A 57,671-nucleotide genomic window follows, 5' to 3' on the forward strand; every position below is an offset into this window, starting at 1 on the left:
TCTTCATTATAACGTTTCCGTTGTTCACCCATGGGAACACCTCCTGATATATTCATTATCGAATTCTCTTATTGAGGTGTCCACTCTTTATTCTAGCTGCATTTCTCCTGTTAATGGGGACGATTGAGCTTGGAGGCAGGGTTGAAGGAGCGGGTTAACGGGAATTTTTCCAGTTATTTGGTTTTCTAGGCCAGGATTGCTTGAAATAACGGGAGTTTTTCCCGCTAATCGTAAAAAATCAGCTCCATAAAAAAAAGGCTGTCCCAAGTCATTCAATGACCGAGGAGAGCCTCTTCTTTGATTTTTGGAACAGCCTCGTTTGTCGATTAAGCGCCGACACTTCTTCCGGCTGCGGCAGGCTGCGAAATCGTTTTTTGCAGCAGCTCGTGCACATCGGACATTTGAATGACGATCCTATTGATTTCATTCGTCGTATAAGAGAGCTGGCTCATACGCTGCTGAAGCTGGGGCAAGGAGATACCGATCCAGTTTTTCTTGCTGCGATGCAGGGACAAGTCATATTTTAGCACCGTCATCGTGGCTGCGAAAGGATCCGGTTTGATATAGACATCTTTCATAATATCATCCAAATTAAAATAAAGCTGCCGGCGGTCCCATTTAACAAAACCTTGCTCGAACAGGATCACTAGAAAATCGGAACCTGACTTGTCTTTGTTCTCCATCGTAATGAGTCGGACAGCGCCTTTGGCTTGATTCGGCTTGATGTACTGGCCTGAACGAATATCAGGGATGAATGGAACAATGAGAAGCGGGCCCACACTGGCGATATACAAATAAGTTGTTGACTGGAACACAAGAGAGAGTACAATAAAGGTCAAAAAGAGTATTGAGCTTGCGATAAGACCAAAATGGTTTGGTTTCATAGGTTGTTGATGATCCCGCCTGACATGATAGATTAGGTAGTCTGTCCTATTTTACCATAAGCGCCCTATATCTTGTAAACTATTAGATCAGTCACTAGGCTTTACCCTTACAAAATGGAGGCGAGCACGCTTATGAAAATGCTGGACAGCTTGTGGAATCCTAGAAAAAAATGTCCTACTACCGAAAAAGTCTCCTCATCGCTACGCTGGAGGGATTCCCGGCTGTTGTTATTTTCCAGCTATTGGGCTGTCCTTTTTTAACCGGTTATTTATTGTACCTTGGTGCGACATCGACTGAGATTGGGTTTATCCTAGCGATCACAACCGTGGTTAATATCATTCAAATTGGTATGGCCGTGGCGATGCAGAAATTCAGGAACCGCAAGCGGATGCTCCTCATTTTCGGCTCCTCTCACAGGCTGCTATGGGCTTCGGTAGGTTTGATTCCGTTTCTGTTTCCGCAAGATTTGTGGGTCGTGATGTATATCATTCTGTATACGGTGGCTCATTTAGGCAATGCTGCAGGGGGTGTCGTGTGGACCTCGCTAATTAGCGATGCTGTTCCGGGGCCAGTTCGCGGACGGTATTTTGGGCTTCGTAATACGATTCTAGGCGGAGTAAGCTCTCTTGCTCTTTTTATAGGCGGTCAAATTCTGGATCGATATCCTGGAGGACAGGGTTTTACCTATTTATTTATGATTGTTGGCGTATGCGCACTCCTCAATGTACTGGCTTATTGCTTATACCCGAATCCACCTTTCGAGCCGTCCAAGGAGTCGAATCCTATTGGAATGATTAGGAAGCCATTGAAGGACAGCGCTTTTATAAAAGCGATTATTTTCTTAGCCGTATTTTTATTTGTGCAAAGCTTGGCCGTGCCGCTATTTTCCTATGTCATGCTAAAGCTCATGAAAATTAATTATGAAACTGTCTCCTACATAACCGTCGTTCATACGTTGGTCATGATGGCAAGTTACTATGTTTGGGGTAACCTAAACGCACGATATACAGCGCAAACCTTACTCTTATGGTCTTTACCGAGCATTGCCCTTGCTTGTCTTTTGTGGGGGGCGATTGCTTTTATACCGGCGATTGTCGTGCTTTATGCGGTTCATATCGTGCTTGGCATTGGACTCGGCGGGTTTAATCAGATGGTATTTACCTTTACAATTGGCGACACACCGAAAAGTGAACGACCTATGTACATTGCAACGTACTCCGCGATTACGGGATTTGCCGCCTTTTTAGGACCAATTGTTGGCGGAAAAGTGTATGAGCTCATTGCAGAGGCCCCGATGTGGGTGCAGGTTTATGGGGTTTCGACGCTTGTGGGTGCTGTGCTGCTGATACTTGGATTAGTTGTAGGACGCATGGTGCTTGGGAAACAAATAAGGAGCTGACTTTTTAAAATGACAAGAAAAAGAATCGGAATCATCGGGCTTGGGGATATCGCGCAAAAAGTGTATCTTCCCCTTCTCTCCGTCAATGAACAAGTAGACATTGCTGGCATTATGAGCTCCACACCGGCAACGGTTGAACGAATGAAAATGAAGTATCGCATCCCGTTCGGGACGACGAAGCTGGAAGAGCTTCTCTCGCTTGATTTGGATGCTGTTTTCGTGCACAGCCCGACACCGACCCATTATGAAATTGCTTTGAAAAGTATGGAGCAGGGCGTGGCGATTTATGTAGATAAGCCATTGTCCTACGATTGGGCACAGTCGGTAGAGATGGCTTCTTACGCGGAACGGAAAGGCGTGCTTCTTGCAGCGGGTTTTAATCGCAGATTTGCTCCGCTCTATCTCGAAGCACGAGACTGGTTGCGCGAAGCCGGCGGATTCGATTGGTGTTCAGCCGTTAAACATCGGATTAAGCAGCAGTGTCACGGCGCGAAAGAGACGTTGTACGATGATTTGATCCATATGTTGGATCTTTTGCTTTGGCTGGGGGAGAGTCCCTATGAAGTGGCTTCGCATCATCAACAAGTGGATGAAGTTGGAAGATTGCTTCACGCGTCAGGAACGCTATCTTTCGGCTCATCGCAGGGCACCTATAGCATGGTGAGGCTTGCTGGCGTGGATTTGGAAAAAGTCGAGCTGCACGGCAGCGGACGTTCGGTCGAGGTGACGAATTTGGAGTCGGCGGTCTTCTATGAAAAAGGCGCCGCGCCGCGCGTACGTTCCTTCGGAAGCTGGGACACGGTGCTGGAAAGAAGGGGCTTTGCCAGCGTCGTTCAGCATTTCCTGGACAGCTTGGCTGATCCGAATGCTTGCACGATCCGTAGCGACCTTGTGCTGGCGTCTCATCAGTTGGTTGAGCGGTTGTCTGTTTAAAAGTGTTGCTAGGGCTGCCTTCAAGTGGAGTTTTCTACTTGGGGGTGGTCTTTTTTTGTTATGCTGAGCTGGCTAGTTTCGCATCAAGGATGTGCTTGCTGTGCGGGAAGGGGAAATACAGGGCGCTATTTGAGCTGAATGAGTTGATTTAGGGGGATTGGGGGAACTACAGGGTCTAATTTGATTGCAAAGGCCATTATTCGGGCTGGAAATGGCGGAATAGAGGACCACAGTTCCCTCAGCTGGCTGAAGTAGCGATTTACTCCAAGATAGAGGACTGTAGTTCCCACTAGTTGAGGATTTTTGTGGGAAAGCGGCTAATTTTACTTAACAGGCTCTCTTAGAGACAATTTCGTCAGATGAGAGGTTGATATGTGGTTTGCAGCTAGTTTAGTTGGAGTAAATCCAATGAGGAAGCCGTTTGAGTGGATTATTAGTATAGTTCATTGGATCATTTCCAATTAGATGGTTGGAATTGACGTTATTATGACTGATTTCAACGGACTTCATTGGAAATCGTCCAATGAAAAGCTGGATTTACGAGGTTAATTGGTCTTTTCATTGGAAATCATCCAATGAGAATTGAACAATGCGGCAGTGTCGTGGCTAGCAACTTAGTCAAACTGAGTATGCGTTGGAAAGCCCGATACTCTGGGAAGCTTGTCAGGAAAGCGGGAAAGTAATGCCAGCTCCAAGCAGATTAAAGGACCAGAAAATGCTATGATAATACCACATGGAAACCATTCCCTAGGAGGACTAGCCCCGAATGTCAAAAGCGGATCAAATGCTAGCCATTCTATGGCTCATCAAATCACATCAACGAATAACGGCAAAGCAATTAGCCGAAAAGCTTGAGATCCATATCCGCACGGTGTACCGGTACATCGACGCGTTATGCGCGAGCGGTGTTCCGATCATTTCGGATTCCGGGCACCATGGCGGCTACCGCTTACTCGGGCAGTTTAATGAGGCGCCGCTCGTGTTTGATCTAGACGAGCAGAAGGCGCTCATTCACGCTGCCTCATTTGCCTTGGAGGCAGGGTATCCGTTCGGAGAGAAGCTGAATCAGGCGGTAGCCAAGCTGAAACTATATACCAATCAAGAGCAGCGGGAGCAAATCCATCTTCATGAGCAAGGGCTTGATGTCATTTCGCCGCAGGCGGATGCCGCCGAAGCTTCCTTGCTGCAAGAAGTGGAGGTGGCCGTTACCAAACGAGTCACGCTGCGCATGCACTATCAAAAAGGCTACGGTTCTGTAACAGAAACCCGCCATCTTGACCCGTATGGACTAGTTTGCTGGAAAAGCAAATGGTATGTCGTGGGGCACTGTCATCTGCGGAAAGAAATTCGCAGCTTTCGAGTGGATCGAATCCGTGAGCTGTCGAGGACGGATATGACGTTTGAGAGGCCGGCCGATTTCTCAGCACGCCAATTCATTCTTGCAGGTGTCCTACCTGAGACCGATAAGCCGGAAGAGCTGATATCCGTTAAAATCACAGGGAGAGAGCAAGCGCTGGACGACCTATGCGGGCATTGGTTCCTAGCCCATGCGCTAGTGGAGCGCTCACAGCATGAAGCCCATTTTCAACTGCAGGAGAAAGCCATCCGCTCTCATCTTCCTTATCAACTCCTCAGCTATGGAGGCACGATTCAAATTAAGGAACCCCAAATGCTCATCAAAATGCTCCGGGAGATTACGCAGAATTTGCATCAATATTATGCTTCGATGCCAATTGACTGACCGCTTTTGTCAGTGAAGACGAGGTACAATGAGCTCATGTTTAATACAGAGTTACATTCTGAGGAGGATGAAGCATGAGAGAACAAACGATCAAAACCTATGATTATCACGTCTGGGCTAATAAAAGAGTATTCGAACGACTGGCGGAATTACCGGAGGAAGTCCTGCACCAGGAGCTTGGCAATGTGTTTCCGACGATTTACCAAGGGCTCGTACACATTTACCAGGTAGATACGATTTGGTTGTCAGGCATGATGGGCAACAGCTATGAGCAGATTAAAGATCTGATCGGCACGATTGAAGAAAAGACAGCGGGCAAAAGCTTGAAACAAGTTCAATCCGCTTATTGGGAAAAAGCCGAGGAGTATCGCGTTTTTCTGAACGGCGCCAGTGATCTGCAGGCGAAAATGCAATTTCCGCATCCAACCTTTGGCGTGCTGAAAGGAAGCATTAACGAATTGATTCAGCATATCGTGAACCATGGCACGTACCACCGAGGCAATATTTCTTCGATGCTCCGCCAGCTGGGATATGCGGGGGCTTCAAGTGACTTCGTCTTCTATTTATACGAAGTCAATAAGTAAGTAAAAAGGGGCTGTCGTAGAAGTCTAAGAAACATAAGACTTCTACGGCAGCCCCATCTTTTTATCCGCAGCTGCAATTCAGGACAGGCTTGCGGGCGGCAAGCGCTTCGTCCATACGGCTGACCACGGTGGTGTATGGCGCATTTTTGACGATATCGGGATTCTCTTCGGCCTCTTTGGCGATGGCGATCATGGTGTCGATGAATTCGTCTAGTGTTTGCTTGCTTTCCGTCTCAGTCGGCTCGATCATGATGCATTCTTCAACGCTAATCGGGAAGTAGATTGTCGGCGGATGATAGCCGAAATCAAGCAATCGTTTGGCGATATCGAGGGTGCGTACGCCTAGCTTCTTCTGACGGTTGCCCGACAGCACGAACTCGTGCTTGCAGAAGCGGGGATGCGGCACATCATAGTAAGGTGTCAGCCTTGCCAGCATATAGTTGGCGTTCAGCACGGCAAACTCGGATACTTTGCGCAGACCTTCTGGACCGAGCGTCCGGATATAGGTGTAGGCGCGGACTAGGATGCCGAAATTGCCGTAGTAGCCTTTGACGCGGCCGATTGACTGCGGGTAGTTATAGTCGAAATAAAAGCGGCCGTTCTCCTTCTGCGCCACGAGCGGCGTAGGCAGGAACGGGATGAGCTTTTCTTTGACGCCGACAGGGCCGGCACCGGGGCCGCCGCCGCCGTGCGGGGTGCTCATTGTTTTGTGCAGGTTGAGATGGACTACATCGAAGCCCATGTCGCCGGGGCGGGTAATGCCCATTATGGCATTCGCATTAGCGCCGTCGTAGTAGAGTAATCCGCCTGCGGCATGGACAATCTCGGCGATCTCTATGATCTGCTCCTCGAACAAGCCTAGCGTGTTTGGGTTGGTGAGCATCAGGGCGGCCGTATCCGGTCCGACGGCTTTGCGAAGCTCATCGAGATTCACGAGACCGCGTTCGTTGGATTTGATCGTAATCGTCTCGAAGCCTGCGACCGTAGCGCTGGCTGGATTCGTGCCATGAGCGGAGTCTGGGCAAATGACTTTGGTCCGCTTTTCTCCGCGGCTTTCATGGTAGGAGCGAATCATCATGAGTCCGGTCCACTCGCCATGTGCGCCAGCAGCAGGTTGAAGAGTGACGCGATCCATGCCGGTGATGGCTTCAAGATCCTTTTGGAGGTTGTAAAGCAGCTCCAAAGCGCCTTGCAGCGATTCTTCCGGCTGGTACGGATGTATTTTGGCGAAGCCTGGGAAGCGGGCTACGTCTTCATTGATTTTTGGATTGTATTTCATGGTACACGAGCCAAGCGGGTAAAAGCCGTTGTCCACGCCGAAATTGCGGCGAGAGAGTGCCGTATAGTGGCGGATGACATCCACCTCGTACACTTCCGGCAATTCTGGCGCATTCTTGCGCTGGAATTTGGAAGGCAGGACGTCGTTCAGGTTCAATTCCGGCACATCGGATTCCGGCAGGGAATAGGCGACACGGCCCGAATGGCTCATTTCGAAAATGAGCGCTTTGCCGTCATCTTTCACGTTTATGTTGTTTTCGCTGGTGCTCATCGTCATACGAGTTCCTCCAGTGCATCTGCGAAGGCATCGATATCTTCGCGCGTTCTCTGCTCAGTGACGGCAATTAGCATATGGCCGGCGAGCTCGGGGTAGTCGCGGCCAAGGTCGTAGCCGCCGATGATGTTATGCTGCAGGAGCTTGCTGCTCAGCTCCTGCACATTCGTGCCGTCCGGAAGCTTGACGGCAAATTCATTGAAGAAGCTGCCCGCAAACGGCAGCGAGAGCTTGCCGGACGCGGTGAGGCGATTCGCCGCGTAGTGAGCTTTGTGGACGTTGAGCTTGCCAACGTCCTGAATGCCCTGCTTGCCCATCGTGGACAAGTACACGGATGCGCAGAGCGCGAGAAGCGCTTGGTTGGAGCAGATGTTCGACGTGGCTTTCTCACGGCGAATGTGCTGCTCCCGCGCTTGGAGCGTCAAGACGAAGCCGCGCTTGCCGGCGCGGTCGACGGTTTGGCCCACGATGCGCCCAGGCATGCGGCGCATCCAGCTCTCGGCGACGGCGAAGTAGCCGCACGTCGGCCCGCCCAGCGCAGCTGGGATGCCGAGCGGCTGGCAGTCGCCGACAACGATGTCAGCGCCGAGCTTGCCCGGCGCTTCGAGCAGACCGAGCGTGAGCGGATTCGCGCTCACGACGAGCAGGGCGCCCGCGCCGTGCGCGATCGGCTCCGCCGCGCCGATATCCTCCAAGCAGCCGAAGAAATTCGGCGATTGGAGGATGACGGCGGCCGCGTCGGCCGCCTTGGAAGCGAGGTCATCGAAGTCAGTCACGCCCTCTGGCGTGAGGCCGATCTCGACAACTTCCAAGTTCAGCCCGCGGGCGGTCGTGCGCAAGATGGCGCGCGCCTCCGGGTGCACCGCGCGGGAGACGAGCAGACGGCTGCGCTTCGTCGCTCCGCTGGCAAGGGCGCCGGCTTCGGCCAGCGCCGTGGCACCGTCGTACATCGAAGCGTTCGCTACGGCCATGCCGGTGAGCTCGCAGATGTACGACTGAAATTCAAAGATCGCCTGCAGCTCCCCTTGAGAGATCTCCGGTTGATAGGGCGTGTACGCGGTGTAGAACTCCGAACGCGAGATGACATGATTGATCACCACGGGAAGGTGATGATCGTAAATGCCAGCGCCGAGGAAGCTGGCGTAGCTATCGAAGTCGGCGTTGCGGCTGGACAAGCCGCGCATATAGCGCAGCAGTCCTTGCTCATCCAGCGCCTTCGAGACATTCAGTTCGCCTTGGAAGCGAACCTTTTGCGGAATATCTTGAAACATCTCTTCCATGGAGGAGATGCCGATTGTTTCCAGCATGTCTTTCTGATCTTGCTCGGTAATAGGCAAATAGCGATGCTTCATGATGGGGGCTTGCTCCTCTCCGGATTACGGCTTTCTTTTATAAAAAGGGGTGGCCACGACTTTCGCTTTGACCTGTGCCCCGCGAATTTCCACATTCACTTCTGTGCCCAGCGCGCTGTAGGCGGAATCAATTAAAGCGAGGCCAACATTTGTTTTGAAAGTAGGTGACTGTGTGCCCGTTGTTACTTCCCCGATAGGCGTACCCTCGAGCGTGAAAACCTTATAATGCGGGCGCGGAATGCCACGGTCGATCATTTCGATGCCGACGAGCTTGCGCGGTGCACCGTTCGCTTTATGCTCAGCGATCACATCACGCCCGATGAAGTCTCCTTTATCCAATTTCACAAAGTAGTTCAGCCCAGCCTCCAGAGGTGAGATCTCATTGGAGAGCTCTTGCCCGTAAAGGGGAAGGCGAGCTTCAAAACGCAGTGTATCACGAGCGCCCAAGCCAGCCGGTACGAGACCGTGTTCTTGACCTGCTTCTAGCAGGAACTTCCACAACTGAACGGCATCATGTTGATCGATGTACAGCTCAAAGCCGTCTTCTCCGGTGTAGCCAGTGCGGGACAGCAGGGCGTTGATACCGGATACCTTCACATCGGATAGGAAACGAAACGTTTTCAAATTCTGAATAGGTGCGTCTGTCAATTTGGCAATAATCTGTTCAGCGTGAGGACCTTGCACGGCGAGCATAGCGGTTTCATCGGAAATGTTGGTGATCTCGGTGTGTCCAGTTAGATTCTGCTGCATCCATGCCACATCTTTGTCGATGTTGGATGCGTTAATAACCAGCATGTAGTTGTTATCTCCTAGCTTATAAACGAGCAGATCGTCTACGACGCCACCGTCCGGGTAACACATGAGGCTGTATTGGCATTGTCCGTTTTCGAGCTTTGCCACATCGTTCGTGGTGATCTTTTGCAGGAAAGGGAGGGCGTCTTCTCCGGTAACCCGGACTTCTCCCATGTGCGACACATCAAAAAGCCCAGCCTGCTGCCTGACGGCATCGTGCTCTTTTTGAATACCCGTGAACTGCACCGGCAGCTCCCAGCCTCCAAAATCAATAACTCGCGCTCCATGCTCCGCATAAACAGGGAAGAGCGGTGTTCGTTTCAGCATGTGTTTACCTCACCTTCGATTTTGTACATCCCATATCTTGCCCAAAATGCAAAAAAGAGCAAAAGATATGCAACACAAACATACCTTTTGCCCTGTCCTTTTTACCTGAGAGTTACCCCGATTAGACTTATGTAAGGTCCATCAAGTTTCCCCGTTGGTGTCCGAATTCCCGCTTGCGCGTTAATCCAAAGCTCTCCAGAGTTGCGTCCGGTACAAGTCCTTTTGCCTGAGAGATTCACCACTATTGGGCTTACTCCTTCGGCGCCGCGCTACTTCACTGCGGTCTCTCCCTGCACCATCATTCGCCAATATTCAGTTTTTAGTATTGTATTAATTTTTGCCCACAGAGGTGTGAATTGTCAATTGTTACTTTTCATAAAATTTACCTTCGTCCGCCTTGACTTTAATGTTCCCATTAGATTAAGCTAAAATCAAAATTTGCTGGTAAGCGAGGGCGTAAACCGATGAGTAACGTACAAGCCAATTTGTTATACACCAAAGAGCATGAGTGGGTAGAGAAGCTGTCAGACACGGTAGTCCGTGTGGGTATTACTGATTTTGCCCAAGATCAATTGGGAGATATTGTGTTTGTTGAGCTGCCTAAGGCTGGGACAAGCATTACCGCAAATGAAAGCATCGGCAGTGTGGAATCCGTTAAGACGGTTTCCGATATTTTCTCGCCCGTATCCGGCAAAGTAACGGCTGTGAACGGTTCATTGGAAGGGTCGCCAGAACTCGTAAACAGTGCGCCATTTGGCGAAGGCTGGATGGTTGAGGTCGAGGTCTCCGGCGCGGATGCGCTTGAAGGTTTGCTGACGGCTGATGAGTATAATTCTTATATTGGCAATGAGTAGGGAGTAGGTCTTCTTTACTTAGTATTATTAGTATATAAAGATTAACAAGAGTGCAGGGCCATCGATTTCGATGCCTTGGACTCTTGTTTTATTTGCAGAAGTACCTCTGCCTCACATGTGAATTCAGCATTAATAGGGTGGCTCTGTGCTCAGGTCAACTGAGTGGAGGAGAGCTTGCACCAGCTCCACTTGTGACTAGATGAAATCCAATTCACTCCAACGGAATGTGTGCAGAAGCAACTCAAATCATCCTTTCATTGGATTCCATCTCATTCCATCCAATGAGGATTGACTCACTTATGACGCGCGGTCTTCCACTCATCTCCCACCAACGCCAAATGCAACAACAATAACCAAAAACCAGAGTAGAATCGCCACCTATGTTGTACTTTATACAACAAAAATGCTGGTTAAGCGCACTTAGACCCCCTATGTTGTACTTTGTACAACAAAAAAGCTGATTGCGCGCACCTAGACCACGCTATGTTGCACTTTGTGCAACGATTTAAGCTAATAATGACTACTTTAGAGGCGATTTAGGTGGAATGATTGTACTTTGTGCAATGAAAGTAAGGCTTGTGCGGTGTATGTCCTTTTTTTGTTGTAGAAAGTGCAATGTAGATTAGTGGTAGAGGCGCGGCACACTATCATTTATCGTCTAATGTAGGCAGTGAACACAAAGGTGTTTGCGTTTCAAATCTACAGTTTTATCCATAAGCTCCTTTTCCGCACCATTTCCCACCGCTTCAAGTTTCATTGGATTCCATCTCATTCCATCCAATGAGGATTGACTCACTTATGACGCGCGGTCCTCCACTCACCTCCCACCAACGCCAAATGCAACAACAATAGCCAACAGCTAAAGTAGAATCGCCACCTATGTTGTACTTTGATAACAAAAATGCTGGTTAAGCGCACCTAGACCCCCTATGTTGTACTTTGTACAACAAAAAAGCTAATTGCGCGCACCTAGACCACGCTATGTTGCACTTTGTGCAACGATTTCGCTAATAATGACTACTTTAGAGGCGATTTAGGTGGAATGATTGTACTTTGTGCAATGAGCGTAAGGCTTGTGTGGTGTATGCGCTTTTTATGTTGTAGAAAGTGCAATGTAGATTAGTGGTAGAGGCGCGGCACACTATCGTCTAATGTAGGCTGAAGGCGTAGCGCACCTTTTCCCTCCTTTTCAATTTTCATTGGATGATTTCGGATGATATTCAATGAAGCAACCGATTGGCAGCATCATTTCCTCTAGCCTACAGTCCCCTGACGCAGTCCCAAGTCAGGGGGCTTTTTGATGGTTCAAGGGAGCATTTGGACTTGACATTGTCGAAAGATGAGGAATATAATAAGAAACATGAAATAGGTAAACGGTTACACATCGTTTATCAAGGTAACATAAATAATTAATATGTAATGCGTAAATAATAGTATTTATCGAGATAAAGGAAAATTTCGGGAGCATGTAACCGGTACCCTATGCAAGGATTTCTTGCTGTGAGTACGGGTTTGCTTTTTAGTAGGAGTGAGTCGTAACCAGTGGCAACAATCAGAGATGTAGCAAAGTTGGCAGGCGTTTCCGTAGCGACTATTTCCCGATTCCTGAACAAAAACGGATATGTCAATGAAGATACAAAATTGCGAGTAGAACAAGCAATTAAAACGCTTCAGTACGAGCCGAACGCGATGGCTAGAGGGCTTGCAGGAAGAAAGACAGGTACGATTGCTTTAATATTCCCGGATATCACGAACCCATTCTTTGCTGAGCTGGCCAGAGCTGTTGAGGATGTTGCCCGCATGTATGGATATACAGTAATTCTATGCAATTCGGATAATCAAGCGGATAAAGAGCAAACATATATCAGGGTATTGAAGCAACGGTATGTGGACGGTATTTTGTTCGCTTCCTACAGCCTTCGCTCTGATGATGTGGATGCTTTGAATAACGAGAAAATTCCATTCATTATGCTGGATAGAGCGCCGCGCGAGACCTCTTGCACGGTCGTAAGCTCCAAGCATTTGGAAGGGGCACAGCAAGCTGTACAGCATCTGCTCGATGAGGGCTGCACGAAGATCGCTCATATATACGGTCCGCAAGATACGGTAACCGGAAGAGAGCGGTTCATGGGATATGAGCAATCGGTGAAACATTTTCCTTGGTACACGCCAAGCCTCGTCGAACCTGGTTATTTCCGCGTCGACGGCGGAATGGACGCGGTTGAAAACCTAATGAAGCGCCATCCTGATATTGACGGAATTTTTGCAGGCAATGATACCATGGCAGTTGGAGCACTTAAGAAATTGCAGCGAATGGGCGTGCGCGTCCCTGATCAAGTTGCGTTGTGCGGTTTCGACGGTATTGACCTAACGGTCATCGTAGAGCCGGAAATTACGACGGTCGCACAATCGATTTATGATATGGGGATGCTGTCAACACGGCTTCTTATTAAGAAAATCGAGGGCGACATCAGTGAAGATCAAACGCATCTATTCGATGTCAAACTCATTCCTCGCGAATCAACGAGAAGAAAAAGAAAAGAATGAACCATCGAATCGGATGATGGACAGTGGAGGTTGTAAAGCAATGGAACAATTCAAAATTTTGGCGCCCTGCGGGATGTTAGGTTACGGATTTCCGAAATCATCGTTTATGAGAGGGATGGAACATCATCCTGATGCAATTGTTGTGGATGCGGGATCAACGGATGCCGGTCCTCATAAATTAGGGGCAGGTACGGCGATTGTGAGCAAGCAAGCTTGCAAGAAAGATTTGGAACTGATGATTGTAGCTGGTGCTAAGGCTAAGATTCCGGTCATTATCGGATCTGCTGGAGGAAGCGGCGCGAAGGTTCATGTCGAATGGACGCGATCCATTATTATGGAAATTATTAGCGAGAACAAGATTACGGGGCTCAAAGTCGCGACAATCTGGGCGGATATTCCCAAGGAAGTCGTAGAAGCTAAATTAGAAACAGGCGAGTGTGAACCACTTGGCATCGCTGTTAAGAAGCTTACGAAAGAAAGACTGGAAGCGACAAACGGTATTGTGGCCCAAATGGGACATGAACCAATAATCGCGGCGCTTCAAGAAGGCGCTGACATTATCATCTGTGGTCGCGCTTACGACCCATCACCTTTTGCAGCCGTAGCGATGCATCATGGTTTTGATACAGCGCTTGCCTATCATTTGGGTAAAATTCTCGAATGCGCGGCGCTTTGTGCAGAACCTGGGACAACGAAAGATTGCATGCTGGGTATACTGACTAAAGATTCATTTATCGTCAAACCGCTGAACGACAAACGTAAATGTACGGCAGTTTCCGTAGCTGCACACACGTTTTATGAGAAGGATCATCCTTACTTGCTCCATGGTCCGGGACTTGTTCTGGATCTCGAACATTGTGAGTTTAAGGAATTGGGAGACGATAGCGTGGAAGTGCGCGGCAGCCGAATCTCGCCATCCCCTGAGTATAAAATCAAGCTAGAAGGCGCAATGAAAGTCGCGTACCGCACACTTGTCGTCGCAGGAATTCGAGACCCGCTTTTGATTGAACGGATTGAAGAAGTCGAGGGCTTGGTCAAGCAGCAGGTTTGGGAGTATTACAGCGAAATCCCGCAAGAGGATTATGAAATCAGTTTCATCAATTACGGCCTTAATGGCGTGTTGGGTGAATTAGAACCGCAAAAAACAGCCGGTCACGAATTAGGAGTCGTATTCGAAGTGATTGCGAAAACACAAGAGCTGGCGAACACGATTTGCAGCTCCGTCAGATCTACATTCTTGCATTACGGCTATGAGGGCAGGAAATCGACGGCAGGCAATCTGGCATTCCCTTTTGCCCCAAGTGATATCCCTTTCGGCGCTGTGTATGAATTCTCTGTTTATCATTTGATGCAAGTTGCGGATGGCGTAGAGATGTTCCGCAACGAATATATCGAGGTGTAATTATGAAGCTAGTAGATGCAGCGAAAGTATTGAGAAGCAAAAACAGCGGACCGTTTGAAATTACGGTGGATGCCCTTTTTACAGATCCGGTGATTTATTACAAAATAAAGAATTCCGGCATCATTAACAAAGATTTGGTATCGAAGCTCTACAACATTGAGCAAGATAAGATCATGCATATCGTCTTTTTCGATCAAGCGCTCGGCTTCAAAATTACGTTCGCGCGGAAAGTTTCTTCAGGTACGTTCTTGGATCGTGACGTATACGGCGCTCAACAGCATGCCCCACTGATGGAATTGGAAGTCGACGTATGATGGGAAAGGAGTCGATTCAAATCAGAACGCATTCGAAAGTTAAACAAATGTGGAGTGACAAAGTACTCTACTTGATGCTTTTGCCGGGAATCGCTTATTTTATTATTTTTCACATCTGGCCGATTATTGGCATGAAGTTAGCTTTCTACGATTATCAAATCCTCGGAGACAACGTCTTTGTTGGAATGAAATATTTTAAAGAGCTCTTCAGCACGCCAATCTTTGAGCAGGTATTAAAAAATACACTCATTATCAGTGCGATGAAAATGTTCCTTATTTTTCCAATTCCGATCATCTTCGCGCTCATCCTTAACGAATTCATTAACGGAAAGTTCCGGAAATCAGTTCAAGTCATTTCGTATTTGCCGCACTTTCTGTCCTGGGTCGTTATTGCCGGTGTATGGTTCGACTTTTTATCGAAGTCAAACGGAGTAGTGAATGAGATCATTCAAGCATTCGGGTTTCAACCGCACGATTTTCTAACAGATAAATCAGCGATCAGATGGGTGCTTGTCGCCAGTGAGGCATGGCGGAATATCGGATGGGATTCGATCATTTTCCTTGCAGCTATCATGGGTGTGAATCAAAGTTTGTACGAAGCGGCGCATGTTGATGGAGCCAACCGCTGGCACATTGTAACGCGAATTGTACTGCCTCATCTGTATATTCCGATGGTGACCATCTTCATTCTAAATGTCGGATTTATTATGAATGCAGGGCTGGATCAAGTGTTGAACTTCACGAATGATTCCGTCAATAGCCGTATCGATATCATTGATACTTATGTTTACCGCGTTGGTTTGATCAACGGTCAATATTCGTTCGCTACAGCGGCTAATTTGTTCAAAAGTATGATTGGGGTCGTGCTGGTGCTTTCCACGCATTTCATATCCAAGAAACTGACCTCGAAAGGCGCATGGTAAGGAGGAGCTAGCATGAGTGTTAAACAATTTTCGTTCACCAAATTAGTGCTCGGTGCCGTACTCGTCCTCATATCGCTGACGATGTTTGTACCGATCATGAACTTGATCGCCAAAGCCTTCTCGAACCCTAACAAAGTCCATATGCTGCATGGCTATGACATTTTGCCAAAAGGTTTCTCGTTCATCAATTTCCAGGTGGTGCTGAGCAATCCGATTGTCGGGAAAGCGTTAATGAACTCTTTATTTATTACGATTGTCGGTACGGCGTTCAGCCTTTTCTTCACAACTATTACAGCTTACGTATTGACGCGTAAAAATCTGGTCGGCAAAACGCCCATCATGATTTTCCTCATTATTATCATGATTTTTGAACCGGGTATCGTGCAAGAGTATATGGTCATCAAAGACCTGCACTTGCTGGATAATCTTTGGGCGATGGTCCTCTACCGCACGATTAACGTATTTTATTTGATCATTATGATGCGGTTTATTGAAGAAATACCTGATTCTCTAGTTGAGGCTGCCAAAATCGACGGCGCTGGGCACATGACCGTGTTCATGCGGATTATCTTACCGCTGTCACGCATTCCGCTTCTGACGATCGGTATGTTCTATGCGGTGGCTAGATGGAATGAGTTCTTCAAATCGAGCATTTTCTTATCGAGTCGAAGCAATACCGTGCTGCAAGTATTACTCAGGCAGTTCGTTGTTGAAGGAGATACGACGACCTTAGTCGGTGCGGCTGATCTGATGAAAAACAACAATATCGCGCAATTGGACTTCTCGTCCTTGAAAGCGGCTACGATTGTCATTGCTATGGTTCCGATTCTAATGCTATATCCCATTATTCTGAAGCATTATACCAAAGGAGTAATGGAAGGCGGCGTAAAAGAATAGTATTCAAACATTATTTTGGGAGGCAATCCAAATGAAAAAAGCGCTTTTTGCAATGGCTGCAGTCGTCCTGGTCACTACAACAGCATGCAGTTCCGGAGGGAACAATTCAACGAACACGTCTGCACCATCTGCAACCCAAAATGGCCAAGCTGTTACGACGGTTTCCATTTTAGCCAAAGATTTTGCACCAGACGATCCTAACGTTCAGAAATTGGTTAAAGGCATCGAAGATGGCATGAAAGCAGAAGGCAAAAATGTAAAGCTGCAAATTACGCCTGTTCAAAGCGGAACGTATTCCGAGAAAATGGGCTTGCTCTTACAAAGTGGCAACATCCCTGATCTTATCTACTTCCAAGGCGGAGATTATCAATTCGCAACGACTCAGAAAATTTTGGAGGATCTGACTCCATATATCGATAAATCCAAATACGTTAAGGCTTCTATGAATCCTTATAACATTGAAAGAATGAAGAACTACCCTTACTTGCTATGGTTATCGCCGGTTAGCAGTGCAATTCCTGTTGTGCGTCAAGACTTGATGGACAAAACAGCATCCGGTAAAGCCGCTTTGGAAAACCCGACAATCGACAACTACTACACGTTCTTCAAAGAGTTAAAAGAAAAAAGCGGTGCGAAATATGCTTACACCACAGCTGGCAATCTTGATGAGTTGGACGCTATGTTCGGGCAAGCCTTCGGACAAACGACTACTTGGCTCAAGGGTGCAGACGGTAAATTCGCATTCGGCAAAACAACGCAGTCTGAAAAGGACAAACTGGAATTCTACGCTAAGATGTACAAAGAGGGCTTGCTTGATCCTGAGTTCCTGACGAAGAAATGGGATACGAAAGAAAAAGCGTTCTATGACGGTCAAGCAGCTATCATGGCGGGTACGCAAGGTAAAGTAATCGACCTGTACAACTCCAAATCAGTGGCACAAAATGGCGCAGGTGCAAAAGTCGTTCCTCTGCCGCCGGCAAAAGGTAAGGCACAAGGCTACACACCGGTTGATACAAGTAAAGAGAGCCGCGGTTTCGCGATTTCCAAAACGTCCAAAAACAAAGATATGGCCTTTGCTGTATTAGAATATATGGCCAGCCCAAAAGGACAAATGATGGATAAGCTTGGTTTTGAAGGCTCCGAGTACCAAATCGTTGATAATAAAATCAAATTGACTGATAAGTTTGCCGCTTGGTATCCGCACTTTGTCGAGTCCGTTATCAGCTTCACACCGGACAAAGAGTTTGATCCTACTACGCCTTACTTCTCGGAACCGGCAGCGAAATCGCTCAAAATGTTCGAGACCAGCTCCACCAAAGATAATACTTTCATTATGCCTGCCGATTTGACGGCAAAATGGGATGCAGCTACGGCTGTTTACAAAGAATTCGCGGCTGATATCGTAACGGGTAAGAAAACAGGTGCTGATTTCGATAAATTCGTTCAAGCCTGGAACGCTGCGGGCGGTAAAGATGTAACGGATTATGCGAATAAAACAATTAAGTAAATTGGGCTTTGAAGCCAATAAATGAACTGCAAAGTGTGGGGCGTAACAACCCCGCACTCCCTGTAGAAGGGAGTAAGTCAAATGGTTACTTTCGCTGATAGAGTGAAAGGCGTTGTTTTTGGCACGGCTTATGGCGATGCGATGGGCGCTGTCGTTGAGAAAATGACGTTTAATGAAATTCATGAAAAGTATGGTCGGGTTGAAACAACAATGACCAAATGGTGGAAAGCAGATTGGCCGGAAGACAAGAGACTCGGAAGGATGAGGGGCGGAGGAATCGTTACCGATGATACGCTCATGACGCTTGCGCTTATGAATGTATACGGCATTGAACGCCGTCATTTGGACGCTTACGATTTGGCAAATGAGTTTGTCAAAGAGATCTCGTTCCGTCCGAAATATATTCCCGAGTTGGGTAAAGTCGCTATGGTCATGGATCGCTTGTTTTATCCAGAGAAGCATATCTTCAACCGTCATGTGCTTGCCAATTGCGAGCCTCGCGAAGGCGGTTATGGCAATATGGTTAACTGCGGTGCAGCCATGTATATCTCGCCGATTGGCATTGTGAATGCTTGCAATCCGAAGGCAGCTTATGATGAAGCGATTCTGTTTGCATCCGGTCATCAAGTCAGCTACGGCTTGGAAGCGGCTGGTGTTCTGGCTGCTTGTGTTGCGAAGGCTTTTGAACCCGGTGTAACGGTAGAAGACATCATAGAAACAGCATTGATGTATGCAAAAGATGGTACGAAGCAGGCGATCCAAGACCTGTGTGAAACGGCTCGATCCCTTAAGCCAATCAAGAATAACCGGGCTGAAGTTGTGCAGCAGCTGCACGCTGTAATGGGCAAATATTCGCCAATGGGCGATGATGTCAATCGAAACATCCATAAAGTAGGCATTCCATCTAACCACTATACCCCTAGTCGATTGTTCTCGATTGAGGAACTTCCTTTAGCGTTGGCTTACATTATTTTGCATGATGGCGATATATTGGAAGCTGTTAAAGACGGTGTGAGTTCGGGGCGTGACACAGATTCTATCGGTGTTATGGCTGGTGCGATTCTTGGGGCTATGCATGGCGTTGCGGCTATTCCGCAAGCTGAAATTGACATTATTGAACAAATCAATAAGCAAGAAATTGAGAAGCACTGCAATGAATTTATTGAAGCTGCCTCATTTATTATCGAGCAAGACCTTGCACTCAGCAACCGTAGACAACAACAAATTCGTTCTATTATTTAAAAGGTGGTGTAATCGTTGATTCCTTCTAATTATTTGGAAAAAATTTATTCAGGTTACTTAGGTATGAACATTGGCATAAGACTGGGCGCTCCGGTAGAACCGACGATTTGGACTTATGAAAGAATACAAAGCACATATGGTGACATTACTGATTATGTCAAAGAATTCAAAAACTTCGCGGCGGATGACGATGCGAACGGTCCATTCTACTTCTTGCGCGCACTGTATGACGATGCGAAGGACCGCGATATTACGCCTAACGATGTGGCTCGCGCTTGGTTGAACTACGCCCGTGAGGGAATCGGGATGTTCTGGTGGGGCGGTTATGGCATCAGTACGGAGCATACGGCTTACATCAATTTGAAAAAAGGGATTGAAGCTCCACAGTCTGGTTCCATTGAGCAAAATGGACTTATTATCGCCGAACAAATCGGCGGTCAAATTTTCATCGACACATGGGGTCTCGTTAATCCTTGCAACCCGAAAAAAGCAGCTGACTTCGGTGAAGCGGCAGCTCGCGTATCTCATGATGGCGAAGGCGTGTTAGGCGCAAGATTTTTCTGCGCAGCTATTTCCAAAGCGTTCGAAACAAGCGACATCAATGAAATTATTGAAGCTGGTCTAGCTCAAATTCCAGCTGACTCGATCTATGCGAAAGTGTCCAGAGCGGTGCTTGAGTTTCACGCGCAACATCCGGACGACTTCAGAGCATGCCGAGAGATGCTTGAAAGAGATTGGGGCTACGACAAATATACGGGCGTATGCCACATCATCCCTAATGCAGGCGTCTGCGTGCTGTCCATGATTTACGGCCAAGGTGATTTCAACAAAACGGTTGAAATTGCAACGATGTGCGGTTGGGATACGGATTGCAATGCTGGTAACGTTGGTACTGTTCTGGGTGTAGCTTGCGGCTTGGAAGGCATTGCGGATAAATATCGTAAGCCGATCAACGATTCCATCGTGATGTCAGGGATTTCAGGCTTTATGAATATTCTCGACATTCCGACCTACGCGAAAGAATTGGCGATTCTAGGACATCGCTTGGCGAATGTTCCTTGCCCAGAAGGTCTTGCCCAGAGCTTCACGGAGCACGATATTTATTTCGACTTCGAACTGCCGGGCTCAACACACAACATCCGCGTCTCGGATCCGTTCTTCTGCCAAGCGAAGCACTCAACCGAGAAATCCTTCAAAGGAACGGGCTCGCTAGAAGTTGTGTTTGACCGCATGACTCGTGGGGAAAAATCAAAAGTATTCTACAAACCTTTCTATACACGCGACGACTTCAGTGACGAAAGATACTCACCGACATTTGCGCCTAAAGCATCTTCCGGCCAAAAAGTATCCATGCAAATCTACTTGGATCAATGGGGCGGCAATGAAACAATGGGTATCGCACCCTATGTGCGCCTGTCCAAAAGCAAAAAAGAGCTTGTACAAGGTTATGTGAAGCTCGTTGATCAAGAATGGGTTCATGTTGAATTTGTAATCCCGGATTCTGAGGGCGAGCTGATTGATGAGGTTGGCATCGTGTTAGAAGCTTATTCGACTCGCAAGCCGAAAAGCTTGGGACGCATTTTCATCGATGAATTCCGAATCTATGGCCATGCTGATTACACGATTGACTTCAACAAGCAATTGAACAACTTTGGCTGCATTACGCCATTCGCGCATAACAACGGGGCTTGGAGCCTAGAGAATGGCGCGATGTACCTCATGACGGCGGAGCCAAGCGAAGCTTATACAGGCAACTATTTTGCCAAAGATTACTCTGTATCTGTAGAGCTCAACCCGCAAAGCGGACATTCACATTTAGTGGCTGTTCGTGCGCAAGGCGCAATGAGAGGTTATCACGTAGGCTTTGATGGAGCGAATCAAGTGTCTCTGTACATCAACAACTTCGGATTCACGAAGTTGACGGGTGCTGAGTTCCCATGGCAGCTAGGCAAAGATTACGATTTTAAAGTGACGGTACAGGGCAACACCCTTACATTCGCTATTGACGGACAAGAAATTTTGAAGCACACTGACGATACGTTCGACTATGGTATGTTTGGCGTAAGCACAAGAACTGCAGCTAGAACTTATTTCAGACATGTTAGATTTACGGAAATTTAGAAATTGTAGGTGGATCGGGGAACGATATGAAAATAATCGTAATTGGCAGTGCAAATATGGATATGGTCATGCGGACTAGCCGTATTCCAGAAATGGGCGAAACAATGCGGGGCGATGGATTTATGCTATCCGCCGGAGGCAAAGGAGCCAATCAGGCAGTTGCTTGCGCAAAAATGGGCGCTGATACCTGGTTTATGGCGAAAGTTGGCGACGATATTTTTGGGCAATCGTTGATCGGCAGCCTCAAAGGGTTCGGTGTGAAAACTGATTATGTAGGAATTGAACCTGAAGTTACAACAGGTGTAGCCGCGATTACGGTTTGCGATGGGAATAATGCGATCATTCTTGACGGCGGCGCCAATAACCTAGTTAAACCTGACTATATTGAAAGTTACCAAGATGAAGTGCTCTCGGCCGCAGCTATTATGCTGCAGCTGGAAATTCCGGTGGAAACCGTCTACGCTACCATTCAACTTGCGAAAGGCAAGGTGCCGATTTTCCTAAATCCGGCGCCTGCCATTCCACTAGATGACGAGATGTTGGATGGTGTGGATTATTTCACACCGAATGAAATCGAGTGCCGGTTGTACACGAATGTGGAAGTCAAAACCACGGAGGATGCTTTCGCGGCGCTAGATATTTTACGCGGCAAAGGTATTCGCTTCCCGTTAATCACACTTGGTGAAAAGGGCATTGTGTACTATAACGGAACTGAAAATGTGTATATGCAAGGCCGTAAAGTGAAGGCCATAGATACAACGGCTGCTGGAGACACGTTCTCTGGGACGCTTGCAGCTATGATTACTTCAGGCAAATCGCTCGATGAAGCGGTGAACATTGCGCAGTATGCGTCTTCGATTTCGGTTACCCGAATGGGCGCACAGCATTCGATCCCGTATTTATCGGAGCTTTCGGATCTATCATGAAAAAGTTCGAAATCCGTTTTCATGAGTTGTTGAAAACTGCTGAGCAGTTAGGTGAACACCGTATCCGTACGGTGGAGCGGAGATCAGATCCATACGGCGACTACGCCTCTATGTATTTGGAGACAGAGCTCATCCCGGGCGAGTGGGTGAAAACGTATTTCTGGATAGGCGTTCCTTATGGGGAAACGCCTTTTCCTGCTATGCTGCACATCCACGGGGGAGGTTCGCAGACGGCTAACTTGGAGCATGTCCGGCATTGGATGAGCAAAGGGTATGTCGCGCTTAGTTACGACTGGAAGGAGGAACTCTCCGGGCAGGAGCATTACTCCGATTTGGCGGATATGCCCATGCTGGACATGGAAGAAGAGTTTGATCCGCTGCAATCGGTCATGTTTACGCGTCTTATCCATGCGAAGAAAATGGTAACGTGGTTGGCTCAGCTGCCAGAGGTAGACGCGGGAAGAATGGGAGCTTTCGGAATTTCCCGTGGAGGCACGATAACGAGATTGCTTAACGCCTGGGATAACCGTTTGCAGGCGGTGGCCCCTATTTATGGCTGCGGCAAGCACATGTCGCCAGGACGGTTGAATCGTAACGTTCGCAGGCCGCATACGTTGGAAGACACCTACGAATGGGAGCAGCTGCTTAGCGGTTTGAAGCTTGCCGAGCGGCAGCAGTCGCCGATGCTGATCATGTCGGCCACGAATGATTATTGGGGCTGGATGGATGCGATTTGCGAAGGAGCTGTACACCTTCCGAAGGAGAAGCGCGGGTTGTTTTTCTCGGCTAATCAAAATCACCATCTGGATGGCTCAGCAGGTGCTACGCTGGATTGCTGGATGGATGCCATTGTCAAGGGAAACGGGCTTTGGCCGCAAGCCCCGGCTGCCTCCGTCTCTGTTAGCGAGGGAGTACTGCGGGTGACTGCTGAATTTGCTTCTGGGGGGCTGCCCGCGCTTCCGCAAAAGCTTCGCTTTTGCTGGTCTTGGTATGACTGGAGCGAAGTGCTTCCGCCGGGCAGATACTGGCATGTGAAGGAACTCGACTGTTCACAAGACTGCGGCTTCAGTGTGGAAATACCGATTATTGATCCTGCAATAAGCGGTTTCGTATATGTGGACGCCATCTATGCGGATGGCGTAAAAACGAGCAGCTTCCCACTGCGATTCTCTCCCATCTATCTGGGAGCTGTCGCTACCGGTATGCCTTTAACGCTAGAGTTGGCTGATTTCACTCGCGGGCTGGACGGATGGCATTGTCCGGAACAGCGGACGGAGCCATTTGATCCTGACTTCCGCTATGTATTTGTGGATGATCCGGGAGGCGGCAAAGCGCTCTCTTTGGACGAGCCGGGCTCGAAGTTTGCCTTAGTGACTCATAAGCCGGTCGACCCGTTCATGCAAGGGGACAAAGACCATTTGCAGCTGCAGCTCAGGCTGTTTACGGATGTTCCAGGTGTGTGGGAGGTATCGGTTCTATACCGGCCGGATCAGGCAGGTCAGATCGTTTGGGTGAGCGAGCTAGATGCAGCGCTCGGGTGGACGGAAGTGCGACTGGCAAGGCAGTCGTTTGGCCATGCAGCCGGCAAGGCGTTATCATCTTGGGAGAAAATGCACAAGATTTGCGTGTCTTTTCTTCCTGAGCAGATGGACTCTAGCGGCGGTGGTAAGCCGGCTCTTGGTTCGGTTCGTTTTGTTTAAGCTTTCTAAAGCTATTTCATCCTGCGACAGTGTAGAATGACGATTCTCTGCTATAGTTCAGTGTACCATCTACTTCAGCTGAGGCTAATGGAGCGTCCCCTTGGAATCGGGAGCCGAGCGGAGAGATTACTTGTAATTAACGCTGATTACTCCTGTTATATTCCACAAATAATATAATTTAACATTATTAACTGTAATTTCTACCGCTAATCTCACCTAACTTAGCAGATTTCGGCAAGCTACCGACGATATAGATGGAGTTTCTACCGCTATTCCATTCTCTGCCACAGTTCAGCGCAGAATAACGGTAGTTTTTCCATCTACTTCAGGTGAGGCTGGTTAATGGATCATCGCTGAGGCAATAGAAGTATTAAAGAGGACTACGGTGTCAAATTCGTAGTCTCTTTTTATATTCCAAAGCAGTACGCCAAGGCGTATGATTGCGCTCTCATTGGTAAAAATAACAGTTGACACAATCTGAGCTACTTACTACTATAAAGGTGTGGGTAATTGGATGATCCAATTCTCAGCATATTGCCAGACGGAAGGTACTCATAATGACAATAAAGAAAATCAAGTACCACAGAGTGTATGAGGATGTCATTGAGCAGATTGAGAAACTGATTCTAGAAGGCAACCTTACGCCTGGAGACGTTTTGCCAACGGAAAGAGAGCTTGCCCAAGCTTTCGGGATTAGCCGCGGGACTTTGCGTGAAGCGTTCCGAATTTTGGAACGAGAAGGGCTAATAGAAACTCGTCCGGGTGGCGGTCGATTCCTCAACAAGAACCTCAACAAGGCGGAAGACAAGACTAGAATTCTCGATAATATTGAGAGAGCTACGATTATTGAGCTGCTTGAGGCTAGGGAAATTTTCGAAACCGGTATTGTGGAGTTGGCAGCGTTGAGAGCATCCGAACAGGATATTATAGAAATTGAAAGCGCTCTCGAAAAATGGGGCACCATTGACATTGAATCGGATGATCCCGTTTCTCCGGATCAGGCTTTCCATCTATCCATTGCTAGAGCAACGCATAACGTGGTGTTGGTGAATCTCATCGATCTTAACATGGATCTGTTGAAAAGAACGGCTACGAAGACAGTTGAAATACCTGGTCGTAGAAGTGAAGTGTATAAGGAGCATTTTAACATTTTCCAGGCTATTAAAGAGAGAGATCCACTTAAAGCCAAGGAAACGTTGCTGTACCACTTGAAGCAGGTCAAACAAAATATTCAATTGAAATAGCGGAAAACGGATGAAAGTTATCCGTCCCAAGTAATTGGGTCATCCAATTACCCAAATCATCTATGTAATCGCTTTAGCAAAATTGTAAGCGGCTACAAGAAGTGCGATTTCCGATTCTCGTGCCGGATCCCATTCTTCTAAAGGCACTACTACGATACGAATGAAGTAGTGGAAGACGGCTTCAAAGAATATAGAAAGACAAAAAAAGGGAGGAAATAGAATGAAAAAAGCACTTCTCATGGTGGTCTCGGCTTTAATGGTTGTAACAACCGCATGCTCCAGCGGCGGCAGCAAATCTTCCAGCGATACACCAGCTCCAACGTCTGCACCAGCCGCAACAACAGCAGGGGATGCGAATAAAGAACCGGTTACTCTCTCCATAGTAGCTAAAGATTTAATGGGAGATGATCCTGGTGTTCAGAAGTTGATGAAAGGCATCGAAGAAGGAATGAAAGCGGAAGGCAAAAATATTAAGCTGAAAGTAGTCCCTGTACAAAGCGGAACCTACTCCGAGAAGCTCGGCTTGCTGCTGCAAAGCGGTAATATCCCTGATCTTATTTACTTCCAAGGCGGCGACTACCAATTTGCCGTTACGCAAAAAATCCTGGAAGATTTGACGCCTTTTATCGATAAGTCAACGAATGTGAAGGCTTCGATGAACGTTTTTAACCAAGAAAGAATGAAGAACTATCCATACCTGCTATGGCTGTCACCTCCGAATAGCGCTGTGCCTGTCGTTCGTCAAGATTGGTTTGATAAGACCGCATCGGGCAAAGACCTGCTTTCCAGTCCAACAAGTGACAATTACTATACCTTCTTCAAAGACTTGAAGGAGAAAAGCGGCGCGAAATACGCCTACACGGTGGCTGGGACACTCGATGAGCTCGACGTCATGTTCGGTCAGTCTTTCGGTCTGACATCCACATGGATCAAAGGTGATGACGGTAAATACGTCTACGGCAAAACAACACAGTTTGAAAAAGATAAGCTCCTATTTTACGCAAAATTGTACAAAGACGGCTTGCTGGATCCCGAGTTCCTGACCAAGAAGTGGGACACGAAAGAGAAGGCTTTCTATGATGGTCAAGCGGCTATCATGGCAGGTACACAGGGCAAGGTAATCGACATTTACAATAACAAATCGGTTAGTCAGAATGGAGCAGCTGCTAAGGTCATGACACTGCCGCCTGCAAAAGGTAAAGCACAAGGGTATACTCCGGTTGATATTAGTAAAGAGAGCCGCGGATTTGCCATCGCTAAGACGTCCAAGAACAAAGAAATGGCCTTCGCTGTACTGGAATATATGGCCGGTCAAAAAGGTCAGATGCTAGATAAGCTAGGCGTTGAAGGCGATGAATACCAAATCGTAAATAACAAAATTAAATTAACGGACAAATTTGCAGCTTGGTTCCCACACTTTGTTGAGTCCACAGTGAACTTCAAACCGGACAAAGAGTTTGACCCAGCAACACCTTATTTCTCTGAGCCGGCAAGCAAATCTCTGCAAATGTTCGCTTCCATGTCGACGAAAGACAACACCTTTGTGATTCCTGCTGAGCTAGCTTCCAAGTGGGATGCATCCGCTGCCAAGTACAAGGAGTTTGCAGCAGATCTCGTAACTGGCAAGAAAAGTGCGGCAGATTTCGATAAGTTTGTTCAAGAGTGGAATGCAGCGGGCGGTAAAGAAGTAACGGAATACGCGAACAAAACGATCAAATAAATAAATGACTATGAGTGGGGCGAAAGCCCCACTTTTTACCAATGAATAGAGAGGTGAAGGCAATGGAAACACAGGCAGTTCATATGGAAGATGACAATCGGGTGTTCATTCCAGAAACATCATACATCTATCGTGTTCAACATCGCATAATGGAAGGGGATTGCCAGTGTGATCACGGCCCATTTCTGGTAACGGTGCAGGCTTTTTATATAGACAAGTACCCTGTTACGAATGAGCAATACAAACAGTTTCTTGATGAGAGCGGCTATTATCCAGAGGACAGTCACAATTTCATCAAACATTGGCAAGAAAGCGGTATTCCTCAGGGTAAAGAGAATCATCCGGTCATTTGGGTTAGTCAAGAAGATGCAAGGGCTTATGCAAAGTGGAAAGGCGGAAGACTTCCGAAGGAGACCGAATGGCAGCTCGCGGCGGGAGGCAGCCAGAAATTGAAGTGGCCGTGGGGCAATCAATATCATGCCGATAATTGCCATTCCACTGGTTTCGATACGATGCCGGTCGATGCTTTTTCCTCCAACATTAGTCCTTTTGGTTGTGTAGATCTGTCTGGCAATGCCTGGGAATGGATGGATGACACCGTAAACGATGAACAGCACAAATTCACCTTTTTACGGGGAGGCTCTTACTATAAAGCGCCACATACATGGCATGCAGAAGGCGGCCCACATCCGACAGATTATCATTTGAAATTCCAACTGCTGAATGAAGGGCTGAACCGCTGCGAAACCGTTGGTTTCCGCTGCGTATATGAGGTGAAACAATGATTCTGAACGATAAAGTGACGAACATAACGACGATAAAAAATCAGAAGATGGGGTTTGCCATTAAGCACGACGGCCATCTGATTTTGCATCAGGTGTTTCATGGCTCCATTCCGCAGCGCGCTGAATTGACGCCGGAAGAAGCTGAGCTGTTCACGATGGAGCTTGAAGGAGGACACATGCTTCCTTGCAGCCAGTGGCTCATTACGGGGATTGAGTCGGGTGGTGATCAAACGGAAGAACTCGTATCCGTTTCATTATCGATTTGGTGCGGGCAAGATGAATTGATGGCAAAAGTCATTTTCCTTCATCATCTTGAGGATCAATCGATTCGATACCTGATCCAGCTTGGCGCTAACTGGGATGAGTGGGGGCCGAAGGAAGTTTACTTACACATGCCGTTCCTAGCGAACCTTAGATTGGACGAAGAGCAGCCGAACCATTACTATTTTCCGTCCAACCCTCAATCGAAACGGGATGGCAGCAGCATGATGCAAATGCACGTTGAGTTTACGATGCCGCTCGGAATTTTCCATCCCAATCAGCAGCATGGTTTTAGCTTAGAATTCCCCAATTTAAATGAATATTGGTTCATTTGGGTGCAAAACCGCAACATGGAATTAAAACAAATGACGTCTCTTACGGAGCTTAAGCAGCACCGCTTATTGCTTCGTCCTGATCCTGTGCCGGCGGATGTGATGGAAATCAAGTTTTCGGCGATTGAGCGCGGTTGGGTAGAGTTCTTTAACAACTGGAGGCAGAATGCCCGCAAGCCAATTTCTTTGAAAGAATACGAGCGGCCGGAGTTGAAATGGTATAAAGATACGTTCCTGCAGCATTTTACGTATATCTTCAGCAAGGAAGTTTATGATTTTGAAAAGAATCAGATTGATGTGGAACGTTTACTTCAGCAAGGCGAAGCATTCGGAGGCTACGATTCCGTGCTGTTATGGCATCAGTATCCGCGCCTTGGCGTAGACAGCAGGAATCAGTGGGAGTTCTTCGGGGAATTTCCTGGAGGTATGCCAGGATTGAAAAACACAGTTGAGCAATTTCACCAGCGCGGCGTAAAGGTATTCTTACCTTTTAAACCTTGGGATATTGGCTTTGACGAGTCTGTGAAGCAATCCACCCTGAGTATCGTGGAGATCGTGAGAGAAACGAATATCGACGGTGTTTTCCTAGATACGATGGACAGTGTTCCCGACAGTTTCCGCGATGCGGTTCATGAACTCAAACCTGACTTCGTTTTCTGCTCCGAGGGGCGCCCGAAAAAGAAGCATCAAATTGAAATCATTACGGGTTCGTGGAACCAGTTCAAGAATAAAGAATCGATGCCAGAGACCGACATCTTCCGATATGTGATGACCGAGCATTTTTCGCCGATTATTTCGCGTTGGCATGTTGGCATCCGTAAGGATTTGCTCATTAAGCGGGCTATCTTTAATGGCACTGGCATACTGATCTGGCAGGATGTTTTTGGCAGTTGGCTGCCCTACAATAAACTTCAGCAGGCAGCAATTAAGAAGTGGAAGCACATCTGGCGGGAGCACAAGGCCAACTATCAGAGCTCAAGTCCTGTCCCGTTATATCCAACTCTACAGAGTGGATTAACCTGCAATGCTTTCCCATCTGATGATGGTCAAAGCATTATTTATACGGTCTATAATGACACGGATGAGGAGATTCGTGGGAATTTGTTGAAATGTACGAGCTCGGAAATCACGAGTGTAGCAGAGCTGTGGGATGATCTTCCGGTACATGTGGAACAGTTGGAGGGGTTTGACCTTATTAGCGGGACTGTGAAGTCAAAAGAGTTGTCGATTATTAAAGTTTGTTTGTGATAGATATTGAGATTTTGTAGCATTCAATCCATCGGGTTGAATGCTTTTTATTTTGGTGAGGGAACAGATTGCTGGGTCAAATGACTTAAGCTGAATGGTGTATATCGATCAAAAATCTGCACGATATGGGAATTTTAGTTAGAAAAGTTAGTCGAAACTTAATTGTTTTTCATAATTCGACATCAAAATTCGACAGTATTCTACAAACTCCTTAAAATACAATGTAAACAATAATAATAAAAGTAAACAAGGCATAAATTATCCTTTTTTTATTTAATTTATTGTTATTTTATCTCCAGTGCTAATCTTTAACTGATTCACTGTACCGCTTTTTATTTCGATCACTCTTACACATAAGGAAACAAATGCACTCATCTTATTTGGTTTCATATCTTCTTGGATATAAATAACAAAATTGTCTCTGTCAAGAAATAAGACATCAATATTTGCTTTCATAAAAAAAGTGTGTACCGCATTGCAGGGATCAATAATAAGTGCCTCTCCTTCTTGAATCTCCTTTTTTCCCATCCAACCTAGAAGTCTGCGATAAAAAGTCCCAGCGACATTTACATGATCAGAAAGCAGTAATTTCTTATTTTCAACAATAAGCTTCATAAAAATACCTCGCATATAAGTTTTTGTGGGAAAGGAAGTTAGCGTGTGTATCAGCAATTAAAGAAAAAAATATACGATGAGCGTGGACAATCAGTTGTGGAATTTGCCATCATTTTACCACTTATCCTGCTTATTATTATGGCTATGATTTATTTTGGTCTATTTATATTTTCGCAGAGCATCGTCTTATTTTCTGCACATCAAGGAGGGAGGGAAGCACTTAATTTTAGAACGAATATCCAATACTCGGAACAACAGAAGATACAACTTATTAAAAATGCATCATTGCAAGTTTTGCAAATGCTGCCAAATGGAGCGAGCCCGCCGGAAGTTGAATCCGAAAAGAACGAAACTACTGGCCTCATGAAAATTACAGTTATTTATTATTTTAAATTAAGTGTGCCATTTATGAAAGAAATTACAGGGAGTAATAGTAAGCCTATTAAGTCAGAAGTTTACTATCGGTTTGCCCCTCCAAGAGAGTAAGAAATATTAGGAGATCGTTATGTATGAATATGAGAAAAAAAATTCAGAATGAGGATGGTTTTTCTGCAACATTCTTCGCTATTCTTATGCCGGTGATTATTACAATAATGGGGCTTGCAATTGACGGATCTTATGTAATATATAACCGAATCAAATTGGATATGGCTGCTGATGCTGCTGCAAGAGCAGCTATCCATTCTTTGGATCTGTCAATTTGGTATGGGGAGAGAAAAATCGTGCTTAATAGTAATGTAGCATTCAAATTGGTTGACGAATTGTTGCGAGATAATATGCCAACTGCCCAATTAACAAAAATGGAAATTCCGCAGGGTTCTTCAAATACTTGTGTTATACAGATGGGAGCAAAATTAATATTAGTGAATTGGGGAAGTCATTCTATATCCCATCTGTTAAAAAGGCTGTATCCGTTAGCTTGGATGCTGAAGGAAGCCTCGGGTACGGATTGAAAAAAGGGGACAAAGTTGATGTTATTTTTACAAGCTCAAGTACAGATTTGGAGAGTTCGTACGCAACGACCATTCTCCAAGGTATAGAAATTTTTGAGGTAGAGCCGATTAGTGAAAAGGACAGAGCCAATCGAACAAGCGGACAGAATGTTACTGTACTGGTGAGTGCACAAGCTGCACAAGATCTTGCCTTTGCTAAAAGAAAAGGGAAAATCGACTTGCTCCTCAATTCCTCGAGGGTTGGCGAAGGATCATCAAAGCCCCAGAATCCAACTAGTGCACAAAAGTTTAAACCTTTGGGAGGCAAAAACTAATGAAATTTCCACTGATTATTACGGTTCATTCCCCTCAAGGTGGATCTGGTAAATCAACGATTGCCTTGAATCTTGCTCTTCAATATGCTAAGCAGGGGAAAAAAACGCTGTTGATGGATATGGCTGTATACGGTGGCTTGCCAGCGATGTGTAAAATACCGATACGCGGTAGCGAGATGTCCAGCTTAATTACAATCTTGGAACAGAGCTCTGAATTGCCGCAATACGATCATTTTGCTGGTTACTTTAAGGATGCCGTCGTTCCTTACAAAGAGTACAGAGACCTGCACCTCCTGCTTGGTGCTTCCCCGCTCAAGATGGAAAAAATATCGAGTCAATTTACGAATTATCTTATTGAAGCTGCAAAAAAAGAAAACTATGCAGTTATTTTAATAGATACTTCTTCTGAACTATGCGAACGACATATAGCTTGTATGGAGGCAGCCGATATTTTATTAATTCCAACACTTCAGGATGTTGCCTCAGGTTGGAAAGTAATTCTATTTAAAGATATTATAACGAGTCTGCAATTTCCTAGGAAAAAGTGTTCTTAATTGCCAACCGTGTTACTAATTATTCAGGTTTTAATAATAAGGAATTCCAAGATGAGATTGGGTTTATATTGCTAAGTGAAATTGCTGATGTCGCTAAACATGTTCAACGTTATGTAAACTCAGGAATTCCTATGGATTTTTCAGGGAATAGAAAAGTGTCGACTATTTTTCAACAATTAGCTCAAAAAGTCATAGCGCAGGTGAACTGAACTTGAGTATCGAGGACCTAATTAAACGTCGCCAAGAGCATTTTCAAGATCAGGAAACGGCGGCTGCAAGATCAACACTTGACACTAATAACTATAAGTTTGAGATTTTTGGCCGTGTACGACAAAAGATTGCGGATAATCGGGAATTGTTTGCTAGCGATATGAAGCAGGATATTACCTATATTCGCAACACCATATGGAGAATCATCGAAGATGAATCAGCTTCACATCAAGCGGAGTGGATGCTAAGTTCATATGATCGTTCTGAAATTCTAGAACAATTAATGCATACAATGTTTGGCTTCGGCATATTGGACTCTCTTATCCATGACCCATCCGTCACTGAGATTATGGTGAATGGCATCCATAAAATTTACATTGAAAAAGATGGCGTGCTCCAGCAAGCTCGGGATCGTAAAGGCCAATCGTTAACATTTTCACGGCAAGAAGAACTTCTACATGTGATTGAGAAAATCGTATCTCCGATTAATCGAAAAGTAAACGAAAGTGAACCAATCGTAGATGCAAGGTTACCGAATGGGTCACGGGTTAACGTCGTATTAAACCCCATTTCATTAGACGTGCCGGCTGTCACCATCCGGAAATTCCCTGAGAGACCTTACACGATGCAGCAGCTGGTTGAATTTGGAACAATAACGGCTGAAATAGCGGAGTGGTTAGGGAGATTGGTCAAAGCCAAGTACAACATTATCATTTCTGGCGGGACGGGGTCAGGTAAGACAACGTTTCTTAATTCACTTGCCAGAGCATATCAAAGAATTATCAGATTTCATTGATACTGCAGATTGGAAAGATAGAATAAAATGGTGGCCTAAAAAGTAAGTGTTAAATTAAAGGGTATGGAAATCTTTTTTGAAAGTACATACCAAATTATTTTTATTTTTTTAGGATGTGAGAGGTCAATGGGTTTTCATAAAGATTTGTTAATTCAAAAGATATTGGATCATGAGGAATGGATTAAAACCAAAGGTATCTCGGGTACTAAGTTAGAGCAAGAAGGCTTGGATTTTAGAGGCATAATTGATTGTCAAAAGTATAATTTTCAAGAGGCAATAATTCCAGCAGCAATCTTTGATGGATTAACAGTAGAAAAGATAGACTTCTATGGCTGCAATTTAGCTTCAGCGTCATTCGTTAGCGTTAATTTACATGAAGCTATATTTGTAAAATCAAATTTAGACTATTCTTGTTTTAAGAACGCTAATATTTGTAACGGGAATTTTTTGAGAGCTACTCTATGTGATTCTGATTTATCGGATTCAATCTTAATTAATGCTAATCTAACAAAAGTTTCATTTTTCAATGCGAATTTATCGCGATCGAATTTATTTGCAGCAAATCTAGAACAAGCAAGTTTTGTTAATGCAGTATTAGTATCTTCTAACTTAAGTAAGAGCACGTTATTTGGAGTAAACTTTGAATCTGCTAATCTTCATGGGGTATTTCTTCAGGAGGCAAAATATAACCAGCTAACAAAGTGGCCTCCAAATTTTAACCCTCAAGATTATGGAGCGGTACTAGACCCAAATTAAAAAAAGTAATTTATTTTTGTAGAAAGGAAGGGGCTTTTATGCAAATAGAACAAATCGTATCCAAATACCGCTTCGGCATGATCGCGCGGCGCTGGGGAGCACTATGGGTGGATGGAGTCATTTTATGGCTCCTTCCAGCAATCCCTGTATTTACATTAGGAGAAATTGTCTTTCAGAAGACAATCTGGCTATGGATTGCTATCCTATTCTCCTACATCTTCATCATGGAAGGGTTGCTAGGCTGGACAATCGGCAAATTACTGTTCCGACTTCGTGTGGTGAATGTAGAAGGCAAAACGCCAGGTCTGCTGAAATCCTTTATCCGTACACTATTAAAAGTCATAGAAGCTAATCCAATGATGCTAGGCGGCGGGTTAGCTGGTATTGTGGCACTCTTATCTAAAAAGCGACAACGAATAGGAGATATGCTGGCAAAGACCTACGTGGTAAAGTGGGACGACGTATCCAAGATCACTCCACCCGAAAAATCAGTAGAAGCTGAGCCAAGTTTCGCTGAAGTGGTTCGAAGCATTAACGAGCCTGAGTTCACTTAGTCGAGTGTTCAAACGAAAAAAGCTGCTTGATTTGCTGATGCAAATAAGCAGCTTTTTTTCATCATACAGGGCCCAACCTCAATCCACCAACCGCAAAAGCTCAGCCTTCACACTATCGTAAGCATTCCGGTCGCCTTTTTTAGCATAAAATCGGAGACCGTCGATGCCCTTGAAAAGCAGTGCACACTTCAACCGCTCCTCAAAATGCGAAATGTCTCGCCCCTCACCAACCCAACTGCTGCGCACCATTTCTGGAAATTGCAGCTGTGGAGTCCACAAATGCTGCGTCGCCAAATCGAACACGAAGTCGCCATAGAAGGCCATCTCCCAGTCAACAATACCTGTGACACGTTGCCCGTCCGTCAGCATATTCCCCAGATGGAAATCGCCGTGCACGAGATATCGCTGCTGTGTGGAATAGGTCGATAACTCCATCATGATGCCGTATAAGCGCTGAAAAACATCTTTTTCCAGAAAAGTGTCCTCAAAGAGCGCATACCAGTTATGCCAAAAGCCAGTCTGCTCCTCCCGAAAGAAGGAAGCCAGGAAGTCAGGCCAACTCTCGTGAGTACCGTCTCCCGAAGGCTGAATCCAGCCATACCCTTTGGTTGGACCAAGCTTGACTTCATTCTTTATTTTAAAATGCTGGACAAGATCGGGAAGAATCTGCTTGATTTCGGCTTCCGGATAGGAGATGATGGTACGTCCCGGTACCTTTTCGGCAATGGAAAAACACAGATCTTCGTTCACACGGCCAATCTCCAGAACACGGGGAATCGGTAGGCCCTGGGCCGAGAATGTTTCATGCACATAACGCTCTCTGACAAAACCTTCACTGCCGCTGTTAAAATGAATGATAAATTCCTCATCGTGCTGACTGTAGCTGAACACTTTGCTCACTTCGCCTTGCTCAATCGGCCGCACATCGGTAACTGGCTTGTTCAAAATCTGCTGCAAGAAAGCCTCTGCTGATCTGGTATCCATGTTGGGTTTAATGCCGGACATTATGCCATCACCTTCCCTAATTCATCCTATGTTTTTTATTCGCAGCCTGGCTATATGATACATGAAAGCAGGATACTTCCTAGTCTATCACGAAAATCTATAGTGGAAAAATAAAACAATTCGAAGAGCATTGTAATCATATAAAGGAGCGAACAATGAACTTATTTCATTTTAGTGAAGAAAGCGGAATTAGCGTATTTGTGCCTAGAGTGAAAGAAAATCGTAAGAATATGCCCCCTGTCGTCTGGGCGATTGATGATGTTCACGCTTTTACCTTTTATTTTCCAAGAGATTGCCCGCGTATTGTCTATACGAAAACGAATGAGATTTCCGATGAGGATCAGCGTACATTTTTCGGTGTAACTTCCTCCGATATTGTCGTGACGGTTGAAACGGACTGGTACGAACGCATAAAACGTACAACGCTATATCGATATAAAATGCCGTGCGACACATTTCAAGTATTTGATGCCTGCGCCGGTTACTACATTTCCCCTCAAACCATCATTCCTGAAGAAGTTGAACCACTTACAAATCTTTTAGACCTCCTCATGCAGCAGGGTGTTGAAGTAAGATTCACTCCTAACTTGCATTCGCTGAGAAACGCTATTTTGAACTCTACGATGAATGATTTTGGTATACATAGGTTTGCGAACGCCAAAGAGGTCACCCTATGATGTCAGTGGAAGAGGTTCGTGCATTAGCCATGTCACTGCCACAGGCTGAGGAGACTCTGCATTGGGGAAAAGCTTCTTTTCGTATCAAAAATAAAATTTTTGCCGTGATTCAAGAGGATGGTGTCTCACTGGTTGTGAAAACAACGGGAGAGGATAAGCTGATTTATCCCACCTTGGACGCTGAGGTTTACAGCATTCCCGCATCATTTTCAAAATTAAATTATATGATTGTCAATTTGGAGCGGGTCAATCCTGAGGAATTATGCGGGTTACTGGTCAAAGCGTGGGCGAGCATAGCGCCCAAAAAATTAGTTAATGAATTTGGACGCGCCAATCATAACTGACAGTATGCTGTCAGGGTATCTCCTGTATGATTAAGGTAACAATGAGAAATGCCATCCAGTAAGCATTGAGCCGAAGGAAAGAAGGAGAGATAGCGATGACACAACAAATACGGAACATGTACGATTACCATGTATGGGCAAATCAAACGATGCTGAATCACTTGAAAAAACTGGGCCAGGACATTTACACACGGGAGATTCAAAGTGTTTTCCCTTCGGTGTCGAAGGTCATCGCTCACATTTATGTTGTGGATTCCGGGTGGCTAGACATGATGAGCGGTAAAAGCATGAAAGAAGCCATGACGGATTCGGTCCAGTTGACGGCTGACGCGGAATCCAAGAGCATCGAGGAAATCGAAATCATGTATGCTCAATTGTCAGAGAGGTTTAAAGCATTTCTGGATGCGCAAGAATCTTTGGAGCAGACAGTTGTGCTAGACAACCCTTATGCAGGAGTGCGCGACACCAGCCGCGCGGAAATGCTCCTTCAAGTGGTCAATCACGGCACTTATCACCGGGGCAATATAACAGCTATGCTGCGCCAAATGGGGCATGCCTCTGTGATGACGGAGTACGCGCTGTTCTGGTATGCTGGATAAGCGGCCAGACAACAGAGTCGGAGCTACTTAAACCAGCCCTTTTTCCAGAACCAGGCGAACATGCCGAGACCTATGCCGAACATGATGATGAGAATAGCAAAATACCCCCAGTGCCACTCCAATTCGGGCATATAAGCAAAGTTCATCCCGTATAATCCGGCAATGAACGTCAAAGGCATGAAAATCGTGGTTATGACCGTCAACGTTTTCATAATCGTATTCATTCGATTGGAATTCAAGGAGATGTAGCTGTCGCGCATATCGGCCGTCATGTCCCGGTTGGACTCAATCATCTCGGAAAGCTTAAGCAAATGATCATGAACGTCCGTAAAAAATACAATGTGCTCGCGGAATTGTTCAATTCGATCGGTATTGATGACCCTATACAGAAGGTCGCGCATAGGTACGATGGTCCGGCGTATTTTTAACAATTTGGAGCGGATTTCAAAAATATCATTCATGAGCACCTCAATGCTCTCAGAGTGTACATTATTCTCAATTTCGTTGAGCTGATCTTCTAATTGATAAACGCTGGGAAAATACTGATCAACCAAATTGTCGAGCACTAAATAGGCGGCATAAATATGGCCTTCGCTTCGCAAGTTTTCTAGCTCGGACAGACGGAACCAGGCATCATCAATTTCTCTGGAATCATGTTGATGGAACGTGACGATGAAGTTGCTCCCCAGAAACATATCCACCTCTTCCGCATCCAGAGTCCTAGCGTTCATCGCGTGCATGACAAAGAAATGGACATTCTCGTAATGATCCATTTTCGGTCTTTGGAGCAAGTAGAAGCAGTCTTCGATGGCTAACGGGTGAAAATGGAAATGTTCTTTTAACTCCAAAGCTTCTTCTTCGCTGGGATTGTGAAAGTCAACCCAATACCACTTAATGTTGGCGTCATCGAGCTGGCGAAGGGGGATATCGTGGTGTACGGTAAAATCGGTCGTAACCGCTAGTGAACGAATCATAATAAAACTCCTAGGTTGAAATGCGTTATTAACTTCCTATTTTAGCATACAATGACGTGAGATCAGAATTTCCTGGGCAATAACAAATTATTTGTAACACAATTGGAATATTTCTGTTACAGTCCTCTAATATTAGTGGGGTATTATAATAAACAAGACCCCCTTTTTTAATATAAACTTTGGACCTGGCCCCGTTGGCTAGGTCCCTTTTTTTGGGATTGGAGGAGCTGCTCGTGTCAAAACCCTTACTCATTATAGTCAATGGCCTTCCTGGCACAGGAAAAACGACCTTAGCAAGGCGACTTGAACAAGACCTACGCATCCCATTATTCTCGCGGGACGGTATATATGAGACCCTTTATGATGCATTAGATTGCCAGAGCCATGGCTGCCCTCCTTTAATGGCACCGGCTTCTTTTACAATGCTATACTCCATTGCAAGCACCTTGTTATCAGCGGGCCAATCCATGATCATTGAAGGATTTTTTGGTCGGCCTGAGTTAAGAAGCGCCGAATTTCTGAAATTACAGGATGCTTACGGATTCGAGCCTTTCCAAATCCTGTGTAAAACGGACGGGATAGTGCTACTAGAGCGATTCCTTACGCGTATGGGGGCAAAAGAGCGCCATGCTGCTCACTCTGACTTGGCATGGATTGAACAGGAAGAAAATAAAGCACGGATTTTGCGTGGGCATCTTGCTCCGCTAACTCTTGACGGTACGTTTGTAGAAATTGACACGACCACTCCCGACAGTTTTAATTACGCTTTTATAATTAAATCGATCCAGACAGCTTTGTTGAACTCAAACTCTCAAACCATCTAGATCGAAAGCGAGGGGAACGGCCAGCATGCAAGATATGACGCTTCCAGCGGACTTGTCCAAACGGATAAATGGTTACGAATGGCAACGAATCACCCTCGGTTTATCGCAATCTCAAACCTACCTATTGTCAGGTGCCTCATCGAACTTATACATAAAAATTCAGTCCCTCGCTGCGACTGAAAGCCTTCTTCACGAGAAAGAACGGTTAGTTTGGCTGCAAGGTAAGCTGAGTGTCCCAGAGGTCGTGTATTATGGACAAGACGATACCAGTGAATTCTTGCTAATGTCCGAGATCGAGGGTATCAACGCCTCGGACAAGTCCTATGAAAGCATGCTGACGCAATTAATGCAGCAATTAGCTTATGGCCTTAGAGCAGTGCATGAAGTGCCTGTTGAAGGCTGCCCTTTTGACCAAACGCTGGAAACGAAGATCGTGGAAGCCAGAAGACGAGTGGAGCAGCAGCTTGTTGATGAAGAGGATTTCGACCAGCAAAGAGAAGGACGCACGGCGGGAGATTTAGCGCAGGAACTCCTGGACTTGAAGCCGGGAACCGAAGATTTGGTTTTTACGCACGGGGATTACTGTTTACCTAATATCATCCTCAAGGACAGGAAGGTCCACGGTTTTATTGATTGGGGCAGGGCGGGGATTGCCGATCGGTACCAGGATCTAGCCTTGGCGATTCGAAGTATCCGATATAACTTTGGCAATGAGCACGTGCAAGCTTTCCTTGATGCTTATGGACTCACTGCGTTGGATGAGGCTAAAGTTCACTATTATCAGCTTATGGATGAGTTTTTTTGAATGAAGAGGAACTACAGTCCGCTATTTGCCTTAAAAATGGCTATTTCACAGCCCGGGGGGAACTACGATCCGCTATTTGCTCGAATTCGGCTGGCATACAGCCATCCGAGAGCATATAAGAGCCTGTAGTTCCGCTCACATGAGGAAACAGCTGATTTTGCTCAAATAACGCCCTGTAGTTCCCCTCGCCGCCCTGTCCACGCCGCCCTGTCCACGCCGCCCTGTCCACGCCGCCCTAGTCCTTGCCGCTTTGGTCCACGCCGCCCTGTCCTCCCAGCCGCTCTCCCCCTCGCCTCGCCAGCACCAAAAAAGGGACCCAGCCGCCAAGGCAGGGTCCCATCTTACTTATCGCTGAGAACGATAGATTTCCTTCACTATCCGGTAAGCCAGCTTAGGCTTGCGGTACTCATTCAGCAGTCCTTTGTTGTTAAAGCTCCGCGCGCGATCGCGGAAATAAGGTCGATCGCTGCGCACATCGACGCGGATGTCGGCGAAATGCCAAATCAGCGTGCCGACGATGCGCGGATCCTCGCGGAAAATGTGCAGCGCCTGCTGCACAACGTCAGCTTGGTAGTCTTCGCTGAACAAGCGCGGTTCCCAGCCTGCATCCCCGAAAATGCCGGCCGCACCGAACTCGCTCATGATCAAAGGCTTGTCCCCGGCGCCTTGCGCTTCGGCATTGCGGTAATAATTTTGCAGCATATCGCGGAATCCGGTTACGTTCCCTTCGTACCAGCCGTAATATTTATTGATGCCGATGACATCGAAGTAAGACAGGACGATATCTTCCACGGGGTGCATGGTAGCATAAGTGACTAGACGGCTTTCGTCCATGCTGCGGATTTTGCCTACAAACTTTTTCGTAAGCTCAAGCGCCTCTGTCGTGCGTGTATCAATTTCATTATGAGCTCCCCAGAAAATAATGGAGGGATGATGATAGTCACGGGTAATCATTTCATCCAGCATCTTAACGCCACGCTCTGCAAAGAGAGGGCTTGCCAGTGTTTCTGTACTCATAAAACAGCCCCACATTGGAATTTCGCTCCACAGAAGCATGCCGTATTCATCCAGCAGATCCATCCAGAACTGGCTTTGGGGATAATGCGAGCCGCGCACGATATTGCAGCCTAAATCTTGCAATATGGAGAGGTCCTTCAGCATGAGCTTAGGAGGGAAAGCAAAGCCCCATTCTGGATGCTCTTCGTGCCGGTTAACCCCTTGCAGATAGAGCTTTTTCCCGTTCAAAAGGATCTGACCATGGTCGACGGCAACGGTTCGGAATCCAGTTCGGTCGATAAGGTCGTCTTCACCGACTTGTACAGTGAATGTATACAGCTCGGGGCGGCCTACGTCCCATCTACGGATGTTAGCAAGGGTTCCGCGTAGGGTCAATTGTGTGGATTGGCCTGCTAATAGCTGCACAGTTACAGCTGGGAAAACGAGCCCATTTGTGGAGGCGTTCACCTCGACTTCACTGTCTGTGTCGCTGAGCGAGTTGACCTTCACTTGCAAGCTGATATCCGCTTGATCACCTGTCAGATGATAATCGATTTTCATCGTATCAATATAGACATCAGGCAGCTCTTGTAGCTCTACGGAACGGATAATACCGCCGTAAGAGTACCAATCCGCTACATCGGTTGGCAGTGTTTGCCAGTCCAATGTGCTGTCTACGCGAATAATAAGTTCATGCTGTCCTTGGGCCAAATGCGGAAGCAGCGTACTGAACTGAGTATAACCTCCAAAATGATAGCCAAGATGCTGTCCATCTACATAAATATCGGCATGATGAAGAATGCCCTCAAAGATTAAGCGAATATGGCTGTCTTGTGTTGTATCAAAATAAGTGCGGTACCACGCGGCGCCAATGTATTCGAATAAGCCTAATTCATTGTTCCAACAGGAAGGAACAACGAGTTTACGGGAATCGGAAGGGAACTTTTTGTACCATTCTTCTGTAGTGCCTAAATTGCTAGGATCAGTGACAAAATCCCATAGTCCATCAAGTGTGCGGGTTTTACGAAGGATATGTTGCCCAAAAGTACGAATCAAAGGAAAAAGCCCCTTTCATGTCTGTTTCGTAAAGCGTATCATAGTGGAATGGGCATTATCTATGGATAAAGTATTTTATCATTTGTCAAAATCGCTTTGCAGGTGGTGGTTAAATGGAATCGAAAGCTCACAGAATCTATCATCTTCGTCTAACCTATGAGAAGCTTCCTGTGCCAGGCTGGAAGGATATTCGCAATACGATGGATGTTCATTCACTTTACTGGATTATGAGCGGGGAGGGGGAATTCTCGCATTCGTCTGACGAGGAGCCTATTAAAGTGAAGACAGGGACGCTGATCTATCTAAAACCCGGATTCTCCCTAACCATGTCATCTTCCGTGGATCAACCACTTTACATTCGTATGCTTTTATTCGATGCTTTCGATGTGCCTTATGAGCATGATGTCTGGCAAAAGCCTGAGTATCTGGACACGCTTAACCTGCCTTTTATCAAGCTATATTCCCCGGAACAAGCGGTTTGGATTCATGAGCAGTTTAAGCAAATGTGGTCGATCCAAGGGACTGATCCGCATGAAAGACAAGCGGAGTTTCAATATGTGCTATCCAGATTGCTTCATTATATGAGAGATACGCAGGCGTCGGCAGACCCATATATGAAAGCTTATCAGCAAGCGAAGTTTTGGATGGAAACCTGCTACAACCGTCCTCTCAAGATGGAGGAGCTGGCGCGGAATTTTCACATCTCCGTTTCCCAGTTACGGAAGATGTTCATACAGCAAACGGGCATATCTCCCAAGGAGTACTTGAACCGAATCCGCAATGAGAAAGCCAAAACACTGCTGCTGCTGACAGAGGAGCCTATGAAAGCGATCGCGGTCGCTTGCGGTTTTGCCGATGAGTTTCATTTTGGTAAAATGTTTCGAGTATGGAATGACATTTCCCCGGCACGTTTCAGAGCTTTGTATAAATAGCTCGCCCTCAGGTTGCGGAAGCATTTTTATGGTAAAATGGTGTTTAAAATAAGGATTGGTTTGGGAAAGGACTTGACCTATGAGTGCTGAAATTGAGAAAAAATTTTTATTGCCTGTATTTCCTGTGACTGAATTGGAAAATCAACAAATTAAGCTAGTATCCAAGCAGTACATTTATCAAACGTATTTGGCTATTTCGAAGGATCAGGAAATTCGAGTGCGTCAGCTGGTGGATAGCTCTGGCGAGTCGAGTTTTACACATACGTTCAAATCGGGTCATGGGATGGTTCGGGAAGAAATTGAGTACAACATCTCTGAAACTGTTTATAAGCAGCTGCTCGAGCACACGGGTTTGATTCCGTTAGAGAAGATTCGTACTACTGTAGAAGATGTAGAGCATTCAGGACTTTACTTTGAAATTGATGAATATAAGCAAGTGGATTTAGCAGTGGTTGAGGTCGAGTTCCCAAGCATCGAAGCGGCTGAGCAATTTAAAGTGCCTGCATGGTTCGGACGTGAGCTGGGCTCTGAGGACGAATTCCGTAACAAGTCCATGTGGGTTGCCTTGCAAAAGAAGTCTGCCATGGGGGATTAAAGAAGGACACTTGAAGGAGGATCATCTCATTTTGGACATAAGACGACTAGGGGAGCAGGACGTCCCGCAGGTGCAAGAACTGCTCTTGGGTGTGGTTTCACGGCTGCCGTCCAGCGCTCTATATTCCATGGATCGTTTGGAAGCTTTATACGACTATGTTGAACAAAAAGGCGAGATGTACGGCGCTTATCAGGGGGATACTCTTGTTGCTTATACGGTGATCGCATTCCCTGGGCTAAGCGCCAGCAACCTCGGACGCGAGTTTGGCGTGCCAGAGGCAGAACTGCCAAGAGTTGCTTCGCTGGAAGGCACCATCGTCCACGAATCGGCGAGAGGGCAAGGACTGCAGCGTCACTTCCATGCCTGGAGAGAGCAGCGCGCGCGGGAGAAGGATATGTTGTACCTCTATGCTACCGTTCACCCTGAGAATGTGATAAGCCGACAAAATTTAGAATCGGCTGGATTAACGCTGCAATTCTCCCGCCCGATGTACGGCGGTCTACCTAGGCAATGTTATGCGAAGAAGCTATTTTGAAAGAGTTAGCTCTCTGACTTTTTTCCACTCACTGAGCTGCTTTTCCAAATGCTCGACTAACGTAGTGACATCAGTTAGAAACTTGTCTTTTTCGTTGGCGTCGAGCTTGGAAGCATCAGTTTGCAAATCGCTCTCACTTGGAGCTTGTACAACCGAGAGCAGCTGCTGCAATTTAATTTGAATAGGGGCCATTGCTATTGCCCCAGTCTCTGCTAGTTGAGATTGGCTGCTTGGCGAGGTTAGCCCGCTTTGCTCCGCCAGTGGCATATCGATTGCCGTGCTGGCTTTTTCTGCTTTTTGCGCTTTGGTTGGAGCCTTTGCAGGAGCAGGTTTAGCCCGCTCTGCGCGGTTGTTTTGAAAAACAGACCACGTTTCGACCAATTCATGCCCCGATTTGTACAAGAGCTTCCCTTTCGTGCTCTCCGAAATATCTTTATCTTTGAACATTTTTGCGATTTTTTTCACGTCGCTTACCGGCATTTCGTCTCTCGCAATAATCAAGGCAAGCGGGTCGCGATGCTCGATGGCTATATCCTTAATAGGCAGCAGCTGATCCTCTGTCAGCTTGTCTTTGCGAATTTCTGTGCCGCTGACGATCAGCTTTTTGACGGCGTTGCCGAATTTTAAGAGATCACATTTATTCTTGATGTAGGATTCAGGTTTGCCTAGTTTACTGGAGAGGTACTTAATAGAAGAACTGAATTTCGCATCGTTCATCAGTTTATGAAAAGCCTCGGCTTCTTCAATTGGGGAAAAACCTTCCCGCGTCAAATTCTCCGCAATTTGCTCCAAATAGATTTCCATCTCGTCTGTAACATTCGACACAATACAGGACATGGTAGGCTTTCCGAGCATTTTGCTAGCTTTATACCTGCGGTTCCCGTAGATGATTTTGTAGCGGTTGTTTGCCGTCGTTCTTACTTTAATCGGAGAAAGTAAACCAATTTCCTCAATACTTTTCATGAGTTCTTGAAGGGCTTCTTCATCGAATTGATATCTAGGCTGATCCGTGTCTTCATCAATTAACGCGATAGGAATTTCAATAATATCCATAACATTTCTCCAATCGTTCAGGTTTCATCTAAAGCGCGACATTACGTTGTTTGAACTCCGTAGGGGTCAACCCGGTAACGGCCTTGAAATTTCTGCAAAAATAATGAATGCTGGAATACCCTAATTTCATCGCAACGGCTTCAATGGTGGGTTCGTGCAGCAAAAGGAGCTGCGCTTGTTTCACTCTTTCGAGAACCAAATAGTGCTTCGGGGCATAGCCAGTTGCTTCGCGGAACAGCTCTGCGAAGTAGGTGGGATGGTAGCCGCTTATGGCGGCAAGCTCAGGCGTTGACCAATTACGGGACGCATCCTGCTGAATCGCCTCAATGGATGCGGCAATTTTACTGTGCTCGGTTGCAGCGCGAAAACGCTTGTCCATTTGGTAGCGTAACAAGGACGTAAGAATTTGAATGAGATAACCGCGAGCAATCGAACCATAGCCTGGCTCTTGATGGACGAATTCCTTGGCGATCCGGGCAAATAGACTTTCCAGCTGTGTAAACTCATAGAAATGCCACATCTCCACATCTCCGTGACCTTCCACATGAACGGTATAAGTTTTGGCAGGTCTTACTAACTGTTCTCTCGTATGTAAAATGATTGTCGGTTCTGGATGAATAGCTTCGCTCGAGGCAGAGTCCCAGCTAAAATGGATGCTGCCCAGCGTCGAGGGACCGTCCGAAGAAATGGCCAAACGATGCGGCGTGTCTGAGCCATAGAACAGACAATTTCCCGGTAATAAATTTAGGCATTTCCCCGCGAATTCAAAACTGGCAGAACCAGATACCAAGAGGATAAGCTGGCAGTCAGGAATCGTGCGTGGACCCCAAAAAGTACCGGCTGGAGCTTGAAAATAATTACTGAAGTTGACCGTTGGACGCAGATTTCCGAGTGATCCGAGATGAGTCTTCATTGGACATCCCCCCACAAGGGTGTGACTTGCTTCTATTGTTTCACACTATCTGTGAAAAGTGCAAGACCTATTCCGGCTGTAAGCTGTTTGCCATGTCCTGATTCTGATAGTCATGCCATTCGAATAAAAAGATTGATCTACCGGTTCGCAGATGGAATAATAGAGGGGGGATGTCGAATTATGACGTTTAAAGTTTAAGGATGACGGGAGTAGAGTCTTATGAAAACGATGCAATACACGATAATAGCTCTAGTTTTCGTCCTATTGGTCTCATCCTCTGAATTTGCTCTAGGTAAGTACAAAACCTCTTTATTTAATGAGCTTAGCATGACCGAACAGTCGCAATTATCCTCGAGGGCTTTGGTCTTGCAATCGGTGATTGACCGCAATTTTAACTTGATGGTCAGTCTAGAAGCCTATGTTAGTTCTAATTATTTGCAAAACAAAGACGATCAAGAAGTTTTGAATTACATTGCTTCTCTGTATCTTGGCGCTCAAGCTTCTACACTTAATTTAATTATTGCGCCCAAAGGGATTGTGAAAACCGTTTTTCCGCTTAGGGGCAATGAAAGTATAATGAATTGGGATTTGTTGAACGACCCTCGCGTGAATGTGCAGCAGCAAATTTTATACGCTCTTAAATCTAAGAAAATGACCATGGATGGTCCGTTTAAGCTGCTGCAGGGGATGAACGGGTTAGTTGCACGCAAAGCGATTTATCAAAATGGCGAATTCTGGGGATTCGTATCCGTTGGAGTTGATGTGGACCAATTGCTAGCTGAAGCGGGCATGAAGGATGGAAATCCACGAAATAATCGACTTGCGATTCGCAACCTGGGTCAACCTGCCTTCTTTGGGGATGATGCGGTTTTCCAAACGAAACACACCAGTGCGACCATAGAGCTTGCGGATAATAAATGGGAATTGGGCGCGCTTCCTCCGACCAGTGCGGTTGAAAGCATCAATCAGCAGATTTTAGTGACACGAGCCTCATTTATTACGATATTGGTACTCGGTTTGCTTTTCTTCCTTTATATGGTCAGGCAGCGGGACACATTAAGCAAGGCCGTGAATGAGCGAACGCAAGAGTTGCAGATCGCCAATGAAGATTTGACAGCGGTGAATGAGGAACTGCTAGCCGGGCAGCAAGAGCTGCAGGATTCAACGAAAAGGCTGCTGGAATCTGAACAAATGCTTTCCTATCTGGCCTACCATGATGTGCTGACAGGGATTCATAATCGCACTTATTTTCAAATGGTTTTGAAGGAACAGATCGTTTATAACGAAATTAATCATACCTCGCTGGCGGTACTGTTTTTTGACTTGGATAATTTCAAAATGGTCAATGATTCGCATGGTCATCATATGGGTGATCTGATGCTGCGTGAGGTTGTAAACCGGATTCAGCACTCCGAGCTTCCCTTTCACACATTCGCCAGATTCGGCGGGGATGAATTCGCGATCCTGCTCGAAGATTGCTCAGATGAACAGAGCATTCAGCGCTTCTGTGAGCAATTGATTGAGATTTTGAAGCCACAGTGCCTAATCGCGGGTCGCGCTTTTTTCATCAGTGCAAGCATAGGGATTGTGCAGTATCCATATGGCGGATTGACATGGGAATCACTGCTTAAAAATGCGGATATCGCCATGTATATCGCCAAAAAAGAGAGCGGCAGCTCCTACAGCTTCTTTGATAAGCAAATGGCGATGAATTCTGTATCCAAGCTCGAAATGGGGAACCACCTTCGTCAGTCCTTGGATCGGAACGAACTCGAGATTGTCTATCAGCCCCAGGTCGATTGCCTACTGGGTAAAGTCATTGGCGTCGAAGCCTTGCTGCGCTGGAACCATACGACTAAAGGGTACATTTCCCCTTCCGAATTTATTCCGATTGCGGAGGAAATGGGTTTCATTGTCGCCATCGGAGAGTGGGTGATGCGGGGCGCCTGCATGCAGATGAAAGCTTGGCACAGCCTCCTGAAAGAACCGTTGACGATATCCGTTAATCTCTCCGTTAAGCAGTTGAACGATGAACGTTTTGTCGATAAAGTGATTCACATTTTAGAGGAAACAGGCCTTGAGGCGAAGTATCTGGAAATTGAAATCACCGAAAATGTCGCGATGCGGGATGAACAGTTGGAGGCTCTCGGCCGCTTGCGCAAGTTAGGTATTGCGATATCCGTCGACGATTTCGGCACTCATTATTCTTCGCTCAGCTATTTAAAGAGGTTCCCCGTCACCAAAATCAAGCTGGATCAATCGTTTGTCCGCGGTGTACAAACCGATGACAAGGACCGGGCTATGATCAAAGCGATCATCTCAGTGGCCAAGTCATTTAAGCTGCAAATCATTGCTGAAGGCGTTGAAACGGAAGAACAGGCTAGATTCCTGGTTGCCAATGGCTGCAGCCAAATTCAAGGCTATTACTTCTTTCAACCCATGTCGGCTGATCAGACGCAGGCTATACTCCAAGAGAGTTTGCAACCGAAGCTTGGCTTTGTGAAAACAAATTAAACGAAAGAGGCTGCCCCCAAGTAGAAACAATCTACTTTTGAGGCAGCCTCCTTTTTTATAGGGGAACAACTTGTTTTTGTTTATTTTTGAAATAAACCCAATGGTTGAAGCCGATCTCTTTCAACGTTTTGCTCACATCTTCCCAATCTTCCCCAACGCGGCTTGGGATATGCGCATCGGAGCCGAATGTTACCTCAACGCCATAATGAAGGGCCTGCTCTAACATCGCGTGCGAAGGGTACCAACCGCCAACGTCTTTGGTTTTGCCTGACGTATTGATTTCGATGGCGACACCGGATTCGCCAATGACTTTCAAGGTTTCGTTGACAGCCGGTGTTGGAATGTCAGAGAAAGCTGGGTAAAAGCCTTTCATTGCGTCAATATGCCCAAGGATGTGGAACATGCCGGAGCGAGCGGATTCTGCAATAAGACGATAGTACTCTTCTTTTTGCTCGATTTTCTGCGCATCATTCAATTCCTTCCATCTGTTGCGATTGAAAATACTGACGCCGCCAGACAAGTGCACAGAACCGATGATGTAGTCGAAAGGGTATTTGGCATACTCCTGACGGTAAACGTCGACATGCTCAGGGAAATAATCGGATTCTACGCCTAACAGTACATCAATTTTACCTTCGTATTCTTTTTTTAGCTGAAGTACTTCCTCGATGTATCGGGGAAATTCGCTTTTGGCCATGGCGATTAAAGGTTGTGCGTGATTATCCGGACTTCCGAAATAAGGAGAGTGGTCTGAGATCCCAATCGCCTTCAAACCGCCGGCAATGGCGGCTTCGATGTAGTCGCGAATTTTATCCTGGGCGTGTCCGCACCGGTCGTGATGGGTATGTAGGTCGAATTTCATACGAGAATACCTCCTAAGCCTGTTCGTTTATTCTGTTTATTCTGAGCCAAGAAATTGAGTTTCCGGCATACCTTTTAAGTCTCGAAGGAACTGCTGCATGGCTGAGTTTAAGTACCGTCCCGACTTATATACTACACCTACAGGATGGGTAATATCCAACTCATTTACTTTTACTATTTTCAAAGTGCCGTGCCGCAGCTCATCCGCTACAGACAGCTTGGAAATGATGGCGACGCCAAGATTTAGCTCGACCATCCGCTTCACTTCTTCACTGCTGGACAGCTCCATGACAATATGCGGTGAGACATCATAATTTTTGAAAACTTGATCGACAAAGCGTCGCCCAGCGGTTTCTGGAGAAAGCATGATGAATGAAATATTGCGCAGCTTTTCAATCGATATATGTGCGAATCGGCTGAGCGGGTGCTGTGTCGATACAACGAGCTCGAAATTGTCGTAATAAAGCACGGAAGTTTCTAAGGCTTGATTTTTCTCAAATAAATAAGTAATCCCGATATCAATTTGACTATTCTCAACAGAGGTCATAATTTGCGAAGAAGTCATGGAATGAATGGTCGTTTTGATCAAAGGGAATTGGTCTTGGAAATAAGAAAGCACCCGCGGTAAAATTTGCATGGCAATTGAGGTCGTCGTGCCGATGTGGATATGGCCTTGAGGTGTTTGGTGCAAATCTGATAAGCGTTGCTTGAGGTCACTGGCGATCCGCAGCATTTTCTCAGCATGCTCCAGAAATAGCTTTCCGCTGTCCGTTAAAGTGACGGGCTGGTTACGATCGATGAGAATGGTGCCGAATTCGTCTTCTAAGCTCTTAATTTGAGCGGAAACGGCAGGTTGGGTCAAGTTAAGAATTTCGCCAGCTTTGCGGAAGCTCATCGTCTTAGAAATGGTGAGCAGTGTTTCCAACTGGTTCATATTCATGTGATTACCTCCTGCTATTCAAATTGTATTTACAAATAAAATTTATCGAAATTGTAAAGGGCATAAAAACCTTTTCTTACCCTATTATATGATAGGAAGGAGCGGGTCGGCAATGTTTCCGGAAAACATGGACAACCACCTGTCGAATTTCATTGCCATATACTCAAATTTGATTATAATAATTAGTATATATTAAATTGAATGATAAAGGAGATTCATTTCATGTCGTTAACACGTAAGTCTAACCCCACCTGGACAGTCGTCGGGTTGATGTTAGGACTTTTGCTGGCTTCGCTGGATCAGACGATCGTTTCTACAGCAATGCCAACCATTGTGTCCAAACTAGGGGGGTTCAACCAGTTCGTCTGGGTTTTCTCAGCCTATTTGATTGCGAACGTGGCTGCCATGCCCATTTTCGGAAAGCTCTCGGATATGTACGGCCGTAAGTTATTTTTCATCATAGGGATCATCGTATTCATGATTGGATCTGCGCTATGCGGTACAGCCACATCGATGACTGAGCTGATCGTGTATCGCGCGATCCAAGGTATTGGGGGCGGTGCCCTGATGCCCATTACATTTGCTATTATTTTTGACATTTTCCCACCGGAGAAACGGGGTAAAATGCAAGGGCTTTTCGGAGCCGTCTTCGGTTTATCGAGCGTGCTCGGTCCGATTATTGGTGCTTACTTCACGGACCATGTAACGTGGGAATGGATTTTCTTTATTAATCTACCGCTCGGAATTGTGGCGTTATTACTCATTATTTTTTCCTACCATGAGTCTGTTGAGCACAGTAAGGCCAAAATCGACTGGAGCGGTACAATTTTACTGACAGCAGCGATTGTGTCCCTGATGTTTGCGCTTGAGCTAGGCGGTAAAGAATATGCGTGGGCTTCCTGGCAAATTATTAGTCTTTTCGCTGGATTTGCTGTGCTCTTAGCAGTCTTCCTAACGATTGAAAAGTTTGCAGCTGAACCGATCATTCCGCTCGATTTGTTCAAGAATCGCCTATTTACCGCAAGTATGGGTGTCAGCTTCGCTTATGGGGCTGTTCTGATTTCAGCGGGTACGTATATTCCTTTGTTTATTCAAGGTGTATTTGAAGGCTCTGCTACAAGCGCGGGCTCTACGCTCACGCCGATGATGTTAGGTGTCGTTGTCAGCTCAGCGCTAGGCGGACGGTTCATAGGGAAATTCTCTTACCGCAATGTCATGTTGGTTTCCGCAGCGCTATTGATTGTGGCTACATCGCTCTTGGGTGGCATTTCTATCGATTCCAAGCGCTATGTGATCACGACTTTTATGATTCTAATGGGACTCGGCATCGGAGCTTGCTTCCCAATTACATCAATGTCCGCTTTGCATAAAATAGACTTCCGACGCAGAGGCACAGTGACTTCGCTTGTTGGCTTCTTCCGTTCCGTGGGCTCCGCCATTGGAGTTGCAGTATTCGGTAGTATTCAGGTAAACTCACTTAGAGATAACATTACAGAATCCCTACAAGATCCAGCGATGGCTGAAAAGTTTCATGATGCGCGCATCTTGCTGCAGCCAGAGTTTCGTGCGAGTATTCCTAAGGATGTGCTGCATAAGCTGCTGACCGCACTTGCTGATTCGATTGCTGTTGTTTTTCAAACAACGATTGTTTTAGCTGTAATTGGACTCGCGTTTATCTTACTTATGGGGAATGCGAAGCTGGAAGTAGGGAAAGCTCCTGTCAAAGGGAGTGCACCTGTAGGACACTAGGAGGAGACCGCTATGTCGATGAAGCTCGTCATACTCGGACTGTTGATGGAAGCCAATCGGCATACGTATGAGATTCGGCAAACGATGAAAGAAAGAGGCATGCATAATTATATGAAGCTGCAGGACGGCTCACTTTATTATGCCATGGATCAACTGCGCAAAGACGGTCATGTGGAAGCACTTGAAGTCGTGCGCGATACGAATCGTCCGGAGAAAACCGTCTTTCAAATTACAGAGGCTGGGAAGCTTAAATTTCAAGAGCTGCTGATTGAGCAGTTTCATGAAGAGATCAAGCACTATCACCCGCTCTACGTCGCTCTGCCATTTTCCGTGCATGGCGACCAAGCAAAGATTGCCGATACTCTTGAAAATAAGATTATGGCTCAGAAAATGCTTATGAACAAAATGAAAAGTCTGTATGAAGAGCATCAAAACACGGTTCCCCGTGTTGTCTTGCAGATGTTGGTTGGCACCTATAAACGTTCATTCAGCGAGTTAAAATGGCTGGAGCAGCTGCAAAAGGATGCCCGAGAAGGCCGCTTGCAGGAGAAAGGCTCCCCGCCAGAGGTGGACTGGGAGCATTTGGATTGATTGTGTGCGGTAGAATCTGTAAATCTGAAGCAACAGCGAAGGCCGAAAAAACCTCCAATTCCACACGCAGTGTGAGTTGGAGGTTTTTTTGTTTCCAGTATTCCTGCACGGTTGCAAAGGGAACTATGGTACGCTATTTCGCAGAAAAGGCACATATTCCACCCGTAAGGGGAACTATAGTCCGTTATTTTGCAGGAATAACCTGAAAATCGGGTTATGGAGGCCGCATAAAGCCCTGTAGTTCCGCTCCTAGAGGAAATAGCTGGTTATCCTGCAAATAGAGGCCTGTAGTTCCCATAAGTAAAACCCTAGCGGTATTCCCGCTAGGGTTATTGAAATTTGTACGGTTAGAGGCTTACAACCCGCCAAGTTTCAGTAAACTGCGCGATGAAATGTGCCAAATCATCGCAGACGAGGTCCGGCGTCACGCCTGCCGACGCCATCTGCTCGTGCACATTATCCGCCGTTGCGACGCCGGTCAGCACGAGCGCCGTGCGACACCCCGACACCACGCCTCCGCGGATGTCGGTATGCACATTATCGCCGATGACCCAGACATCGGCGGCAGGCAGACCGAGCCGCTCTATGGCGTAAGCCATGATGATCGGCGAAGGCTTCCCGATCACCACCGGCTCCACGCCGGAGGCGGCGGTGATCGAAGCGGCCAGGGAGCCTGCCCCTGGCATAAGCCCTCCATCCGACGGCAGCATGCGGTCGGGATTGGTTAATACATAGGTCGCGCCAGCCTTCAGGTGGCGGACCGCTTCGGTCAGCTTCGCATAGGTGAAGCTGCGGTCAATGCCTTGGACGACGTAATCCGGAGGCGTCGTCCCCTCGATAGCGAAGCCGGATGCCTCAATGGCGATCCGCAGTCCGGCTTCGCCGACCATATGCACGCGGTTACCCACGCGCTGCTCGGTCAAGTACTTGGCGGCGGCCTGCGAGGAGGTATAGACCGCCGCCGCCGGCACTTCAATGCCGAACGCTAGCAGATGCTCGGCAACTTGCTCTGGTGTACGGGACGAATTGTTCGTCACCAATAAATAGGGCAAATGGTGCTGCTGCAGCCACTGAATGAAAGTGGCTGCGTGTGGAATCGGTTCATGTCCCCGATATAGCGTACCATCCAAATCTATGAGAAAACCATTCATGTTGCAGACACTCCCTCGGCGATTTTTACTTGTGTGGAAGGAAGTGTAATTTCAACAGTCGTTCCTTCTTCCAGTTTGCTTTGAATTTCCATCATGCCTCCATGCGCCTCAATAATACGATAACATACCATGAGGCCAAGTCCGGTACCTTTTTCCTTGGTACTGTAGAAAGGTTCTCCCAGCTTGGGCAGCCGTTCTGGTGCAATGCCGCACCCTTGATCAATGAAACGGATGGTGATGTTTTTCTTGTTAGGGTCGGCTGCGGCTTCAATACGCATTAACCCGCCTTCTTCCATGGACTCCAACGCATTTTTCAAAATATTAATGAAGACCTGCTTAATTTGCCGTTCGTCACAATTGACAGGGGGCAGATCAGGCTCAATATCGGCTTCGATTTGAATGTTATCCAATATCGCTTGAGGCTGAAGAAGCTCGATCGTGCTCATCACAATAGAGTCAACGGTCCGGGTATCAAAATTGGTTGCTTGAGGCTTTGATACGAACAGGAACTCATTTACGATAAACTCAATGCGCTGCAGCTCTTTTTGCATAATTTCTATGTAATATTGCTCTTTGACACTTTTCGTTTTCAGTAATTGAAGGAATCCCTTCAAGGCCGTCAATGGATTGCGGATTTCGTGCGCGACTCCAGCGGCTAGTTGACCTACAGCGGAAAGTTTATCCGACTTGATAAGTAGCTCCTGGGTCTTTTTTAATGCGGTAATATCTTTAAATGTAATAACCGTACCTAGGATGTGCCCTTTCTCCTCTAGGATGGGGCTCGACATGAACTCGACTGGGAAAGCCGTGCCATCCTTTCTCCAGAACAAGTCCTCTTTCATAATGGGGGCATCCCGATTCAGAATTGTGTTCAGAATGGGACTTTCTTCGCGTGAAAAAGGAGTGCCATCGCTCTTCTCAGGCCGAATTAGATTATGTATTTGCCTGCCGAGCATTTCATCCACTTTCCAGCCAGTGATTGTTTCAGCAGCTTGATTCCAGAAGATCGTACGGCCGCTCATATCAATCCCATATATGCCTTCTGAGACGGAGTTGAGAATGAGCTGATTTTGCTTATAGAGTTTGTCGATGACTTTCTTCTGTTCTTTAACTTCTGTAAGGTCCTTAAGAATTGCGTAAATCCCCACAACTTGACCATCGACTTTCGTCGGGACGAACGTCACATTAGAAGGGATCGGAATTCCGCTTTGATGAATAAAAGCAGCCTCAAAATTTTGGGGCATCCCGGCTGACGCCACTTGGAAATGATGCAAAGCTATAAGCAAATCGGGCGGACTGATCATTGGGATAAATGAAGTCGTGGAGTTCTCGCGCCCAAGACCCAAGAGGCTTTCAAGCCCGTGGTTGGCTGACAGCACTTCACCATCTAGACTAAAAGAAATAATCGAGTCCGGATGGTTGTCGTATAGGGATTGATACCGCTCTGCGGTTTCCAGAATGGCTGTTTCCCCTTTTTTGACTTTTCTGAGCCCGTGCCAAGCCAATCCGAGCATCGTGCCAACAACGACAATATCGATTGCTAGCCCAATGAAACGGTGCTCGATGACATACGGAAGCTGATGAACAATAAAGAAGTCCGCACCGATGAGCAGCAGAGCGATACTATAATAGACAAGCGTAAGTTGATATAACGTGCATGGTTTTATTGTCGTTTTCTGTTTTATCATGGTTGCCTTTCAGCTCTCCTTTAAAAGGACGAACACCCTGCAAGCATATCAGGATTCGACACGTATTTATATATTCTTCCAGATTACCTGCTGTATTTCCTGCTGTGAAAGATCAATTAATCCAGATTCGACAATTTTAGTATGAAGGCAGGAAGAGTCTCTGTATGTGAGTATAAGGAACTATTTTATGAAAAAATACAGTATACTTGTCCTAGTATTTTAGGTATAATGTTGAAAAAGGTCGTTTTTCGTGGAACTTATTCACAAATGAGATCGGAGCGGAGCTATGAAGGCTGAGTACATTAATCCTTTTTTGGAGTCGGCTAGAATTGTCATCGAGCAGGTTGCTAACATTCGCCCAACTACGGGGCAGCTCGGCGTCAAAGACGTCAAATTTGTGGAAAAGTATATTTGGATCCAAATCGGGATGACCGGACAAATGGAAGGCGATATTGTATTCGGCTTGGCTGAGGACGTCGCTTTGAAGATGGTTTCCGCGATGATGGGCGGGTTTGTAATTACGGAAATGGACGAAATGGGCAAGAGCGCTATATCGGAGTTAGGCAACATGATTAGCGGGAATGCAAGTACCATGCTCTTTAATCAGGGCGTTAGGGTTGATATCACACCTCCGAAGCTGGTTCAATCAGCTACGGCTGCTGGTTTTATCCCGAAGAAGGCGCTAACCATTCCTTTGATTATGGATAGCATTGGGGAACTGGACATTCAAGTGTTAATTACGTAATATGAATATTGGATTATAATGTTGTATACATAAGCTTAAAAGAATGGAGTACTGCGATTAGCGGTTCTCTTTTTTGTAATTTAGTGGAATGGGGAGAAATGACGTTGAACATTTCGAACAAAATCGTCATGATCACTGGAGCGTCAAGCGGCATTGGCGCTGTCATGGCACAACAATTTGCGGCGTTGGGGGCGATTCCCATTTTAACAGCCCGCAGCACAGACAAGCTCGAGTCGATTGCTGCAGGCATTCAAGGCCAGCATGCGGTTTACGCGCTTGACGTTACGAACACGCAGCAAGTATATGACGTGGTTAGCCAGATTATAGCGAAGTTCGGTCGTATCGATATTTTAATCAACAACGCTGGTTATGGGATATTTGAGTCGTTTACAGATGCGCCGCTGGAACATTTTGAAGATATGATGAACGTGAACTACATGGGGGTTGTCCGCTGTACGCAAGCCGTATTGCCTCATATGTTGAAGGCGGGAAGCGGTCATATCGTGAACATTGCATCCATGGCGGGGAAAATCGGTTCAGCCAAATCTACGGGCTATTCGGCAACGAAGCATGCCGTGCTTGGTTTCACGAACAGCTTGCGTCAGGAGCTAATGCGAACGGGGATTTCTGTCACGGCGATTAATCCGGGGCCAATCTCCACGCCATTCTTCGATAAAGCAGATCCAAGCGGGAACTATGTTAAGAATGTAGCTTGGTTTATGCTTAAACCGGAGAAAGTTGTGAAAGAGCTGATCCATGCCATAGAGAAAAAAATACCGGAGAAGAATCTTCCTTTTGTAGCTGGTGTTGGAATTAAGCTATTTCACTTATTTCCAAGACTGTTTGACCGGCTGGCATCGGGGATATTAAATAAAAAATAAAGCGGGTCCCGGTCTATGGACTGGGGATCCGCTTTTTTCGTCGTGTGAGCGAAGTTACTCGGGCTCCGTTTTTTTGGTTTGCAGAGCTTGGTTTAGATCACGGATCTCTTCGAAAATACGACGCACTTCCGCTTTGCTTTCGGGATGCGTTTGATTCCAATGAGAAGTAAGTGCCGGGAGCGATTTATGAACATGATTAAAAAATGCCCATACTTTAATTTTCTCAAGCATTTCAGGCGATGTATCTCCCGTAATGAGTTCTGCGGTTTTTAACACAAGAGCGTTGAATTCATTCTCAAAATCTGTATTCATAGTTTCATCCCTTCGGATGGAAAATAGTAAGACACTTCTAGTTTATCTGATGATCTGACAGCTGTCAAAATAGGGGGACCCATGTCCGTAGCACAATTGCAAGATGGTCAATTAATAGGAAGAGAGCAAATTCGCTGCTTTGTTAAGCATATTTCTTTATTTATTCTTACCTATGTAAGTCAGGGGTTGAAGGTGAAAGGGCTGCTAGCCGTTCCGGAAGGGACAAGCCCTCGGCCTGCCGTGATTTACTGTCGGGGTGGGATTAAGCGTGTAGGAATGGTTAGGAAACGACGAATCATATCAATGGCAAAGCGTGGATATGTCGTCTTTGCTCCTTATTATAGAGGCAATGAAGGCGGTGAAGGGCGCGAGGATTTTGCCGGGGAAGACAGGTATGATCTATTTCACGCGATCCCTCTGGTTCAGTCTTTAGAGGAGGTTCAGCCCGGACCTGTATCCTTAATCGGGTTTTCACGCGGAGCCGTTATGGTGATGCGCGCGGCAAGAGAGTGCAGCGGGGTAGGCCCTGTTGTTGTATGGGGAGGTGTGAGCGACATGCTGGACACCTATGAGCAGCGTGTTGACCTGCGG

The 57,671-nt window shown here is 46.4% G+C and carries 56 protein-coding genes and 1 riboswitch (1 of these 57 running past the window's edge); of the genes, 41 read left to right on the plus strand and 15 right to left on the minus strand.

Going from position 1 to position 57,671, the window contains the following annotated elements; translation table 11 throughout:
• Positions 1–326 precede the first annotated feature (326 nt).
• Positions 327–884, minus strand: a complete 558-nt coding sequence (locus AC58UW_RS30125) for a hypothetical protein (protein ID WP_497424256.1) — start codon at positions 882–884, stop codon at positions 327–329.
• A 170-nt stretch (positions 885–1,054) separates the two neighbouring features.
• Between AC58UW_RS30125 and AC58UW_RS30130 the strand changes: the two genes are divergently transcribed.
• From AC58UW_RS30130 to AC58UW_RS30145, 4 genes are all read left to right on the plus strand, one after another.
• Entirely contained in the window at positions 1,055–2,284 is a 1,230-nt protein-coding gene (locus tag AC58UW_RS30130) for an MFS transporter (RefSeq protein WP_497424257.1), read from the plus strand.
• Positions 2,285–2,293: 9 nt separating this feature from the next.
• Positions 2,294–3,217: a Gfo/Idh/MocA family protein gene (locus AC58UW_RS30135; RefSeq protein WP_497424258.1), complete on the plus strand. Its 924-nt coding sequence runs from the start codon at positions 2,294–2,296 to the stop codon at positions 3,215–3,217.
• Positions 3,218–3,983: 766 nt separating this feature from the next.
• Positions 3,984–4,958, plus strand: a complete 975-nt coding sequence (locus AC58UW_RS30140) for a helix-turn-helix transcriptional regulator (protein ID WP_497424259.1) — start codon at positions 3,984–3,986, stop codon at positions 4,956–4,958.
• A gap of 74 nt (positions 4,959–5,032) precedes the next feature.
• Positions 5,033–5,542, plus strand: coding sequence for a DinB family protein (locus tag AC58UW_RS30145; RefSeq protein WP_497424260.1), 510 nt, complete (start codon positions 5,033–5,035; stop codon positions 5,540–5,542).
• Between the two features lie 61 nt (positions 5,543–5,603).
• Here the strand turns inward: AC58UW_RS30145 and gcvPB are convergent, their stop codons facing one another.
• The 3 genes from gcvPB to gcvT are packed head-to-tail and all read right to left on the minus strand — an operon-like array spanning position 5,604 to position 9,565.
• Complete coding sequence (gcvPB, locus tag AC58UW_RS30150; RefSeq protein WP_497424261.1) at positions 5,604–7,097, minus strand: aminomethyl-transferring glycine dehydrogenase subunit GcvPB; 1,494 nt, start codon at positions 7,095–7,097, stop codon at positions 5,604–5,606.
• Positions 7,094–8,446, minus strand: coding sequence for an aminomethyl-transferring glycine dehydrogenase subunit GcvPA (gene gcvPA, locus AC58UW_RS30155; RefSeq protein ID WP_497424262.1), 1,353 nt, complete (start codon positions 8,444–8,446; stop codon positions 7,094–7,096). The genes gcvPB and gcvPA overlap by 4 nt, the downstream gene beginning before the upstream one ends.
• Positions 8,447–8,470: 24 nt before the next feature.
• Positions 8,471–9,565, minus strand: coding sequence for a glycine cleavage system aminomethyltransferase GcvT (gene gcvT / locus AC58UW_RS30160; RefSeq protein WP_497424263.1), 1,095 nt, complete (start codon positions 9,563–9,565; stop codon positions 8,471–8,473).
• Positions 9,566–9,769: 204 nt separating this feature from the next.
• Positions 9,770–9,867, minus strand: a riboswitch (glycine riboswitch).
• A 162-nt stretch (positions 9,868–10,029) separates the two neighbouring features.
• Between gcvT and gcvH the strand changes: the two genes are divergently transcribed.
• The 15 genes from gcvH to AC58UW_RS30235 all read left to right on the plus strand — a co-directional run bounded on the left by gcvH (position 10,030) and on the right by AC58UW_RS30235 (position 29,588).
• Positions 10,030–10,419 (plus strand): glycine cleavage system protein GcvH, encoded by a 390-nt coding sequence (gcvH, locus tag AC58UW_RS30165; protein WP_497424264.1) that lies wholly within the window; start codon positions 10,030–10,032, stop codon positions 10,417–10,419.
• Positions 10,420–11,961: 1,542 nt separating this feature from the next.
• Positions 11,962–12,966, plus strand: a complete 1,005-nt coding sequence (locus tag AC58UW_RS30170) for a LacI family DNA-binding transcriptional regulator (RefSeq protein WP_497424265.1) — start codon at positions 11,962–11,964, stop codon at positions 12,964–12,966.
• A 40-nt stretch (positions 12,967–13,006) separates the two neighbouring features.
• Positions 13,007–14,368: an acyclic terpene utilization AtuA family protein gene (locus AC58UW_RS30175; RefSeq protein WP_497424266.1), complete on the plus strand. Its 1,362-nt coding sequence runs from the start codon at positions 13,007–13,009 to the stop codon at positions 14,366–14,368.
• Positions 14,369–14,370: 2 nt separating this feature from the next.
• Positions 14,371–14,682, plus strand: a complete 312-nt coding sequence (locus AC58UW_RS30180; RefSeq protein WP_497372033.1) for a DUF4387 domain-containing protein — start codon at positions 14,371–14,373, stop codon at positions 14,680–14,682.
• On the plus strand, positions 14,679–15,605 hold the full coding sequence (locus AC58UW_RS30185) for an ABC transporter permease (protein WP_497424267.1): 927 nt from the start codon (positions 14,679–14,681) through the stop codon (positions 15,603–15,605). Before AC58UW_RS30180 ends, AC58UW_RS30185 begins: the two co-directional genes overlap by 4 nt.
• Before the next feature lie 12 nt (positions 15,606–15,617).
• Positions 15,618–16,502 carry a carbohydrate ABC transporter permease gene (locus tag AC58UW_RS30190; RefSeq protein WP_497424268.1) on the plus strand — a complete coding sequence of 295 codons (885 nt, stop codon included), beginning with the start codon at positions 15,618–15,620 and terminating at the stop codon, positions 16,500–16,502.
• Between the two features lie 31 nt (positions 16,503–16,533).
• Positions 16,534–18,009, plus strand: a complete 1,476-nt coding sequence (locus AC58UW_RS30195; RefSeq protein ID WP_497424269.1) for an extracellular solute-binding protein — start codon at positions 16,534–16,536, stop codon at positions 18,007–18,009.
• A gap of 81 nt (positions 18,010–18,090) precedes the next feature.
• Entirely contained in the window at positions 18,091–19,251 is a 1,161-nt protein-coding gene (locus tag AC58UW_RS30200) for an ADP-ribosylglycohydrolase family protein (RefSeq protein WP_497424270.1), read from the plus strand.
• A gap of 33 nt (positions 19,252–19,284) precedes the next feature.
• Positions 19,285–21,372, plus strand: coding sequence for an ADP-ribosylglycohydrolase family protein (locus AC58UW_RS30205; RefSeq protein WP_497424320.1), 2,088 nt, complete (start codon positions 19,285–19,287; stop codon positions 21,370–21,372).
• A gap of 26 nt (positions 21,373–21,398) precedes the next feature.
• Positions 21,399–22,298 carry a ribokinase gene (gene rbsK, locus AC58UW_RS30210; protein WP_497424271.1) on the plus strand — a complete coding sequence of 300 codons (900 nt, stop codon included), beginning with the start codon at positions 21,399–21,401 and terminating at the stop codon, positions 22,296–22,298.
• On the plus strand, positions 22,295–23,998 hold the full coding sequence (locus AC58UW_RS30215; RefSeq protein ID WP_497424272.1) for a dienelactone hydrolase family protein: 1,704 nt from the start codon (positions 22,295–22,297) through the stop codon (positions 23,996–23,998). The genes rbsK and AC58UW_RS30215 overlap by 4 nt, the downstream gene beginning before the upstream one ends.
• 557 nt (positions 23,999–24,555) lie before the next feature.
• Positions 24,556–25,242, plus strand: a complete 687-nt coding sequence (locus AC58UW_RS30220; RefSeq protein ID WP_497424273.1) for a FadR/GntR family transcriptional regulator — start codon at positions 24,556–24,558, stop codon at positions 25,240–25,242.
• Between the two features lie 220 nt (positions 25,243–25,462).
• Entirely contained in the window at positions 25,463–26,962 is a 1,500-nt protein-coding gene (locus tag AC58UW_RS30225; RefSeq protein WP_497424274.1) for an extracellular solute-binding protein, read from the plus strand.
• 62 nt (positions 26,963–27,024) lie between these two features.
• On the plus strand, positions 27,025–27,747 hold the full coding sequence (locus AC58UW_RS30230) for a formylglycine-generating enzyme family protein (RefSeq protein ID WP_497424275.1): 723 nt from the start codon (positions 27,025–27,027) through the stop codon (positions 27,745–27,747).
• Entirely contained in the window at positions 27,744–29,588 is a 1,845-nt protein-coding gene (locus tag AC58UW_RS30235) for a hypothetical protein (protein WP_497424276.1), read from the plus strand. The genes AC58UW_RS30230 and AC58UW_RS30235 overlap by 4 nt, the downstream gene beginning before the upstream one ends.
• A gap of 273 nt (positions 29,589–29,861) precedes the next feature.
• On the opposite strand, the gene AC58UW_RS30240 is transcribed toward AC58UW_RS30235, so the two are convergent.
• Positions 29,862–30,203 carry a DUF192 domain-containing protein gene (locus AC58UW_RS30240; protein WP_497424277.1) on the minus strand — a complete coding sequence of 114 codons (342 nt, stop codon included), beginning with the start codon at positions 30,201–30,203 and terminating at the stop codon, positions 29,862–29,864.
• A 45-nt stretch (positions 30,204–30,248) separates the two neighbouring features.
• Between AC58UW_RS30240 and AC58UW_RS30245 the strand changes: the two genes are divergently transcribed.
• The 8 genes from AC58UW_RS30245 to AC58UW_RS30280 all read left to right on the plus strand — a co-directional run bounded on the left by AC58UW_RS30245 (position 30,249) and on the right by AC58UW_RS30280 (position 34,340).
• A complete protein-coding gene (locus AC58UW_RS30245) occupies positions 30,249–30,689 on the plus strand; it encodes a TadE/TadG family type IV pilus assembly protein (RefSeq protein ID WP_497424278.1) in 441 nt (146 codons plus the stop codon).
• Positions 30,690–30,712: 23 nt separating this feature from the next.
• Positions 30,713–31,156 (plus strand): TadE/TadG family type IV pilus assembly protein, encoded by a 444-nt coding sequence (locus tag AC58UW_RS30250; protein WP_497424279.1) that lies wholly within the window; start codon positions 30,713–30,715, stop codon positions 31,154–31,156.
• A complete protein-coding gene (locus AC58UW_RS30255; RefSeq protein ID WP_497424280.1) occupies positions 31,123–31,470 on the plus strand; it encodes an RcpC/CpaB family pilus assembly protein in 348 nt (115 codons plus the stop codon). Before AC58UW_RS30250 ends, AC58UW_RS30255 begins: the two co-directional genes overlap by 34 nt.
• Entirely contained in the window at positions 31,470–32,024 is a 555-nt protein-coding gene (locus AC58UW_RS30260) for a CpaE/TadZ family protein (RefSeq protein WP_497424281.1), read from the plus strand. The genes AC58UW_RS30255 and AC58UW_RS30260 overlap by 1 nt, the downstream gene beginning before the upstream one ends.
• Positions 32,015–32,233, plus strand: a complete 219-nt coding sequence (locus tag AC58UW_RS30265) for a hypothetical protein (RefSeq protein WP_497424282.1) — start codon at positions 32,015–32,017, stop codon at positions 32,231–32,233. The genes AC58UW_RS30260 and AC58UW_RS30265 overlap by 10 nt, the downstream gene beginning before the upstream one ends.
• Before the next feature lie 2 nt (positions 32,234–32,235).
• The gene (locus tag AC58UW_RS30270; protein WP_497424283.1) at positions 32,236–33,030 is read left to right on the plus strand and encodes an ATPase, T2SS/T4P/T4SS family; all 795 of its coding nucleotides are present in this window, start codon (positions 32,236–32,238) and stop codon (positions 33,028–33,030) included.
• Between the two features lie 126 nt (positions 33,031–33,156).
• Positions 33,157–33,786 carry a pentapeptide repeat-containing protein gene (locus AC58UW_RS30275; protein ID WP_497424284.1) on the plus strand — a complete coding sequence of 210 codons (630 nt, stop codon included), beginning with the start codon at positions 33,157–33,159 and terminating at the stop codon, positions 33,784–33,786.
• Positions 33,787–33,824: 38 nt separating this feature from the next.
• Positions 33,825–34,340: an RDD family protein gene (locus tag AC58UW_RS30280; protein ID WP_497424285.1), complete on the plus strand. Its 516-nt coding sequence runs from the start codon at positions 33,825–33,827 to the stop codon at positions 34,338–34,340.
• Between the two features lie 78 nt (positions 34,341–34,418).
• Here the strand turns inward: AC58UW_RS30280 and AC58UW_RS30285 are convergent, their stop codons facing one another.
• A complete protein-coding gene (locus AC58UW_RS30285; protein ID WP_497424286.1) occupies positions 34,419–35,324 on the minus strand; it encodes a phosphotransferase family protein in 906 nt (301 codons plus the stop codon).
• A 176-nt stretch (positions 35,325–35,500) separates the two neighbouring features.
• On the opposite strand from AC58UW_RS30285, the gene AC58UW_RS30290 reads away from it, so the two are divergent.
• The 3 genes from AC58UW_RS30290 (at position 35,501) to AC58UW_RS30300 (ending at position 36,965) form a co-directional block, all read left to right on the plus strand.
• Positions 35,501–36,022 carry a DUF6886 family protein gene (locus AC58UW_RS30290; protein ID WP_497424287.1) on the plus strand — a complete coding sequence of 174 codons (522 nt, stop codon included), beginning with the start codon at positions 35,501–35,503 and terminating at the stop codon, positions 36,020–36,022.
• Positions 36,019–36,366: an MmcQ/YjbR family DNA-binding protein gene (locus AC58UW_RS30295; protein WP_497424288.1), complete on the plus strand. Its 348-nt coding sequence runs from the start codon at positions 36,019–36,021 to the stop codon at positions 36,364–36,366. Before AC58UW_RS30290 ends, AC58UW_RS30295 begins: the two co-directional genes overlap by 4 nt.
• Positions 36,367–36,461: 95 nt before the next feature.
• A complete protein-coding gene (locus AC58UW_RS30300) occupies positions 36,462–36,965 on the plus strand; it encodes a DinB family protein (protein ID WP_497424289.1) in 504 nt (167 codons plus the stop codon).
• Positions 36,966–36,988: 23 nt separating this feature from the next.
• On the opposite strand, the gene corA is transcribed toward AC58UW_RS30300, so the two are convergent.
• On the minus strand, positions 36,989–37,939 hold the full coding sequence (gene corA / locus AC58UW_RS30305; protein ID WP_497424290.1) for a magnesium/cobalt transporter CorA: 951 nt from the start codon (positions 37,937–37,939) through the stop codon (positions 36,989–36,991).
• Between the two features lie 233 nt (positions 37,940–38,172).
• Between corA and AC58UW_RS30310 the strand changes: the two genes are divergently transcribed.
• The gene (locus tag AC58UW_RS30310; RefSeq protein WP_497424291.1) at positions 38,173–38,763 is read left to right on the plus strand and encodes a P-loop nucleotide/nucleoside kinase family protein; all 591 of its coding nucleotides are present in this window, start codon (positions 38,173–38,175) and stop codon (positions 38,761–38,763) included.
• A 25-nt stretch (positions 38,764–38,788) separates the two neighbouring features.
• Complete coding sequence (locus AC58UW_RS30315; protein ID WP_497424292.1) at positions 38,789–39,568, plus strand: APH(3') family aminoglycoside O-phosphotransferase; 780 nt, start codon at positions 38,789–38,791, stop codon at positions 39,566–39,568.
• A gap of 345 nt (positions 39,569–39,913) precedes the next feature.
• Here AC58UW_RS30315 and AC58UW_RS30320 read toward each other — a convergent pair whose 3' ends face one another.
• Complete coding sequence (locus tag AC58UW_RS30320) at positions 39,914–41,620, minus strand: glycoside hydrolase family 2 protein (RefSeq protein ID WP_497424293.1); 1,707 nt, start codon at positions 41,618–41,620, stop codon at positions 39,914–39,916.
• A 113-nt stretch (positions 41,621–41,733) separates the two neighbouring features.
• Here AC58UW_RS30320 and AC58UW_RS30325 point away from each other — a divergent pair, with 113 nt between their 5' ends.
• The 3 genes from AC58UW_RS30325 (at position 41,734) to AC58UW_RS30335 (ending at position 43,682) form a co-directional block, all read left to right on the plus strand.
• On the plus strand, positions 41,734–42,552 hold the full coding sequence (locus tag AC58UW_RS30325; protein WP_497424294.1) for an AraC family transcriptional regulator: 819 nt from the start codon (positions 41,734–41,736) through the stop codon (positions 42,550–42,552).
• Positions 42,553–42,631: 79 nt separating this feature from the next.
• Positions 42,632–43,147 (plus strand): CYTH domain-containing protein, encoded by a 516-nt coding sequence (locus tag AC58UW_RS30330; RefSeq protein ID WP_497424295.1) that lies wholly within the window; start codon positions 42,632–42,634, stop codon positions 43,145–43,147.
• Positions 43,148–43,178: 31 nt separating this feature from the next.
• Complete coding sequence (locus AC58UW_RS30335; RefSeq protein WP_497424296.1) at positions 43,179–43,682, plus strand: GNAT family N-acetyltransferase; 504 nt, start codon at positions 43,179–43,181, stop codon at positions 43,680–43,682.
• On the opposite strand, the gene AC58UW_RS30340 is transcribed toward AC58UW_RS30335, so the two are convergent.
• Together AC58UW_RS30340 and AC58UW_RS30345 are read right to left on the minus strand one after the other, a co-directional pair.
• A complete protein-coding gene (locus tag AC58UW_RS30340; protein WP_497424297.1) occupies positions 43,674–44,735 on the minus strand; it encodes a ParB/RepB/Spo0J family partition protein in 1,062 nt (353 codons plus the stop codon). The two genes, AC58UW_RS30335 and AC58UW_RS30340, sit on opposite strands and share 9 nt — an antisense overlap.
• Positions 44,736–44,763: 28 nt before the next feature.
• Positions 44,764–45,648, minus strand: coding sequence for a helix-turn-helix domain-containing protein (locus AC58UW_RS30345; RefSeq protein WP_497424298.1), 885 nt, complete (start codon positions 45,646–45,648; stop codon positions 44,764–44,766).
• A gap of 219 nt (positions 45,649–45,867) precedes the next feature.
• Here AC58UW_RS30345 and AC58UW_RS30350 point away from each other — a divergent pair, with 219 nt between their 5' ends.
• Positions 45,868–48,162, plus strand: coding sequence for a bifunctional diguanylate cyclase/phosphodiesterase (locus AC58UW_RS30350; RefSeq protein WP_497424299.1), 2,295 nt, complete (start codon positions 45,868–45,870; stop codon positions 48,160–48,162).
• A 55-nt stretch (positions 48,163–48,217) separates the two neighbouring features.
• Here AC58UW_RS30350 and AC58UW_RS30355 read toward each other — a convergent pair whose 3' ends face one another.
• Positions 48,218–49,024 carry a histidinol-phosphatase gene (locus tag AC58UW_RS30355; RefSeq protein WP_497424300.1) on the minus strand — a complete coding sequence of 269 codons (807 nt, stop codon included), beginning with the start codon at positions 49,022–49,024 and terminating at the stop codon, positions 48,218–48,220.
• Positions 49,025–49,060: 36 nt separating this feature from the next.
• A complete protein-coding gene (locus AC58UW_RS30360) occupies positions 49,061–49,963 on the minus strand; it encodes a LysR family transcriptional regulator (RefSeq protein ID WP_497424301.1) in 903 nt (300 codons plus the stop codon).
• A 222-nt stretch (positions 49,964–50,185) separates the two neighbouring features.
• Here AC58UW_RS30360 and AC58UW_RS30365 point away from each other — a divergent pair, with 222 nt between their 5' ends.
• Entirely contained in the window at positions 50,186–51,712 is a 1,527-nt protein-coding gene (locus tag AC58UW_RS30365; RefSeq protein WP_497424302.1) for an MDR family MFS transporter, read from the plus strand.
• 12 nt (positions 51,713–51,724) lie between these two features.
• A complete protein-coding gene (locus tag AC58UW_RS30370) occupies positions 51,725–52,303 on the plus strand; it encodes a PadR family transcriptional regulator (RefSeq protein WP_497424303.1) in 579 nt (192 codons plus the stop codon).
• A 347-nt stretch (positions 52,304–52,650) separates the two neighbouring features.
• On the opposite strand, the gene AC58UW_RS30375 is transcribed toward AC58UW_RS30370, so the two are convergent.
• Positions 52,651–53,454 carry a TIGR01457 family HAD-type hydrolase gene (locus tag AC58UW_RS30375; protein ID WP_497424304.1) on the minus strand — a complete coding sequence of 268 codons (804 nt, stop codon included), beginning with the start codon at positions 53,452–53,454 and terminating at the stop codon, positions 52,651–52,653.
• Positions 53,451–55,142 carry a PAS domain-containing sensor histidine kinase gene (locus tag AC58UW_RS30380; RefSeq protein ID WP_497424305.1) on the minus strand — a complete coding sequence of 564 codons (1,692 nt, stop codon included), beginning with the start codon at positions 55,140–55,142 and terminating at the stop codon, positions 53,451–53,453. Before AC58UW_RS30380 ends, AC58UW_RS30375 begins: the two co-directional genes overlap by 4 nt.
• A gap of 286 nt (positions 55,143–55,428) precedes the next feature.
• Here AC58UW_RS30380 and AC58UW_RS30385 point away from each other — a divergent pair, with 286 nt between their 5' ends.
• Complete coding sequence (locus AC58UW_RS30385) at positions 55,429–55,887, plus strand: chemotaxis protein CheX (protein ID WP_497424306.1); 459 nt, start codon at positions 55,429–55,431, stop codon at positions 55,885–55,887.
• Positions 55,888–55,985: 98 nt separating this feature from the next.
• Positions 55,986–56,768: an SDR family NAD(P)-dependent oxidoreductase gene (locus tag AC58UW_RS30390; RefSeq protein ID WP_497424307.1), complete on the plus strand. Its 783-nt coding sequence runs from the start codon at positions 55,986–55,988 to the stop codon at positions 56,766–56,768.
• Positions 56,769–56,822: 54 nt separating this feature from the next.
• On the opposite strand, the gene AC58UW_RS30395 is transcribed toward AC58UW_RS30390, so the two are convergent.
• A complete protein-coding gene (locus AC58UW_RS30395) occupies positions 56,823–57,080 on the minus strand; it encodes a DUF2573 family protein (protein WP_497424308.1) in 258 nt (85 codons plus the stop codon).
• 81 nt (positions 57,081–57,161) lie between these two features.
• Here AC58UW_RS30395 and AC58UW_RS30400 point away from each other — a divergent pair, with 81 nt between their 5' ends.
• On the plus strand, positions 57,162–57,671 hold the 5' portion of the coding sequence (locus tag AC58UW_RS30400) for an alpha/beta hydrolase family protein (protein ID WP_497424309.1). It continues 300 nt past the right edge of the window; only the first 510 of its 810 coding nucleotides appear in the window; the start codon lies at positions 57,162–57,164; its stop codon lies beyond the right edge, outside the window.

Source organism: Paenibacillus sp. J22R160, from assembly GCF_059692135.1.

Bases quoted from the DNA above. Each gene is read 5' to 3' on its own strand.
- AC58UW_RS30125 (WP_497424256.1), bottom strand. From the start codon at position 884: ATGAAACCAAACCATTTTGGTCTTATCGCAAGCTCAATACTCTTTTTG.
- AC58UW_RS30130 (WP_497424257.1), top strand. From the start codon at position 1,055: ATGTCCTACTACCGAAAAAGTCTCCTCATCGCTACGCTGGAGGGATTC.
- AC58UW_RS30135 (WP_497424258.1), top strand. From the start codon at position 2,294: ATGACAAGAAAAAGAATCGGAATCATCGGGCTTGGGGATATCGCGCAA.
- AC58UW_RS30140 (WP_497424259.1), top strand. From the start codon at position 3,984: ATGTCAAAAGCGGATCAAATGCTAGCCATTCTATGGCTCATCAAATCA.
- AC58UW_RS30145 (WP_497424260.1), top strand. From the start codon at position 5,033: ATGAGAGAACAAACGATCAAAACCTATGATTATCACGTCTGGGCTAAT.
- gcvPB (WP_497424261.1), bottom strand. From the start codon at position 7,097: ATGACGATGAGCACCAGCGAAAACAACATAAACGTGAAAGATGACGGC.
- gcvPA (WP_497424262.1), bottom strand. From the start codon at position 8,446: ATGAAGCATCGCTATTTGCCTATTACCGAGCAAGATCAGAAAGACATG.
- gcvT (WP_497424263.1), bottom strand. From the start codon at position 9,565: ATGCTGAAACGAACACCGCTCTTCCCTGTTTATGCGGAGCATGGAGCG.
- gcvH (WP_497424264.1), top strand. From the start codon at position 10,030: ATGAGTAACGTACAAGCCAATTTGTTATACACCAAAGAGCATGAGTGG.
- AC58UW_RS30175 (WP_497424266.1), top strand. From the start codon at position 13,007: ATGGAACAATTCAAAATTTTGGCGCCCTGCGGGATGTTAGGTTACGGA.
- AC58UW_RS30180 (WP_497372033.1), top strand. From the start codon at position 14,371: ATGAAGCTAGTAGATGCAGCGAAAGTATTGAGAAGCAAAAACAGCGGA.
- AC58UW_RS30185 (WP_497424267.1), top strand. From the start codon at position 14,679: ATGATGGGAAAGGAGTCGATTCAAATCAGAACGCATTCGAAAGTTAAA.
- AC58UW_RS30190 (WP_497424268.1), top strand. From the start codon at position 15,618: ATGAGTGTTAAACAATTTTCGTTCACCAAATTAGTGCTCGGTGCCGTA.
- AC58UW_RS30195 (WP_497424269.1), top strand. From the start codon at position 16,534: ATGAAAAAAGCGCTTTTTGCAATGGCTGCAGTCGTCCTGGTCACTACA.
- AC58UW_RS30200 (WP_497424270.1), top strand. From the start codon at position 18,091: ATGGTTACTTTCGCTGATAGAGTGAAAGGCGTTGTTTTTGGCACGGCT.
- rbsK (WP_497424271.1), top strand. From the start codon at position 21,399: ATGAAAATAATCGTAATTGGCAGTGCAAATATGGATATGGTCATGCGG.
- AC58UW_RS30215 (WP_497424272.1), top strand. From the start codon at position 22,295: ATGAAAAAGTTCGAAATCCGTTTTCATGAGTTGTTGAAAACTGCTGAG.
- AC58UW_RS30220 (WP_497424273.1), top strand. From the start codon at position 24,556: ATGACAATAAAGAAAATCAAGTACCACAGAGTGTATGAGGATGTCATT.
- AC58UW_RS30225 (WP_497424274.1), top strand. From the start codon at position 25,463: ATGAAAAAAGCACTTCTCATGGTGGTCTCGGCTTTAATGGTTGTAACA.
- AC58UW_RS30230 (WP_497424275.1), top strand. From the start codon at position 27,025: ATGGAAACACAGGCAGTTCATATGGAAGATGACAATCGGGTGTTCATT.
- AC58UW_RS30235 (WP_497424276.1), top strand. From the start codon at position 27,744: ATGATTCTGAACGATAAAGTGACGAACATAACGACGATAAAAAATCAG.
- AC58UW_RS30240 (WP_497424277.1), bottom strand. From the start codon at position 30,203: ATGAAGCTTATTGTTGAAAATAAGAAATTACTGCTTTCTGATCATGTA.
- AC58UW_RS30250 (WP_497424279.1), top strand. From the start codon at position 30,713: ATGAATATGAGAAAAAAAATTCAGAATGAGGATGGTTTTTCTGCAACA.
- AC58UW_RS30260 (WP_497424281.1), top strand. From the start codon at position 31,470: ATGAAATTTCCACTGATTATTACGGTTCATTCCCCTCAAGGTGGATCT.
- AC58UW_RS30275 (WP_497424284.1), top strand. From the start codon at position 33,157: ATGGGTTTTCATAAAGATTTGTTAATTCAAAAGATATTGGATCATGAG.
- AC58UW_RS30280 (WP_497424285.1), top strand. From the start codon at position 33,825: ATGCAAATAGAACAAATCGTATCCAAATACCGCTTCGGCATGATCGCG.
- AC58UW_RS30285 (WP_497424286.1), bottom strand. From the start codon at position 35,324: ATGGATACCAGATCAGCAGAGGCTTTCTTGCAGCAGATTTTGAACAAG.
- AC58UW_RS30290 (WP_497424287.1), top strand. From the start codon at position 35,501: ATGAACTTATTTCATTTTAGTGAAGAAAGCGGAATTAGCGTATTTGTG.
- AC58UW_RS30295 (WP_497424288.1), top strand. From the start codon at position 36,019: ATGATGTCAGTGGAAGAGGTTCGTGCATTAGCCATGTCACTGCCACAG.
- AC58UW_RS30300 (WP_497424289.1), top strand. From the start codon at position 36,462: ATGACACAACAAATACGGAACATGTACGATTACCATGTATGGGCAAAT.
- corA (WP_497424290.1), bottom strand. From the start codon at position 37,939: ATGATTCGTTCACTAGCGGTTACGACCGATTTTACCGTACACCACGAT.
- AC58UW_RS30315 (WP_497424292.1), top strand. From the start codon at position 38,789: ATGCAAGATATGACGCTTCCAGCGGACTTGTCCAAACGGATAAATGGT.
- AC58UW_RS30325 (WP_497424294.1), top strand. From the start codon at position 41,734: ATGGAATCGAAAGCTCACAGAATCTATCATCTTCGTCTAACCTATGAG.
- AC58UW_RS30330 (WP_497424295.1), top strand. From the start codon at position 42,632: ATGAGTGCTGAAATTGAGAAAAAATTTTTATTGCCTGTATTTCCTGTG.
- AC58UW_RS30340 (WP_497424297.1), bottom strand. From the start codon at position 44,735: ATGGATATTATTGAAATTCCTATCGCGTTAATTGATGAAGACACGGAT.
- AC58UW_RS30345 (WP_497424298.1), bottom strand. From the start codon at position 45,648: ATGAAGACTCATCTCGGATCACTCGGAAATCTGCGTCCAACGGTCAAC.
- AC58UW_RS30350 (WP_497424299.1), top strand. From the start codon at position 45,868: ATGAAAACGATGCAATACACGATAATAGCTCTAGTTTTCGTCCTATTG.
- AC58UW_RS30355 (WP_497424300.1), bottom strand. From the start codon at position 49,024: ATGAAATTCGACCTACATACCCATCACGACCGGTGCGGACACGCCCAG.
- AC58UW_RS30360 (WP_497424301.1), bottom strand. From the start codon at position 49,963: ATGAATATGAACCAGTTGGAAACACTGCTCACCATTTCTAAGACGATG.
- AC58UW_RS30365 (WP_497424302.1), top strand. From the start codon at position 50,186: ATGTCGTTAACACGTAAGTCTAACCCCACCTGGACAGTCGTCGGGTTG.
- AC58UW_RS30370 (WP_497424303.1), top strand. From the start codon at position 51,725: ATGTCGATGAAGCTCGTCATACTCGGACTGTTGATGGAAGCCAATCGG.
- AC58UW_RS30375 (WP_497424304.1), bottom strand. From the start codon at position 53,454: ATGAATGGTTTTCTCATAGATTTGGATGGTACGCTATATCGGGGACAT.
- AC58UW_RS30380 (WP_497424305.1), bottom strand. From the start codon at position 55,142: ATGATAAAACAGAAAACGACAATAAAACCATGCACGTTATATCAACTT.
- AC58UW_RS30385 (WP_497424306.1), top strand. From the start codon at position 55,429: ATGAAGGCTGAGTACATTAATCCTTTTTTGGAGTCGGCTAGAATTGTC.
- AC58UW_RS30390 (WP_497424307.1), top strand. From the start codon at position 55,986: ATGACGTTGAACATTTCGAACAAAATCGTCATGATCACTGGAGCGTCA.
- AC58UW_RS30395 (WP_497424308.1), bottom strand. From the start codon at position 57,080: ATGAATACAGATTTTGAGAATGAATTCAACGCTCTTGTGTTAAAAACC.